The organism is Acinetobacter sp. LoGeW2-3 (assembly GCF_002688565.1).
In the GTDB taxonomy this organism is placed as follows: Bacteria; Pseudomonadota; Gammaproteobacteria; order Pseudomonadales; family Moraxellaceae; genus Acinetobacter.
In genome coordinates, this window is the sequence record NZ_CP024011.1 from 2,591,702 (window position 1) to 2,649,372 (window position 57,671).

Consider the following 57,671-nt stretch of genomic DNA (forward strand, 5'->3'; position numbering starts at 1 on the left):
ATATTCCGATTTCAGCGGAATCCATTCATCTTCACTACGTTTTTCAAAAGTGCACATGTCCTTTTCCGATGCAATATAGCCAATCGGAGACTTGCAGTGATGGCATTCAGTCGAATAGAAAAAGATCTGATGCTCACATTTGGGACATTCAAAATATTTCATCTGCACTCCGTGAAAAGCATGGAACCGGCATGCTTGAGTAATTTAACTTAAAATAATCCTTTATAAATCAGTTAAATTAACACTTTTAATTCAGTCACTTAACTAACAAAAATCGAATTACTCAATAGAGGGGCTGCCTTCATAGTTTAGCTTGAGTTGAAGATAGGTGAAATGTCATTCTCAATTTTTATGTAAGAAAATTGAATTTCTATCTTGGCACGATAAATGCTTTATTTTGATGCAATATTTTCTGTTTTTTGATCAATTGTTCCGCTTTGGAACGTGATGAATCAAATTGATGCATATAGGGCCAAGATGAAGATTTTTACCCAACGTCTGGAAGATGCCAGCCATACCGCTGACATTGAAAGCATTGAACTCAGCTTTGATACGCGTCAAAAAAGTCGTTTTCGCGCGACGCTGAAAAATGGTACCGATATTGGTGCAGACCTGCCACGTACCGGGATTTTACGTAGTGGCTCGGTGATTGCGACTGAAAATGGTGAATTGCTGCGTGTAAATGCCAAGCCAGAAACCTTGATGCAAGTCACCGCAGATCATGATTTTGATCTTTTAAAAGCAGCCTATCACTTGGGTAACCGTCATGTACCGCTGATGCTGACACCAACAGCACTGTATTTTGAACCAGATCATGTTCTGGCTGAGATGGTCGAAGGATTAGGCTTACGTGTAGATACGGTACAACATCCATTTGAACCAGAAAGTGGCGCTTATGCCCAGCACCAGCATGACCACCGTTTAAGCCCAATCAAGTCGCTGCATCATGTCGCACATTAAGGCTTCGCAGCTACTCAGTTTGTTGACTCTGTCTTCGACGGCGCTGCCGATCGGGGCTTACTGTTATTCGCAAGGCGTAGAAAGTGCGATTGATACCGGTCTGATTCATGACGAAGCTTCCAGCATTGCTTACTTTAATGAAGTATTGGAAATGCTATTACTGCGTTTCGAACTACCAATTTTAAAGCGCCTAATGCAAAGCTATGACGATGAAGCCACATTCCAAAATTGGGCTGAAATTTACAGAGCGAGCCGGGAAAGTAAGGAGCTATTGGCAGAATCGCAACAGCTGGCTTTTTCACTGAATGCCTGGATTCGCGATGTGTTAAAGAGACCAGTAAAAGTAAAAAAACAGTATGGCTATGTGCCTGTTTATGCCCAGTTGTGTGGCGAGCTACAACTCGAAGTCGATGATGTACTGACAGCTTATGCCTTTGCAGTGCTGGAGAATCAGGTATTGGCCGCGGTGAAAACTGTGCCTTTGGGGCAGATGAGTGGCCAGCGGATTTTGTGGTACCTGCATGGGGAAATTCCGGCACTAATTCAGCGTGCCATCGCCCTGAGCGATGACGAGATGAGTAGTGCTTTACCCAATTACGCCATGCTCAGTATGCACCATGAAAATCAATATTCACGTTTATTTAGATCTTAAAAATTAAAGGAAAAATTATGTCAGAACGTAGTCCATTACGCGTTGGTATCGGTGGTCCAGTCGGTTCAGGTAAAACGGCGCTAACCCTGAATTTATGTCAGGCATTGCGTAATAAATACAACATGGCCGTGGTCACCAATGACATCTATACCAAGGAAGACTCCAACTTTCTGACCCGTAATGAAGCCATGTCACCAGACCGTATTGTCGGTGTAGAAACAGGTGGCTGTCCGCATACTGCAATTCGTGAAGATGCATCCATTAACCTGGCTGCGATTGATGATCTATGTGAAAAGTTTGATGGTCTGGAATTGATCATCATTGAAAGTGGCGGCGATAACCTGGCTGCGACATTTAGTCCTGAGCTTTCTGATCTAACTTTATATGTGATTGATGTTGCCGGTGGTGAAAAGATTCCTCGTAAAGGTGGTCCAGGTATTACCAAGTCGGACTTGTTGATCATTAATAAAACTGACCTTGCACCAATGGTGGGTGCCAATCTTGATGTGATGGATCAGGATGCGAAACGTATGCGTGGAGAGAAGCCATTTCTGTTCTCCAATATGAAAACCAAAGATGGTCTGGAACAGATTATCGAATTCATTGAAAAACAGGGTCTGTTTAAGGCCTAACTCGGTCAGTCAGGATTAGTGCACAGCAAGATGAATAGCGTGGTAGAAGCAGAACACGGATCGGCAACAAAACTCTGGTTTGCACGTTTGCAACTGGGGTTTGAAGCAGATGCCAGCACAGGACGAACCATCCTGCAGCATCGCAGGCATGAAGGGCCGGTGCGTGTGCAGAAAATGCTATGGCCTGAAAAGACCGGGGTCTGCCACGCCATTATTGTGCATCCACCTGCCGGGATTGCCGGTGGTGATCATCTCAGCTTTGACATGAAGGTTGGACCGCATGCGCATGGGCTTGTCACTACGCCAGGAGCAGGCAAATGGTACAAGACAAATCTAAAACAGGCCTATCAGCATATTGATATCCGGGTGGAAGAACAGGGAATTTTTGAATGGCTGCCACAAGAAACCATGCTGTTTGATGGGGCCAATGCGCATGCCTCAACCACGATTCAGCTCGATCAAACTGCCAGTTTTATTGGCTGGGACATGCTGGTCATTGGTCGTCAGGCAAGATCTGAGCAGTTTGAGCAGGGTGGTTATCGTAGCCGATTTTTACTGTATCGCGGTTCAAAGCTGTTGGTTGCAGATCAGTTGAAATTTTTTGGTCAGGATCGATGGCTAAAATCTTGCCTCGGCATGAATGGTCATGCAGTGATGGGTAGCTTCTGGGCGGTGCCGCCGGAAAAATACCGTGCCAGCTTTTATCTGGATGAGCATCTGGATCTAATCCGTGAATTGATTATGCGTATGGATGTTCCGGTGACTTTGACCTTGCTAGATGATGTGATCACAGCCCGTTATCTCGGAGATGATGTGCGCCAGTGTCATGATGCCTTTGCTGCGATTCGTGCAAGATTACGCCGTTACTGGTTTGGTCTAGATGAAGAGTTTCCGAGGATTTGGAGGACGTAATTTTGTTCTCACCCTCATCCCAACCTTCTCCCAGAGGGAGAAGGAGTAACATCTATTTAACTGGTAAGGTTCTCCCTCCCTTTGGGATGAGAGACAACGTCTCGCAAGAGAGGGAAGGTAATGAACATTGAATCCCTCCCGACCTCCCTTTAATAAAGGGAGGGGCTTCATTATGGATTCGATTGCTAGTGAATTTTCATCAGCTTTAGCTTTTAAAAGAGCTGAAAAAAACCCTCTTTGAAAAAGAGGGGTTTGGGGAGATTAACCTTGCACAAAATTTGCTTTAGAAAAATTGAAATATATTAGGAAAGAGATATGGAACTCAATCCCACAGAAAAAGACAAGCTACTGATTTTTACTGCAGGACTGGTGGCGGAGCGTCGTAAGGCACGCGGACTGAAGCTGAATTACCCGGAAGCCATTGCTTTTATTTCAGCAGCATTGCTGGAAGGTGCGCGTGATGGTATGAGCGTGAGTGAGCTGATGCATTTCGGTACGACTTTGCTCAAGCGTGAAGATGTGATGGAAGGCGTGCCGGAAATGATTGCTGAAGTTCAGGTTGAAGCGACTTTCCCGGATGGTTCCAAACTTGTCACTGTGCATCAGCCGATTGTCTAGGAGCAGATTATGATTCCAGGGGAAATTATTACGCCAGATCTGGACATTGAAATGAATGTCGGTCGGCAGACTTTAAAACTTACGGTGTCTAATGCTGGTGACCGTCCGATTCAGGTGGGTTCACATTTTCATTTTTATGAAGCGAATGATGCTTTGCAGTTTGACCGTGAACAAGCCAAAGGTTATCGCCTGAATATTGCAGCAGGAACCGCAGTGCGATTTGAGCCAGGCCAAAGCCGTGATGTTGAACTGGTGGCATTGGCAGGCAAGCGTGAAGTGTATGGCTTTGCGGGTCGTGTCATGGGTAAGTTGGACTAAGAGGATAACAATAAAATGAAAATGTCACGCCGCGCTTATACGGAAATGTTTGGTCCAACGGTGGGTGACCGTGTCCGTTTAGCCGATACCGAGCTGTTTATTGAAGTCGAACAGGACCTGACCACCTATGGTGAAGAAGTCAAATTTGGTGGTGGTAAGGTCATCCGTGATGGTATGGGACAATCCCAGTTACTCGCTGATGAAGTCGCGGATACCGTGATTACCAATGCCTTGATTGTAGACTGGTGGGGCATTGTTAAAGCCGATGTCGGTTTAAAAAATGGTCGTATCTGGAAAATTGGTAAAGCCGGTAACCCGGATATTCAGCCAGATATTACCATTCCCCTAGGTGCTGCAACCGAAGTGATTGCCGGTGAAGGACAGATTCTGACAGCCGGTGGTGTAGATACCCATATTCACTGGATTTGCCCGCAACAGGTCGAAACTGCATTGATGTCTGGGATTACCACTATGATTGGTGGAGGTACAGGACCAGCAGCAGGAACTTCTGCAACCACAGTAACACCGGGACCTTGGCATATTTCAACCATGCTTCAAGCGATTGATGACTTGCCAATGAATATCGGTTTGTTAGGTAAAGGAAATTTAAGCCAGCCGGAACCAATTGCTGAGCAGATTAAAGCCGGTGTGGTTGGATTGAAACTACATGAAGACTGGGGTTCTACACCTGCCGCCATCGACAACTGTTTAACAGTGGCAGATCAGTATGATGTACAGGTAGCGATCCATACAGACACACTAAATGAAAGTGGCTTTCTAGAAGAAACTTTGGCAGCATTTAAAAACCGTACTATTCATACTTACCATACCGAAGGTGCGGGTGGTGGGCATGCGCCTGATATTTTGAAAGCGATTGGCCAGTCGAATGTATTGCCATCTTCAACCAATCCAACCCGTCCATATACCATCAATACCATTGATGAACATTTGGACATGCTGATGGTCTGTCACCATCTTGATCCTGCAATTGCAGAAGATGTGGCGTTTGCTGAAAGCCGTATCCGCCGTGAAACCATTGCCGCAGAGGATATTTTGCAGGATATGGGTGCGATTGCCATGATGTCCTCAGACTCGCAGGCGATGGGTCGTGTTGGTGAAGTGGTGATTCGTACCTGGCAAACTGCACATAAAATGAAGGTACAACGTGGGCCTTTAGAAGGTGATAATGCAACGCATGACAATAACCGCGTGAAACGTTATATCGCCAAATATACGATCAACCCAGCGATTACCCATGGCCTAAGTCATGAAATTGGTTCGGTGGAAGAGGGCAAACTGGCGGATCTGGTACTGTGGAAACCGGCTTTCTTTGGTGTAAAACCTTCAATGATCATTAAAGGTGGTATGATTGCAGCAGCGCCAATGGGTGACATCAATGCGTCAATTCCAACGCCACAGCCAGTACATTACCGTCCTATGTTTGGTGCTTATCCGCGTGGTGTGCATAATACCTGTATTACTTTCCTATCGCAGGTAGCTATTGATGCCGGCGTTCATGAGAAACTGAATCTGAAAAAGCTGATCAGTCCATGTAAGAACACGCGAAATATCCAGAAAAAGGATATGAAGCTGAATACGTACTGTCCGGTGATGGAAGTTGATCCGGAAATTTATGAAGTCCGTGCAGATGGTAAGTTGCTGACTTGTGAACCGGCAGAAGTATTGCCGATGGCGCAGCGTTATTTCTTGTTTTAAGAATCTCCCTAAATCCCTCTTTTATAAAGAGGGACTTTCCTCCCTTTGCCAAAGGGAGGTTAGGAGGGATTTTAATTTGTTATAGTTCCTTCTCCCTTTAAGAGAAGATTGGGAGGAGGGTGAAAGTATTAATTGCTAGCTTGTGATGTTTGCGCGAAAGGCTATGTACTGTTATTTCAGGAATCAAAATCGAAGACTCTAATAAGAAGTTATTAAAGAAGATTTGTGAGGAACAGAAAATTCCATTCTATGTAGCTGAAAGGATACCGAATGGTTACGGGATAAATGTTCCAAACCATCCGCGTTTAGATCTTCTTGGTTTAAAAAGAAATAAATAAGCAATCCAAACTTTCTGCTATTAACCCACATTCCATTTTTAATTAGTCATAACGTCTGCTAATGCATAAAATATTTTACTTTTAATGTATTAGCAGATGACCTTATGGCAATCAGCTGGATTTTCTTTACTTTAATGGCTGCATTTATGCAGGCCTGGCGAAATGCCTTTCAAAAACAGCTCAGTACCACTGTCGATATTTGGGGCGTGACACTGGCACGTTTCCTGTTTGGCTTTCCGCTAGCAGGGCTTTACATTACAGCTTTATACCACTTCAAACCGGTAGAAAGTGTGGTGCATTTTACCCCGAAGTACTGGATCTATATCCTGATTGCGAGTATCAGCCAAATTCTGGCAACCGCCTTGATGGTGCAACTGTTTAAACAGAAAAATTATGCGATTGGAGTTGGACTGGCAAAAAGTGAAGCGATTCTGGCTGCCATTATCGGGGTGATTTTCCTATCAGATCATCTTTCTGTACTCGCATGGATCGGGGTGCTGATCGGTGGTTATGCGGTATTCCTGCTGAGTAAAGGCAACCAGCTCACCGGTCTATCCACCAAGACTTTAGCCATCGGAATCGGAAGTGGTTTGAGCTTTGCTATTACTTCACTTTTGGTCCGTGAAGCCAGTCTGGAACTGACAATGTTGCCAACCGTGCATCGTGCTTCATGGGTGCTGGTTTCGGTGATCGGTTTCCAGTGCATCAGTATGCTGATTTACCTGAGCCTGTTTAGCCGAGAAACCTTAGTCGCCATGTGGCAACGTCTAGGTTTAACCTTTAAAGTCAGCTTCTGCAGCTTTATAGCATCACTCGGTTGGTTTACCGCCATGAGTATGATAAGCGTGCCAGTCGTGAAAACCTTGGGACAAATCGAAATCCTGTTCAGTCTACTGATTTCCGCTTATTTCTTTAAAGAAAAACTGGCACGTGCCGAGCACTGGGGCTTAGGATTAGTGGTGATTGCAGCAATGCTGGTGATCTGGGCATAAATTACGAAAGTTATTTATAAAAAAGCGTGAACTAAGTTCACGCTTTTTTATTTTTCTTAATTTGATAAATGATCTGATCTAGAGTTGTAGCAAGTTCATCGGTCCATTCAAAAGAACAGTTCAGGCGAATAAAGTTCTGTGCCGTATGTTTCGGTCTAAATAAAAGACTCGGTGCAATAGAAATTTTCTGCTCAAGCAAATCTATATATAACTGTTGGGAATCCATACTTTCGGGCAGTTCTACCCACAAAAAATAACCTGTCGGAAAATAGTGAATCTGACAGTCTTCAGGCAGTCTGCCTTTAAGTTCCTGATAAAATCGTTTTTTGTTCTGGTCTAAATGACGGCGCAGGCTGCGCAAATGCTTTTCATAATGATGATGGGCGACAAAATCCACTAAGGCATTCTGCAGCAGTGGACTAACCGTCAGCGTACTCATCAGCTGTACATGTTGAATGGCATTGGAGTAGGAACCAGCAAAGACCCAGCCGACTCGGGCACCCATACCCAAGGTTTTGGAAAATGAACCACAGTGCAGCACCATGTTGTGCTGGTCGAAGTGTTTTACCGAAACCGGTTTTTCTTTGCCAAAATTCAACTCTTGATAAACATCATCCTCAATCAGATGTACCTGATACTGGAAAAGTAGCTGAGCAATCTTTTTCTTAATGATTGCAGATACGGTATAGCCAATCGGATTTTGTGCATTCAGCATCAGCCAGCAGACTTTAATCGGGTACTGTTTTAAGGCTTTTTCAAAAGCGTCCAGATCAAAACCCGATTCAGGATCATCAGGAAGGGTAACCACGTTTAATCCTAAACGTTCTGCTGCTTGCCAAGCGCCATAAAATACCGTTTCCTGTAACAGGATAAAGTCACCGGGCTGAGTAAGGGCTTGTAGAGATAGATTCAGGGCATCTAGAGCACCAGATGTAATGACAATGTCATCCGAATGGCATGATATACCTTGCAATTGATAGCGTCCGGCGATGATCTGACGTAATTCCAGATTGCCCGGTGGCATATTCGGATGATTCAAATAGCTATTTTTGCGTTTCGCATGCTGGGACAGCAGCTGCATAAATTTGTTATTAAATAGCAGTTCCGGATTGGGAAATGCGGAACCTAAGGGCACAATATCGTGTGCTTGAGTATCTTTCAGATAGTTAAATACTACAGAATTAATCTGTATTTTTTCTTGTGCGGGTAGTATTTCTTTATTGGAATTAATTTCTAGATCCGCACGTTCTGCAATGTAATAGCCAGATTTGTCCTTCGCATACAGCCATCCTTGTGCTTCTAGTTCCTGATAGGCATTTAATACTGTCATCAGACTATAACCAGAAAGTTCAGACTGCTCGCGTAACGATGGGAGTTTGTCATGGGCTTTCCAGATTCCATCTTCAATCATTTGGTGTATGCTGCGCGCGAGCTTTTCAAATTTATACATAGATCAAGAAAAATAAAAATGGTAGATTTAGCGTCATATATGACTTATTTGGTCGGATTAAATATAACAGTTAAGGTGATTATGCGCCATCTGTTATATTTGTTTAGGTAACTTTTGTATCTACTTATACTCAGTAAATCGACCGATAATAGCTATAGTCCCTAAATCCAGCGACAGGTGAGCAGATGACTCCAGACGAAGATAAAAAAGCACCGAAATATGCCGACAGCAGTATTTCTGATGAGGCTTTTAAAAAAATGATTATTTGGTTCGCGATTTATGCAGGACTGTTCTGTCTGGGCGTGGCCTTTGTGGTCAATGCTGATAACCTGTTTTTCTCAGGTATCAAATAATTCAAAATCCCGGTTCAATGACCGGGATTTTTATTCAGATAATTATTCTCATATAAAAACTTAAACTTTTATTTGCTTGCCAAAACTAGGGCGTTTTTGTCACATTTTGCTACTTGATTTCAGCTTTTTCCTTGTTAGATTCAAGTTAAGTAATGAGTTTATTTTGCAGGATCTGTTTGTCTGCACATTATTGCTTGAATAAAAATATCTAAAAAACTCGACAACAATATGGATGTATAACAAGGATAAAGGAGCAAACCATGCTTGGAAATATGATGTTTCAGCCGTTACTGATTAGTAGCATGATTGAACATGCCGGACGCTATCATGCCGATACTGCAGTGATTTCAAAAAATACCGATCTCAGCATGACCCATACCACCTGGGGTGAAATTCGCAGCAACGCCAAACGGTTTGCCAATGTGCTGAATCAGCTGGGTCTTGAACACGGCGACCGTGTTGCAACCATTGCATGGAATAATCATCGCCATCTGGAATCCTGGTATGCCATTTCAGGTAGTGGCTTTGTTTGCCACACCATCAATCCACGTCTATTTCCAGAACAGTTGGTATTTATCATTAATGATGCATCTGATCGCGTGATTCTATTTGATAAAACCTTTGCACCATTGATCAAGGCAGTGAAACCGATGCTGAGCAAGGTGGAGCATTTTATCTGTCTCGATGCAAAAGATGATTCCATCCTTGAAGCCATTCCCGAAGTAAAATTTTATGACGAACTCATTGCTGATCAATCCGATACTTTTGATTGGCCTGTACTAAATGAAAATGCAGCCAGCTCTCTCTGTTATACTTCTGGAACTACAGGACATCCAAAAGGGGTGCTTTATAGCCACCGTTCTACTACTTTGCATAGTTTCGCCATCAGTCTGCCAGATTCTTTAAATGTCTCTGCACGAGACATCATGCTACCTGTAGTACCGATGTTCCATGTCAATGCCTGGGGTACGCCGTATGCAGCAGCGATGGTCGGTTGTACTTTAATTCTTCCAGGCCCTGGTCTGGATGGTGCCAGTCTGGTCAATCTGATTGATACCTATAAAGTATCCGTTGCTTTGGGTGTGCCAACTATCTGGCAAGGTCTGATTGCAGCAGCACAGCAGACTGGTTCTAAGTTAGAAAGCCTGAAACGCAATGTGGTTGGTGGCTCAGCATGTCCGCCGTCCATGCTAAAAGTATTTAAAGATCAGTTTGATTGTGAAACCATCCATGCTTGGGGTATGACCGAAACTAGCCCACTTGGTGCAGCCAATCAAATCAAAGCCAAACATCTGGATTTAAGTGAAGAAGAACGTCTGGAAATTCGTCTTTCTCAAGGCCGTCCGCCATTTGGAGTCGATCTGCGTTTAGCTGATGAAGAAAATGGGTCTAATGAACTTACTCGCGATGGTGAAACCACAGGCAATTTACAAATTCGTGGTCACTGGATTATCAATAATTATTTCGGTAAGGAAGAAGCTTCTTTAACCGCAGACGGCTGGTTTGATACGGGTGATATTGCCACCCTGAATGAAGATGGTTTTATGAAGATCAGCGACCGTGCCAAGGATCTGATTAAATCTGGTGGAGAATGGATCTCTTCAGTGGAATTAGAAAACCTGGCGATGGGACATCCGCAAATCACCATGGCAGCTGTGATTGCAGCTCAGCATCCAAAATGGGATGAACGACCAATTTTGATTGCGATCAAGAAGCCTGACAGTCAACTCACCGAATTGGAACTGCTCGATTATTTTGGCGACAAAGTGGCGAAATGGCAGGTGCCAGACAAAGTGATTTTTGTTGATGCGATTCCACTGAGTGGCACGGGCAAGATGCTGAAAAAAGACCTACGTGAAAAGTTTGGAACAGTATTGCTGGATCAGGAAACAGAACTCAGCCCCGCGGTAGAATAATACGTTTTAATTCTTCCTAAATAAAAAGGCTGACTACAGAAATGTGGTCAGCCTTTTGCATATTTATATCCATATAGCTCAAAAAAATAGCTTATCCAAATAATATGTACTGGCTGAAATGAGCTGTAGATTTACAGACTGAAACCGAGCTTTAATCAAAAACGCATCATTTTGTCTGACAAAAAACACGAATTTTACTGATAGAAACATGATTTGACCCGAATTGACATGGAACGAATCATAAAAGCCTATATTCTGAATGCATAATAAATAGACAGATGTACATTAATTCTGTTTCTGTATGAGGTAATAAAAATGACAAGTATGCAAAGCTACAAGCCTCACTGGATTCGCGAAGACTTCGTTGATTTCATTGCTGAAAAAATTCATCCAACTTTGGCATTGAAAAAAGTTAAGGCAGAAGTCATCAACATCCAGCTTATTGGCAGTGATTTTTATAAGATCCAGCTCCGTCCTAATTTCAATTTTCAGGCTAAAAAATTTCAGCCTGGACAGAATGTCGCTGTCACTTTAAGACTGGATGGGGTTTTGCATCAGCGTCATTATTCTGTGGTTACGATTCTAAAAAATGGCGATGTGATTATTGCTGTTAAACAGCAGGGCAAAGTATCGCGTGCCTTAAGCTCCTTGCAACTGGGTGCAGTGGTTGAACTTTCACAGCCACAGGGCGAATTCACCATGCTGAATTCACCTAAATCCATTTTATTGCTGGCTTCAGGCAGTGGAATCACCGCAATTTATTCCTTGCTACAAAAAGCCGTGGTGCAGTTTCAGCATCCGATCGATCTGATCTATTTTACCCGTGATGATGCCTTTCATGCCGAAATCAAAACACTAGCACTGATGCATCCACACTTGAAATATCATCACTTCAATACTCTGGAGCATAAACAGCATCTGAGCGTGCAGTTACTGAACAAGCTGGTTCCAGATTTTGAACAGCGTGAAATTTATGCCTGTGGTTCAGCGGCGATGATGAAAACAGCGCATCGTATTGCTGAAAAGCTTTCTGTGAAATCCAGTTTCCATTCTGAATATTTCCAGATCGTGGTAGATGAAAAAGTAAAAGCACAACCGGTGCAGTTCCAACGATCACATCAGGAATTCCAGGCCAGTTCTACCATTCTGGAAAGTGCTGAACAGGCTGGTTTGCGCCCTGCACACGGCTGCCGTATGGGCATCTGTAATACCTGTTCCTGCACCAAACTCAGTGGTTCGGTGAAAAATATCCTGACAGGTGAAATTGACCACGAGAGCAATACCCCGATTAAGCTGTGTATCTCCCAGGCCGTTAGTCCTGTGGTGATTAATCTTTAATCCCTAGAAAAATAAGAAGGTACTCCCATATGAATATGCAAATTGATTTTAAGCGGCACAGTAAGACCCAATTTTTAAGCCCAGAACAGATTCAGGAGTTTGGTGCCAAAGTGGATGCCATTCGCCGTGAAGTAATGGAGGATGTGGGTGAAAAAGATGCTGAATACATCTATAAAATCCGTAATTTTGTCCGTTATAGCGAGATTGCTTCCCGGGGCATGTTGATGGTGGCTGGCTGGTTACCACCGGTATGGTTACTGGGTACAGGTCTGCTTGGTATTTCCAAGATCGTGGAAAATATGGAACTTGGCCATAACGTGATGCACGGTCAGTTCGACTGGATGAATGATCCGAGTTTAAATGGTTCGACCTATGACTGGGATACCATTGCTACTGGCGATGACTGGAAATACACGCATAACTATATTCACCATACTTATACCAATATTGTTGGTATGGACCATGATGTCGGTTATGGCCTGATTCGTGTTAGTGAATCTCAGCCTTGGGAACTGCGTTTTATCTGGAATATTCCATTGACCATTCAGTTAATGGTGTTCTTTGAATGGTATGTGGGAGTGCAGCGTCTACATCTGGAAGATGTAATTGCCTACAAAACCAAAACCTGGAAACAGGTCTGGGATGAGGCAGCACCGCTACGTAAAAAAATGCGCCGTCAGGTTCTGAAAGATTATGTATTCTTCCCGATTATTGCTGGTCCAAATGCGATTCCAGTATTTACAGGTAATGCCGTTGCCAATGTGATTCGTAGCTTATGGGCTTCAGCGGTCATCTTTAATGGTCATTTCACTGAAGATGCTGAAACCTTTGAGATGGACAATACAGACAATGAAACCCGAGCAGAATGGTATCTGCGTCAGATCCGTGGTTCGAGTAATTTCAGTGGTACCGAATGGCTGCATATTTTAAGTGGTAACTTGAGTCATCAGATTGAGCACCATTTGTTCCCGGATATGCCAGCAAACCGTTATTCTGAAGTGGCGCCGAAAATCAAAGCACTCTGTGCTGAATATGGCATTCACTATAATGAAGCCAGTTTCATGAAACAGTTCTCAACTGTTTGGGTTCGCGTTGCAAAATGCTCAGTGCCAAACGAATGGCATACACAGATTGCGGAAAAAGTGCAAAGCGTAAAATCTATTTTTAATGGTGTAAAAGCCAAATTCTTTTAATCAGTTTCTTTGAACAGCATCAGGTGCTGATGTTTCTTAACCGGTTTGGTACTCCTCAATAACTTTGGATGGGTTATTGGGGATTTTTTTTATCTGAATTATTTATGAATAGTGAATGAGTATGAGTTCTTGCTAGATGTATTTAAATTGATACCTGTTGAACTGGAAATATGTGCTGCATGCTCGCATTTGGACATTATAAAATATCTTATTCATTAGAATAATTAAGTAATAGGTCATCTTTTATGAATAAAATATGAAGGATTTTTTTCAAAAAATCACCAATAAAAAACAGACTCGGTACGGCTGAAACGCTTTGCCTACAACAACTCGCTTATTCTCTAGCAAGTTCTTCCTATAATGGCCGCGTCGTAACACGCCAAGGTCTTAGTTTTGAAATATCTTAAATATTTTTCAGGAATCTCCTTATTATTGATGTTAACTGCTTGTAACCTCACTGAAGCGCCAGCACCAGATTATCAGGGGAACTGGAAAAATACCCTGGAAAATCCAAAACTGGAAAACATCCTGGTGATTTCCAAAAATGGTGAAAACTATTTCATTACCAATACGATTAAAGAGAAAGCGACGGGTAAAACCGAGAAGAAAAATCCAATGCCGGCTTCAGTCAACGAGCATGGTGTTCTTCAAATCAATGCTGGTGCGGGGGTAGTTGATTTTGCAATTGACGAAAAAACTGGCAACCTTGTAGGTTCAGGCTCAGTCTACAAAAAAGCCAAATAATGCTCTAATCTAATCAATTCAGAGATAACAAACCACGATGCCATGAACCGGGAATCATTCATGGCATCTTTTTTATTGCGTTAAAATTAATTTACAGAAACCATGTGTTATTCATCACACATTAAGCGTAATGATGAAGTAGTCAAGATATGCTTAATGTTTAAGCTGAAGAGTCAAGCAATCAAATACGGTTTTACGTTCTACACCAGCCCATAGAAAATCTAATCCTACTTGTTCCAATCTACCTGTAAATAAAACCGTGATTTCAGCAGTGCTTCTAAAAACAACTAAATATTCAAGCCATATCTATATGCACAGTCTTCATACAAGGAAAGCAATATGTCTATTTATAACGCGCCCCTTAAAGACATGGAGTTTATTTTAAATGATGTGTTTAAGGCTGATGAATTCTGGCAGGGCAATGAAAATCTCGCGCATCTGGATATGGCCACCGCCAATGCCATTCTGGAAGAAATGGCGAAGTTTTCGAAAAATGTCATCCTGGACCTGAACCGTTCCAGTGATGAAGAAGGTGGCGTCCATTTTAATCATGGTGAAGTGACCACGCCGAAAGGTTTTAAAGAAGCATTTACACAGTTTGCGGAAGGTGGCTGGGTAGGGCTTGGCGCACCAGAAGAATGGGGCGGTCAGAGCATGCCAAAAATGCTGACGGTGCTGGCAGATGAAATGATCTGGAGTACCAATCCATCCTTCATGCTCTATCCGCTGTTAACGGTGGGGGCAGGGATGGCCATCAATGATCGTGCCTCACTAGAACAGAAACAGACTTATCTGCCAAAATTCTATACAGGTGAATGGTCTGGCACCATGTGTCTGACTGAGCCACATGCCGGCACCGATCTTGGCATGATCAAAACCAAGGCAGAACCGAATGAAGACGGCTCCTACAGCATTACCGGAACCAAAATTTTTATCACTAGTGGTGAACATGACCTGTGTGAAAATATCATTCACCTAGTGTTGGCAAAGACACCAAATGCACCAGCAGGTTCACGCGGTATTTCCATGTTTATCGTGCCGAAATTTTTGGTGAATGCTGATGGTTCAATTGGTTACCGCAATGCAGTAGCAGCCGGTTCAGTTGAACACAAAATGGGAATCAAAGGCTCTGCAACCTGTGTCATGAATTTTGATGGTGCCAAAGGTTATCTGGTGGGTAACGAAAATGAAGGGCTGGCTGCCATGTTCGTAATGATGAATTACGAGCGTTTATCTATGGGCATCCAGGGCATTGGTGCAGCAGAATTTGCCTACCAGAATGCTGCAGAATATGCGATCAACCGCCTGCAAGGCCGCTCTGCATCCGGTACAAAGTCACCTGAAAAACCAGCGGATTCGATTTTGGTGCATGGTGACGTACGCCGTATGTTGCTCAATGCGCGTGCCAATAATGAGGCATCACGGGCCTTTGCCGTCTATGTGGGGCAGCAGCTCGACATTACCAAATACTCCACCGATCAAGAAGCCATCCGTAAAGCCACCGATCGTGTTGCTTTGCTTACCCCAATTGCCAAAGCCTACTTAACCGACAAAGCGCTGGATACATGTCTAGAAGCACAAATGGTCTTTGGTGGACATGGCTATATTCGTGAATGGGGCATGGAGCAATGTATTCGTGACCTGCGTATTTCCCAGATTTACGAAGGTACCAATGGTGTGCAGGCACAGGATCTGATTGGCCGCAAAACCATCAAATGTGGCGGTGCTTATATCAATGAATATATCACTGAAATTCGTGGATTTGTGCAAGGCCTGGATGATGGTTTAGCGATTAAAACTGCAGCTTTGGATGTCTGTCAGCAAGTTGAAGAGATTACCCAATTTATTCTTGAACAGGCTAAACAATCTCCAGACTTTAGCAATGCAGTTGCAGTGGATTATTTACATGTAGTTGGCTTGCTCAGCTTTGTATATATGTATGCCCGGATCAGTCAGGCAGCTCAAGTGAAAGAAGAAAGCTTCTTTCAGAATAAACTGATTTTGGCGCAGTACTATGCCAGTAAAGTTTTACCTGACTTGGCGGCACGACTACAGCGTATTCAAGCTGGGGCTGATCTGATGATGCAGTTACCAGAAGAATATTTTACTGCACAATCTTAAAGTCAGTTAACAAAGCTGGAAATGGCAGAGTGCAAAGCTAGGTCAAACTAAAGAAGTTATAAATTAGGATGTAAAAGATGACTGTTATTTTGAATGGTGTCCGTACCGCGATGGGCAGTTTCCATGGCTCGCTCTCTGCACTGACCGCACCGGATTTAGGTGCAGCAACCATTAAAGAAGCTGTTGCACGCGCTGGATTACAACCGAACGATGTTGATGAGGTGATTTTTGGCTGCGTCCTGCCAGCAGGTTTAAAACAGGCGCCGGCGCGACAGGCCATGCGTCAGGCAGGTTTACCGGATACCACAGGTGCAACCACAGTCAATAAAATCTGTGGTTCAGGTATGAAAGCGGTCATGCAGGCCGCGGATGCGATCACAGCCGGCTCAGCAGAAATTGTGGTAGCTGGCGGGATGGAATCCATGAGTAATGCGCCCTATATTCTGGACAAAGCACGTGCTGGTCACCGTATGGGACATGGCAAAATCACCGACCATATGCTTCAGGAAGGTCTAGAAGATGCAGAAACTGGACTTTCCATGGGTGCATTGGCACAGGAAATGGCAGACAAGAAAGGCTATACCCGTGAACAGCAGGACGCTTTTGCTATCAATTCATTGAATAAAGCTTTAAATGCGATTGATCAAGGTTATTTTCATGAAGAAATCGTTCCGGTTACCGTGTCAACCCGTAAAGGTGACACCATTGTGGATACGGATGAACAACCTTTAAGCGCCAAACCTGAAAAAATTCCAAGTTTACGTCCAGCCTTCAAAAAAGAAGGTACCATTACCGCCGCTAATGCCAGTTCCATTTCTGATGGGGCATCAGCGCTCGTCCTGACCTCTGAAGAAATAGCAACAGAACGTGGTTTAAAACCATGGGCGAAAATTGTGGCGTATGCCGCCAACTCGCGTCATCCTTCTGAATTTACCATTGCCCCAGTCGGTGCGATTGAGAAAGTCCTGAAAAAAGCGGGCTGGGATGCTGCAGAAGTTGATCTTTGGGAGATTAATGAAGCCTTTGCGATGGTAACCATGGCCGCGATTGATGCCTTTCATCTTGATCCAGCCAAAGTGAATATTAATGGCGGTGCCTGTGCATTGGGTCATCCATTGGGTTCTTCCGGCTCGCGCATCATTGTGACCTTATTGCATGCCTTAAAACGTACCGGTGGTAAAAAGGGGGTTGCTGCTTTATGTATTGGTGGCGGTGAAGCCACTGCCATCGCCATTGAGCTGATCTAAGCATTTCTTAATGGAACAATCAATTAAGAACGGGAATGCACAAGTCAAAAGCCATTTTTTCAGCACGCTGGGAGGCTGGCAACCAATAAATTTATTGTTGAGATTCTGATTATGAATGGTTTAGATCGCATCCGCTGTGTCGCTCTCCGCGACAAAGTGATGTCTGCTGAGCAGGCGATTGAATTGATTCAAGACGGTGCTGTCGTGGGTTTAAGCGGTTTTGGCGGTGCAGGTGAGGCGAAAACTGTACCGCTCGCTTTGGCTGATCATGCCAAAGCACATCCACTCAAAATTACCCTGGCTACAGGTGCGAGCCTGGGTAATCGGATTGATGGTCGACTCAATGAAGCGCATGCGATCGAACGCCGTTATCCTTATCAGGCTGATCCTGGCCTGCGTAAATCGATTAATGCAGGCGAAGTGATGTATATCGACCAACATTTATCTGAAATAGCGGATCATATCCGGCATCACAACTTGCCACCGATCAATGTAGCCATCATTGCAGCCACTGCCATTACTGAGGATGGGGAGATTATTCCAACCGGTTCATGCGGAAATTCGGCCAACTTTGTGGAAATGGCCGAGCATGTGATTGTGGAAATTGATAACAGCATCAATCCGATTCTCGAAGGCGTACATGATATTTATGTCCCTAAAGCCCGTCCAAACCGTTCACCGATTCCGATCATTCATGCCGGTGACCGGATCGGTACTGGCGGTATTCAGGTCAATCCGGAAAAAATTGCTGCCATTGTGCTAAATGACATTCCGGATACCTCTTTCCACATGGATGAACCGGATGAGGATACCTTGGCGATTGCTCGACACTTGATTCAGTTTTTTGAGGGAGAAGTAGCAGCAGGGCGTTTGCCACAACATCTCGGACCACTTCAATCCGGGGTAGGCTCGATTGCTAATGCGGTGTTTTCCGGATTTGAACACTCCAATTTTCATCACCTGGAAATGTATTCCGAAGTATTACAAGACTGTACATTTAAATTAATCGATGCTGGGAAAATGACTTTTGCTTCGGGTTGTTCCATGACTCTATCAGATTCGTGTGCAAAACATGTCATGAAGAATTTTGAGCAATACAAAGACAGAATTGTGTTGCGACCACAGGAAATTTCCAATAATCCTGAAATTATTCGCCGTCTTGGGGTAATTGCCATTAATACCGCACTGGAATTCGATATTTATGGCAACGTCAATTCAACTCATGTGACCGGTACCAAAATGATGAATGGGATTGGCGGTTCAGGCGATTATACCCGGAATGCACATATTGCGATTTTCGTGAGCAAATCTGTGGCCAAAGGCGGGGCGATTTCTTCTGTAGTGCCAATGGTGAGTCATGTTGATCATACCGGACATGATATTGATGTGCTGGTCACTGAAAATGGCCTGGCAGACCTACGTGGGCTGGCTCCACGTGAACGCGCCCGCAAGATGATTGATATTTGCGCTCATCCCGATTATCGAGATGCCCTGAATGATTACTTTGAGCGTGCCTGTGCCCGAGGTGGACAAACGCCACATCTGCTTGAAGAAGCCTTGTCCTGGCATGCAAACTTTGAAAAAACGGGCAGCATGCATAAAACCACATAATTTGAAACAAACCCGTAAATATTGTCATTTGGGTTTAGTCTATAAAAACGTCCGATAATGGTCTAAGCTAAAGATTCCAGAGATAATATCCCGATGCCATGAATACCTCGTATTCATGGCATCTTTTATGCAATTGACTCGGCCACGTGCATTAATAATTCGGTAAAGTTTTGCACAAAATAATCCGCTTTGTCCTTGATCAGATCCATTTCATGTTCGGAATACTGGTCATAAACAGCGACTACTTCAATACCTGCATTGTTAGCTGCCTCTACACCAATCAGAGAGTCCTCAACAATTAGGCAGTCTTGAGCTTCAACGTCAAAATGCTTTAGTACGTTTAAATAGACTTCCGGATGTGGCTTGATATTTTGTACATTTTCACGGGTCAGCAGCAGGGCAAAGTCATCCTGAAAATTGATCTTTTGATTGATGTTCTGATTATTGTCCAGATAACGCTGCACGTTGAATAGGCTGGTGGTTGTGGTTAAGGCCATTTGTATGTCTTGCTGTTTAAGTGTCTGAATCAGTAAATCGGCTTGTGGTTTAAGCTCTACCACATGATCCAGAAAATGCCGGGAAATGCTGTAGCGACGGTTTTTAACTTCCTCTTTAGGCAGTTCAAAACCGTATTGCGCTTTGAGATAACCACAATATTCCAGATAAGGATCAGGCAAATGCCGAACTGCAGTTAGCTGTAGATCGCGTTGTTGCTGGATCTGATTTAAATCGACCTCAATCCCGGAAAGTTCCTGAATCAGGGCAGCATCTACCTGGTTCCAGATGCCGACAGAATCAATCAAGGTGCCATCCAAATCAAAACACACCAGCTTTTTGCCCTGAAACATCTGACACCTTTCCCCTAGTTTTCACAGTCTATTCTGTGCGGCTGAGTATATAACATGCGGCTGAAGTGTTTAAGCTGAAGAAGAAAAGTATATGTAATCATTAAGCTTGAAGCAGTTTTGGACTATTTTACATAGTGGTCAAATAATATTTTTATAGCAAAATGCGGCCTGAGTGATCATACAGATAGTTGCAAAGTGTTATATTTGGACATTGGCACTGGATTAAATTGCGCGGATGATAGACCTGCCAAAATTATTAAAAAATTGAAGGAAATGTGTTTCTGTGTTTGAACTTGACTGTAAATTACTCAGCATCTTTTATTATGTCTACAAATTTAAGAACGTCTCCCATGCAGCCGATTATCTGGATATGAGCCAGCCGACGGTGAGTAATCTACTGAATAAAATCCGTCAGCATTATAATGATCCCTTATTTTTGCGTATTGGTAATGAAATGCTGCCGACGGATTTGTCCAAGCAGCTATTTCCATTGGTCAGTGAAGCATTAAGTAAAGTTGAAGCCATTAATAACTTTACCATTGATTTTGATCAGACCACTTCACAGCAGCGTTTTACTTTGGCTATGACCGATGTATCGCATCTGGTATTGCTACCTAAAATTTCCCAATACTTAAAAGAGCATGCCTCACATATCCGTCTAAATGTGCGCCCGATTACTTCAGAAACCAGTTACCAGATGGCCAATGGCGAAATTGATCTGGCATTAGGCTTTTTACCGAATCTGGAAAATGGCTTTTATCAGCAGAAACTGTTTGAACAATATTATGTGGTGATTGCGGCGAAAGATCATCCACGCCTGACTGGCGACAGTATGACCACAGAAGATTATCTGCGGGAAACCCATATTGATATTGATGCCGGGATGGGGCATTACCATATTGAAAACGAGTTACTAAATCTGGAACTTAAACGTGACATCCTGATGCGTCTACCAAGTTATCTAGGCGTAGGACTAGTGGTACAAGAAACCGATGCGATCGCTACCGTGCCTTACTATTTAAGTGAAGTATTGCTATCACGTGGTAATTTAAAGATCTTTAATGCACCGATTGCATTCCCGACTTATTCTGTGAAGCAATACTGGCACATGTCGTGCCACCATAAGACTAGTCATCAATGGTTACGTCATTTACTACATGAAATTTTAAGTAAATAGCGTTCATGCTCAGAGCTATTTAGAAATAGTTGATCTCACTATTTAAAAATCCCGGTCTAAGTCGGGATTTTTTATTTTTGGTACATCTTGATTCATTAAAAGCCACATTTGCACCTTCATTGTCCATTAACTACACCAAAATAGTATTACTTGATTGAAAAATCGTAATACTGAATTGGCACAGCATTTGCATTTATCTAAGCATCATAAAGTGATCTAGGGTTCCGGCAGTCATATTTAAAAGACTGCGACTGAGACCGAGAGTTCACGGCTCGATTTGAGCTACACGGAGGGATAAAAGCCCGGGAGGTTGGAACAAAAACCTTAGAGAGGTCATGCACATGGGCGTAATAGACAATAAGTACCATAACAATCAAACACTTTGGACTGAAATCCTGCCGGGAGGGCATCATTGGTCCGGGCGCATTCAAAAAGGTGCGGTTCTGCAATTCAAGGCACTCGGTACCAATGCCAACTTATCTCTGTTCTGTGTCAATGCTGAAGACAAACTAGAACGTTACAACATGCCAGATAGTCTGAAAGGCCAACATACCGCATACCTGACAGCAGGTAATGTGCTGTATTCCGATCTGGGTCGTGTGATGGCTTCCATCGTCAAAGATGAAGCTGGCTGGAACGATACCTTCTGTGGTCCATCCCGTCCTGAACAGATTGAAAAGCAGTTTGGCATCCGTACCTTCCAGGATGCCCGCAATGACATGTACCAAAGCGGTTTAGATGGTCTGTTGGTTGAATTATCTAAATTCTCTCTAGGCCAGACTGACCTGAGTGCGACCGTGAATCTATTCTCTAAAGTGACGCCAAATGATGCCGGTGCATTGTCTTATGTGCCTTCAGACAATACCGATCAAATCATTGAACTGCGTTTTGAAATGGATTGTCTGGTGTTCCTGTCTGCTGCACCGCATGGTCTGGATAATAGTGCGGAATATCAACCAGCTGACATTCAATTGTCATTATTTAAAGCCAATAGCTTGGGCGAAACCGATATTTGTCGCGACTCCTGTCCACAGAACCAGCGTGCATTCCAGAACAACGCACGTTACTACGCACTTTCTAACGTTTAAGGCAGGAGAATAAACATGACAGCTCTACAACAATTCGAAAAAACCGTACTTAGCGAAATCTGTCCTGCCGGTGAAGCATGGATGTGCGAAGTCAAAAAAGGCCAGTATTTCCGCATTATTGATCTTGAAGGGAATCAGGCAGTCGATACCTTATTTATCTCTGCTGAAAATCCTGAAGAGCGTTATAGCGCAACCGATACACTGGCGATTAACCAGCAAATTTATCTGGAAAAAGGCATCACTTTATACAGCAACTTTGGCCGTGCCATTGCCGTAATCAATGACGATAACTGTGGCCGTCACGACACTTTAGGCGGTGCATGTTCATGTGAAAGTAATACCGTCCGTTATGCACATGACAAATACCCAATGCATAGCTGCCGTAACAATTTTATGTATGCGCTGGCAAAACATCCGGTCGCGAAAAAACATGGCTTAAACGTGCGTCACATCGGTCCAAACATCAACTTCTTTATGAATGTGCCGGTGACTGCCGATGGTCACCTGAAATTTGATGATGGTATTTCGGCACCGGGCAAGTATGTGGAAATCAAGGCGGAAATGGACCTGATCGTACTGATCTCGAACTGTCCGCAATTGAACAACCCATGTAATGCCTATAACCCGACACAAATCCAGCTAGTTGTACGTGAAGGCGAGGAGGCTTAAGCATGTTTAATAAAGTTCTGATTGCCAACCGTGGTGCGATTGCCTGCCGCGTGATCCGTACCCTGAAAAAACTGGGGATTCAATCTGTAGCCGTTTATTCCGAAGCCGATCGTGATTCGCTACATGTCACTCTTGCGGATGAGGCGGTGTATATCGGTGAAGCACCAGCCAGCCAAAGCTACCTGAATGTTGAAAAAATTCTGGAAGTCGCGAAACAGGCCGGTGCTCAAGCAATTCATCCGGGTTATGGTTTCCTGTCTGAAAATGCTGAATTCTGCGACCTGTGTGAAGCACAAGGCATTGCTTTCATTGGGCCAAACTCGGCACAAATGCGTGCTTTCGGTTTAAAGCATACAGCGCGTGAGCTGGCAATTCAGGCCAATGTGCCCTTGCTTCCAGGCAGTCAATTACTGGCAGATGAAGCGGAAGCACTGACAGAAGCGGCGCGTATCGGTTACCCAGTCATGCTGAAAAGTACCGCCGGTGGTGGCGGTATTGGCATGCGTCTGGTCTGGAATGAAGCTGAGCTGAAAGATGCTTACGCGACCGTATCGTACCTGGCACAAGCCAACTTTAAAGATGCAGGTCTGTACCTGGAAAAATTTGTACAAAATGCCCGTCACATCGAAGTGCAGATTTTTGGTGATGGCCAAGGCAAGGTCATTGCTCTCGGTGAACGCGATTGTTCGGTACAACGCCGTAACCAGAAAGTGATCGAGGAAACCCCAGCACCACACATTACAGATGAACAACGTGCCTATATCCAGAATGTGGCGATTCAACTGATGGAGTCAGTGAACTACCGTTCTGCGGGTACGGTTGAATTTGTCATGGACACCGACACCCAGGAATTCTACTTCCTGGAAGTGAATACCCGTCTGCAAGTCGAACATGGCGTGACGGAGCAAGTCTTTGGTGTGGACCTGGTGGAATGGATGGTGACATTGGCCAGCGGTGATTGGACTGCACCAAGTGAAAAATTAGAATCGAAAGGTCATTCGATTCAGGTACGTCTCTATGCCGAAGATCCAATTAAGAACTTCCAGCCAAGTGCCGGTCTGCTGACCTATGTCGAGTTTGATGCCAATGCACGTAACGAAACCTGGGTGGAAACTGGTTCGAATGTATCGTCTTTCTATGATCCGATGATTGCCAAAATCATTGTCACAGCAGATGATCGTGACGCAGCCATTCAGGCGATGACGGATACATTGGCGAAAACTCAAGTGGCGGGTATCGAAACCAACCTGGAATATCTGCAAAATATTATCGACTGTGATGTCTTTAAAGCCGGTACGCAAACCACACGTTTCCTGAATACCTTTGAGTGGAAAACCCAAAAAATCGAAGTGCTGCAAGCGGGCATTCAAACTGCAGTACAAGATGTGACAGGTCGTCTCGGTTACTGGGACGTCGGTGTGCCACCATCAGGCGCGATTGATCCATTGTCTCTGAATGTGGCAAACCAATTATTGGGCAACCCATCAAATACCGCCGGGCTGGAATGTACCCTGCAAGGTCCGACACTGAAATTCCACTGTGATAGCCAGATTGTACTGGCCGGTGGTGACATGCCATCAACGCTTGATGGTGTGGCTGTGCCAATGTGGCAAACCGTCAATGTTCGTAAAGGTCAGATTTTAAAATGTGGCAAGATCGCGACCGGTTGCCGTACCTATATCGGTATTAAAGGCGGTCTGAATGTGCCTGAATATTTAGGTTCACAAGCGACCTTTACCCTCGGTCAGTTTGGCGGTCATGCCGGCCGTAATCTGCTGATTGGCGATATGCTTCCAATCAACGCATTTACATCTGATGCAGTCAAAGCGCTGACACCTGATCAAGTGCCGACATTCAGCCATGAATGGGAAATTGCGGTGATGTATGGCCCGCATGGTGCACCAGACTTCTTTACCAAAAATGACATCGATACCTTCTTTGCCAATACCTTTGAAATCCACTTTAACTCGAGCCGTACCGGTATCCGTTTGATTGGTCCAAAACCTGAATGGGCACGTGAAGATGGTGGTGAAGCCGGTCTGCATCCATCGAATATTCATGACAATGCCTATGCCATTGGTGCGATCGACTTTACTGGCGATATGCCAATTATCCTCGGTCCAGATGGCCCAAGTTTGGGTGGTTTTGTCTGTCCCGCGGTGGTAATCAATTCGGAGCTGTGGAAACTCGGTCAGCTCAAAGCCGGTGATAAAGTGAAATTTGTTCCAGTCAGCTATCATCAAGCCAAATTGCTGAATGAAAAATATCATGCGCAGCTTGAAGCACTGGATACCCAAGAAGTTTCATTCAATGAATCCTTCTATCCTGAACTAGCTACGTTGAAAAATGCCGTACTGGATACCTTAAAAGGTGAAAATGGTGCGCCAGATGTGGTGTATCGCCCAGCAGGTAACAATTACATGCTGGTGGAATATGGTGAGCTGGTGCTAGATCTGAACCTGCGGTTCCGTATTCATGCCTTGATGCAATGGGTTCAAAAACAGAATATTCCGGGCATTATCGACCTGACACCGGGCATCCGTTCGCTGCAAATCCATTTTGATTCAATCAAGCTGGATCAGCTCGACCTGTTGCGTCTGCTGCAAGTTGCTGAAACTGAATTACCTGATGTGACTGAAATGGAAGTGCCATCACGTACTGTGTATCTGCCACTGGCTTGGGAAGATTCGCAAACCCAGCTGGCAACTGAACGCTATATGCAAACTGTGCGTCCAGATGCACCGTGGTGTCCAGACAATATCGAGTTTATCCGCCGTATTAATGGCTTGAAGGATAAACATGCAGTCAAAGATGTGGTGTATAACGCCAGCTATCTGGTCATGGGCCTAGGCGATGTATATTTAGGTGCACCAGTGGCAACTCCGCTTGATCCGCGTCAACGTTTAGTCACCACGAAATATAATCCGGCACGTACCTGGACCCCTGAAAATGCTGTCGGTATCGGCGGGGCTTATATGTGCGTCTACGGTATGGAAGGTCCAGGTGGTTATCAGTTTGTGGGTCGTACTACGCAAATGTGGTCACGCTACCGTAAAAATGCGGACTTCGAGCAAGGCAAGCCATGGTTATTGCGCTTCTTTGACCAGATCAAGTTCTATGAAGTGTCTGAAGAAGAACTGATGCAAATGCGTGAGGACTTTAAGGCAGGTCGTCTGAAACTGCGTATTGAAGAAGGCGTGTTGAACCTGAAAGAGTACAACCAGTTCCTGACCGACAATGCCGACACCATTAGCGAGTTTAAGGCAACGCAACAAGCGAACTTTGAAGCGGAACGCCGTCGCTGGCATGAAGCTGGACTGGCAGAATATGTCTCTGAAAGTCTGGATGCTGTGGATGATGGTGAAACGGTTGCCATTCCGGAAGGTGGTTGTGCAGTGGAATCGCATATGCCGGGTTCGATTTGGAAAATTGAATGTCAGTCGGGCGATATTGTAGAAGAAGGTGCAACCTTGGCCGTGATTGAAGCGATGAAGATTGAGATTCCGATTATTGCTCCTGAGCGTATGCGTGTAGATACGATTACGATTGAAAAAGGGCAAACAGTGAAAACAGGGCAGGTGTTGTTTACCTTGGCACCAGTGGCTTGATGATTTAAGAAACAAAAAAAGACCGTCCATAAGGACGGTTTTTTTGCGCAAAAGGAAATTTATCATTATAGATTTCATAAAATAAGTTATGATAAATTTACAACATCATGATTAATAATAATTATTTTTTAGGGCCCCAGAATGTTAAAAAATATAGAAATTACTAATTTTGGCAGTTATAAAAATTTCAAAGGGCTGCCAGAAAAAAATTATTTTAAGAAAATGAATATATTGTATGGTGCAAATTACTCAGGTAAAACAACGCTTTCAAGGATCATTTCTATAATTAAAAATAAAAATCATCTCTCCAAATATAGTGCTCCAAAATTTAAATTGGAATTTGAAAATAAGATTGTATTAAATGAAGAAAATTTTAAAGAAAATGATAAGAATTTATTAATTTTTAATAAGGATTTTATTAATGAAAATTTATCTTTCTTGCTTTTTAATGATAATGAAGTTGGTAGCATAAAAAGCTTTGATGCTGTTGTTATTGGTGAGAATCTAATTGAAATTAATGGAAAAATTAAAGATCTGAACCAGTCTTTAGAAAAGATAAATACTGTTGAGGAGAGTGAAAGATCTATTCAAGAACGAATAAATAATGAAAAAAAGGAAATAGACAATAAAAAAATTGAGTTAGAAAAGGTAATAAATACGAGTCTTACTGATAAAGCTCGTGAACTGGAACGAATGGGTCTCAGAAAAACAGCACGTACGTATCGACGACCTGATTTAGAAGAAGATATCAAATTAATAATTCAGAAAAATTCATCTTTGATACAAACCTATAGTGAAGATGATATTACCTTAAAAATTAAAGACATGGCAGTAACAAGAAAGCCAGAAATTAAAATTGAAAATAAAGAACAAACAATTAGAAATACTTTCGCTAATTTTCTACGCAACGTAAGAGATCGGTTAGAAAGGGTCATCGAACAAACAGCTTATAAAGAAATAAATGCTTTTTTTAAAGATTGGATTAATGAGGGATATAAACTTCATCAACACCACAATAAAGAATTTTGTGAGTTTTGTGGGGGTAAGTTGCAAGAATCGCTATTACAAGAGTATGAAAGCTATATAAATAACAAAGATGAGATCTTTAGACAGGAAATTAAAAATCTTATAGATGAGAAAACAAAGATTACAAAAGCTCTACAACGTATAATAGATGATTTAGTAGATCCGGAAGTGTATTTTTATGATAGTTTTAAAAATGAATACTGTTTAAAAATCAGTATGATAAAGGAAAATATATATGAATTAAATAAAAACTTTAATTTAATAGAGGATCAACTAAAAGAAAAATTAGACAATATTTATGAAGCTATTTATTTTAACCTCGATAACATAGAAAGAAATATTGAAAATTTCATCAAAATTTATAATGAAATAGTTGAATTGTGTAATAAAAACGATAATTTCACAATAAACATTGATAGTGAACAATCTTTAATCAAGTTATTGGTTTTAGAGTTTTACATTATTAAATATCTAATTGATTTCGATTGCTTAACTAAGCAGAAAGAACTAAATAAACTTAAAGATTCTTTAGAAAGCTGTATGTGTATTGAACAAAAAATAGAGGATAGATTAAAGCAGATTGAGTTTTTAAAATTAAGAATTAATGAAGAAATTGAAAAATTAAATGCACAAATAAGTACACAAAAAGCAGCTAGTGACTTAGTTAATAAATTTCTCAATAGTTTTTTTGGTCATGAAAGCTTAAAACTAGAATCCTTAAAAGAGGAAGAAAATTTAGGTAAATTTAAAATCATTAGAGATGGAGAAGAGGCGTATAACCTTAGTGAAGGTGAATGTACATTAGTAGCTTTTTGCTATTTTATAGCGATTGTTTATAATTTAAAAAATATCAATGAATTATTTAAGTATATAATTTATATAGATGATCCTATATCTAGCTTAGACTCTAATAATATATTTTATATTTATAGTCTGATTGATACTATAATTTGTGCGGATAGTAATTATAAACAATTATTTATCTCCACTCATAATCTTGAGTTTTTTAAATATCTAAGAAAACTAAATAAACCATTTTTTCAAAACACAATTAAAAGTTGTGGTGATCCTTCGTGTAGTACAACTAAGAAAAGTAAAATTGAAGATGTTGGTTTTTATCATATAAGAAAAAACAATTTTATTAGTGAAATTACTGAATTACCAAACTATTTAAAAAAATATAATACTGAGTTTAATTATTTATTTTCTCAAATATGGAACTGTGCTCATAGTAATGATGATTTGAATCCTGATCAAATATATAACATTAGTAATAATATGCGTAAGTTTTTTGAAGTATATACTTATTTTAAGTATCCAACTGATTATAAAAAGTCTTTATTTAGAGAAAATTTTTTTGATGCTGAAAATAATATGAATCATTTTAAGTTAATAGATAGGATAGTTAATGAATACTCTCATGCTGAAGAACTTTTTGATCGTACAATGAAACCTATCTCGTCTCAGGAAATGATTCAGGCTGCTAAATTCGTCCTTGAACGTTTAAAGGCAGTTGATAAAATCCAATTCGAGGCATTAGTGCAAAGTATTGAAGACTTAAAAGAAGAGAGTTTAGCCTAATTTATCTCATTTAAAAATTAACTTAAGAAAATATCACCACATGAGGTGGTATTTTCTTTTAAATGTTTTTTGGTGGGATTAAAAACTTATGATCTCAGCATAAGTTTAAATTAAAAATGCAAAAATTATTAATAACTTATCGTGACTAACACTTAAAGCTTCACCAACTCCACTCGACGATTCTTTGCCTTACCATCTTCATTGGCATTATCTGCAACAGGCTGCGTATCCCCGAAACCTTTAGCGGTTAAACGGTTGCTTTCAATACCTGCTTTGGTCAGGGCAGTAACCACACTTTGCGCACGCTGTTCAGACAGCTTTAAATTATGTGCTACATCACCAGTATTGTCGGTATGACCATAAATACCCAGTTTTAAATCCGGGTTATCTTTTAATAAAGCAACAATCTGCTCAATTTGCGTTTGAGAGTCCGGTAAAATCTCAGCTTTATCGGTTGCAAAGTTAATCTGTACACTGACTTTATTGTCCTGATCCAGACTTTGTTTTAGTGCACTTGAAGTTAAGGCTTTGGCAGTCACATTTAAAGGTTTGGATTCAGCCACCATCAGCGAAATATAATTGCCAGATTGGGTCAGCTGGAACCATGCAGTCTTATCTTCCTGGCGAACTACATAAGTCTTGGTCGGGTAGTTAAAAATATCACCTAAGCCAGCATAATATTGCACCTGAAAATCCTTCGGAATTTTCTCGATAATGTCTTTTGGAATCTGGCTATTGGCAATTTCTACACCGCCCAAATCCTTGATCACACTTTCCAGATTACGCTGAATTTCTAAAAAATTACCTTCTTTATACTCCGGTTTCGAAGTAATGCCTGAGCTGAATAATTGTCCTTCGACCCATTCCAGTTGCTGTCCTGTCCAGAATGGAACGCGCTCAAAATTGCGCTGTTCAGTATTTTGATAGATATAACCATCTGGCAGGGAAATATAAGGAAAGTCACCGAGTGTTGCTGTGCTCAGAGGAATTTTACTGATGTCAAAAGCTTGTGCTGGTGCAGTTTCGGCAGTTTGTGTGGTTTCTTCCTGCTGAATTTCGGTTTTGGAGGTTTCTGCTTGCTCGGTTTTGCTACATGCCGCAAAAATAAAAGGTGTACAAAGAATGGCAGTACGAAGGAGAGTCGAAGTCTTCATTAAATTTCCTTATTGTTCGGGCATTTTTATGGAATTTATTGTATATAAATTAGCCTATAGTGCAAATTTTAATCAAAACCTGAATCTGAGTGGTTTTAGCATTCATAATTAAAGCTAGCGAAGAGTAATTGATGAAGATTCCATTATCGAAAACTGTACCATGAAACCCCTTTTGATATCGTTTTGGTGCAAGTTTGATCACTCTTGGCGCATAAATATTTTAGAAACATTTTGTAGTATTTATTATGCTTTAAATTGCTGTTTTAAATAGATTTTTCAATAATAAAAAACTCTTTATATTTGGCATATTTTCTGCTTTTATTTATATACCGAATTAAAAGAGGAGAGCATATTACTTGAAGAACCAGACGCAATTCTCGATCAATCCATCATGTCTAAAAATAATTACAGTACATGATTAATTTAACGACCTCTTGGTGAATTAATTCACTCATTTTGATTCCAAATAAGCCCCATAACCGTTGATGGGGCTTTTTTTGAGCTGGATTTCTGCCTTTTCTCCTCGTAATTAGCAAATTTCCCGACCTAAAACTGGCACGATTTCTGCATTTCCTTAAGTAATACGAAATTTACATTCAGTAATACCCAAGGAGATGCGCATGAATAATCAAAGCAAAAAAGCCAAGCTGCATCCATTTGCCCAATTTTTCATTGAACTGCTCAGCGTGCGCGCTGGGCTTTATGTCAAACAGGATTCACTGAAGGAAAGCAGACGTGTCTAAACCGAAATTGGCACGAATCAGTATCACCGTGCCGGAAACCACCTTACAGGCCATGGATCAGAAAATTGTCGAGCAGCACTATGAAAGCCGCTCGCAGGCTATCGTCGACATGATTAACCGCCACCTGATTGATGAACTGGTTTCTCGTGATGAAGTCATGGTCGGCACACTGACCTTAGTCTATGACGTCAGCCTGAAACCGTTACGTTCCCAGCTGGTCGATCTGCAACAGCAATATCTGGAACAGGTGATCAGCTCGCTGCATATCCAGCTGGATGATCAGAAAGTCCTGCAAGTGATGCTGATGCAGGGCGTGAGCAGTGATCTGAAAGAAATTAGTGAACAATTTATTGCATTAAAAGGGGTACTCAAAGGACACCTGGAACTGATGGATGCCGTGATGCCTCCCATTCCCCAAAATACCAATAAAGGAGTATTGTCATGAATACTTTATGGACAATTCAAGACTGGCAGAACGCCTACCAACAGCAGCAGATTCAGTTACAGGACCTGATCGATTATGTTGCATCATTTCAGAATGATGATCATGCCTGGATTTCAATTGCATCTGCAGAACAATTACAAGCACAAATTGATGCCTTAACAGGAAAATCACCAGCCGAATTGCCACTCTACGGCATTCCATTCGCAGTCAAAGACAATATTGATGTTGCCGGTTTTTATACTACTGCAGCCTGCAAGGAAGCCACTTATCTGGCAACCAGCGATGCGACGGTGGTGGCTAAATTAAAAGCAGCAGGGGCTATTGTCGTAGGTAAAACCAACTTGGACCAGTTTGCGACTGGCTTAGTTGGAGTGCGTTCACCCTACGGCGCAGTGAAAAACAGCTTTAATCCGGAATATATCAGTGGCGGTTCAAGCTCTGGTTCATCGGTGGCAGTGGCGAATGGTCAGGTGCCTTTTAGTTTAGGTACCGATACGGCGGGTTCAGGTCGTGTACCAGCTGGACATAACAATATTGTCGGCCTGAAACCCACCAAAGGCTGGTTCTCTACCACAGGTCTGGTGCCAGCGTGCCGCACTATTGATGTGATTTCAGTCTTTGCCTTGACTATTGATGATGCCTGGCAAGTTGCGCAGATTATGCAAGGCTATGACGCGACAGATGAATATTCACGCCAGCATCCAGCCAATGTGCCAACCCAATTTTCCAAAGGCAAAATCGCGATTCCGGCACAACTGGAATTCTATGGCGATGCTGAAACTGAAAAAGCCTTTGAATTGGCAATTACTCGTGTAAAACAGCTGGGTTATGCAGTTGAAGCCATTGATTTCAGCATTTTCAATCAGCTGGCTTCAGCACTGTATAACAAGGCTTGGGTAGCAGAACGGACCAACGCTGTTGAAAAACTGGTTTCTCGTGAGGTGACCCATCCGGTGATCAACCAGATCATCAGTCAGGCAGACAACTTTAATGCTGTCGATATGATGCAGGCGGAATATGAACGAGCGCAATTGGCTCGTCAGATCAATCTGGCGCTGGCAGACTTTGATGCCTTGATGGTGCCAACGGCTCCAACCATCTACAAGATTGCTGATGTGGAAGCGGATCCATTAGTCAAAAACAGCCACATGGGCGCTTATACCAACTTTGTGAATTTTGCGGATTTATCGGCTTTGGCACTGCCTAATGCAATTCGTGCTGATGGTTTGCCAAGTGGGGTGACCTTTATTGCACCCGCCTGGATGGATCAGGCACTGGCGAACTTTGGTCAGAGCTGGCAGCAGGCAACAGCTTTAACACTGGGCACTTCGCAAAAAACTTATGAACAAACAAGCCAGATTCAGTCACAGCATGCAGTAAAACTGGCAGTCGTCGGTGCGCATCTGACTGGTATGCCATTGAACTTCCAGCTCACCACACGTGGTGGCACTTTAGTGCAAAAAACCAAAACCGCAGCCAGCTACAAACTGTTTGCACTGAAAAATACCACACCACCAAAACCAGGTTTGCAGCATCACAGTAAAGGTCAAGAAATCGAAGTGGAAGTCTGGGAGATTCCGTTTGCCAACTTTGGCCAGATCGTGGCGGAAGTTCCAGCACCGCTGGGCATTGGCAATGTACAGCTGGCAGATGGCAGTTGGGTTAAAGGTTTTATCTGCGAAGGCTATGCGCTTGAAGATGCAACTGACATCAGTCATTTTGGTGGCTGGCGAGACTTTATTAAATCAAAACAACTTTCAAATACACGTTTTAAATGTAATTGCATAGGGGAAATCGCACAATGATCAAGAAAGTAACTTTAGCAGCATCTGTTTGCTGCGCAATTTTTATGAGCGGTTGTGACAATACGGCGAAAGTTCCAGAATCATCTGGTCAGGCCAAAGGCAGTGTAAATACTCAGCCGATTCGTATCGGCTATAGCGACTGGCCAGGTTGGGTAGCTTGGCAAGTGGCGATTGAAAAAGGCTGGTTAAAAGAAGCAGGCGTGAATGTCGATTTTAAATGGTTTGACTATTCAGCTTCATTGTCTGCCTTTGCCGCAAATCAGCTGGATGCAGTCATGGTAACCAATGGTGATAATCTGGTGACTGGCTCTGGTGGTACTAAAGGCGTGATGATTCTGGCGACGGATTATTCAGCTGGAAATGACGTGATCATTGCCAAGAATGGAATTAACTCGATTCAGGATCTACGCGGTAAAACTGTTGCCACTGAAAAAGGTCTGGTCGATCACTTGCTGCTATCGACTGCTCTGGATGATGCAAAGGTTAAACTGAATGAAGTGAAACTGGTTAACACCATGACCAATGAACTGCCACAGGTCTTTGCAACAGCGGATATTGATGCGATTGCAGTATGGCAGCCAGTCGCGAATCAGGCCTTATCTGCGGTTGCCGGGTCAAAAATTATTTTCAGCTCTAAAGATAAAGCTGGTCTGATTTATGACACTTTAACTGTGAATCCTGCGCATCTGGAAGCCAATAAAGAGCAATGGAAAAAGGTCATTCAAGTTTGGGATAAAACCGTTAAATATATCAATGACCCGGCAACACGTGCAGATGCTGTAGAAATCATGTCGAAACGTGTCGGTGTAGATGCCAAAGCCTATATGCAGTTTGTGGATGGTACACACTTGCTGGATCTGGAAGCCAACAAGAAAGTCTTTACCAAAGGAGATGGCTTCGATTCGATCTATGGTTCAAGCTATCACGTCAACAAGTTCAACGTCACCAACGGCATTTATAGCACTGAAATGAATGTCGATGGCGTAATTGTACCGACCCTGGTGCAAGAGCTGAAATAAGTCGAAATCCAGACAATAAAAAATCCCCGGTTTCGGGGATTTTTTATTATTAGATGAGTAGATATCTTTTATAAATCGAAAAATGATCGTTAATATTCATATTCAATGGATATTGAAAGTTCCTTCTCCCTCTGGGATGAGAAGCATAGCTTCGCAAGAGGATGAGGGTATTTATTAGAAAGAACCTCTCCCTAACCCTCTCCTATAAGGAGAGGGAATTTACTTCTTAGTAATTAAAAAATGACTGATGAAAAAACGCTAATATTAAAAAATCAAAGTTCAACACTTTTGGAAAAGATATTAATAAAAATAATCCCCACGATCATGAAAGACAGGCCAATCAGTGCTGGAATATCCAGTTGCTGCTTGAACACCAGCAGTCCCACTGTAGAAATCAGGATAATGCCTGCGCCAGACCAGATCGCATAAGCAATACCCATTGGAATGGTTTTCATGGCCATGGAAAGAAAGAAAATGGCAATCGCATAGCCAACAAATGTGGTAATTGACGGCCAGAGTACGCTAAAGCCATTAGATGCCTTTAGTGCAGAAGTCGCGATGACTTCTGCAAGAATAGCGACGAATAGATATAAAAAAGCCATATTCCTCCTTATAACACCCGTTCTGCATGATGGAGCAGGTGATTCTGTTCTATGCTCATCCACTGTGCTGCTTCTGCAGTCGTGGTGGTCGTGTGCTGAAACTCATATTCAGGTTGATAGATATCTACCTCAAAAATCAGATCAATTGCACGGCCCTCAACTTCTACATGCTGGACCAGATGGGTTGCATCCAGAATTTCAAAATTGTCCAGGTCAAAGGCTTGCCCAGTTGCACCGGTACGAGTGCTGTAGGTTTTACTGAAGCCCTGAGTACCAATAGAGACTTCAAAGCTTTGTAATAGATCAAATGAAGTGGCATTGGCTGACTTGATATCTAGTTCTGCAACCTGAGTTTGTACCTCTGGCAAGCGGGTCAGGGCATAAGCAATATGATCATCACAGATGATCAGACCACCATCCATTTCCAGCTTTGCACCTGATTGGACATCTACCGCAGATTCTAGGCGTAGGCCTAAGAACAGGCCTTTCTTTACTTGCTGGCGCCAGTCTTCGACATAGACATTGCTTGGTGAAAATTCCAGAATGCAGTTCCCGAGCGCATGCAGTTTTGCGGGTTCAGGCCACTGCACATGATTCTGGTAATTGGCGTAGTCTTCTACTTCCCAGGACAAGAGCTGTGTTGCATCATCCCATACCGTATTACCAATCCAGCCCTGACGTTCTGTCACCGGCGTATCATTCTGACTTTTCAGGCGTAGATCAATAGTAAAGCTGCGCGACTGGAACCAGTACACAATGGTGTTTTGATCGGTCAGGCCATTAAAGAAGCTGATGCTTTTCCTGCGAAATGCCCCATATAAAAAGCTCGGAACAACTTCAGGTTGAGCAGTGGTTGGGTTTAAGGTTTTTATGGCTTCTAACAGGTTCATGATGCCGCCTCTGCTTTTTCATTTAGACCAAAGGAAGACAGTGGAACCGCATTTTTTAGGACCAGTTCACCTGCAGCAATGCGTCGTTTTAGATACTGGAACGTCTGTGCAGTCTGGTTAAACAGGTGTTCACCACCAATCAAAGGGTTATATTTGGAATCATTGGTTTTTACCATCGGTTCTATCACGGTGTCATAGTTACAGGCACAGAACAGCGGGAAGGAATAACGTTCTTCAGAGACTTTTTTTACACGGTGTTTGGTCGCTAGGTATTTGCCATTGGACAGGATTTCCATCATGTCCCCTATGTTCATCACTAGCGTATTTTCAATCAATGGAATATCAATCCATTCACCGGCTTTGTTCAGCACCTGTAAACCTGGCGCGGTAGGCAGCAGCAAGGTAAAGCATTCATAGTCGGTATGTGCGCCGATGCCTTCGGCATCTTTGATATCCGGATTGTACGGATAATGAATCAGGCGCAATTGACTTGGCGCATCATTAATTTTATCGGCAAAGAAATCTTCTTTGACACCGAGAGCCAGGGCAAAAGCAGCAAAAATCTGTTCGCTAATGGTGCGCAAGTGACCGTAATATTGGCTGACAATGGCTTTAAAATTTGGATATGCAGGCCATAAGGTTGGGCCTAGCAATGGGCAGTCTGTTCTGGAACCCTGATAGTCATAATTCACATCATAGGCTTCTTTGAGGTCATAACTGTTGCCCGCGAACTGTTCTTCACCAATTGGCACATAACCGCTATGGTTACTGGATTGGCCAATATAGTGCTGCATTTTTGTGTCCAGATCCTGCTCGAAATAGGATTTGGCTAGTTCAACCAGTGACTTGGCATAATCAAAATTAAACTGATCCCCTTTAAGATAAAGGAATCCGACATCTTTACAGGCCTGGTCTAAAGCTGCCGCAACTTCAAGACGATCGGCCAGATGTGGACTTTGCATTTTAGAAATATCGACGAGTGGGAGTACGTATTGGTCTTGCATTGCAATCACCTTATTGTTGGTCGTCCAACACAGCGATTAAAACCTTTGGGTCGTCCCAAAGGCTCTTTTTTTAAATGGATTATTTGCTTGTACTGACTTTGGTTAAGCGTGGAATTTCTGGAAGATCGGCTAGTGCAGGATCCAACTCATCCTCCTGTGCATGTACCAGATGATTGACGTGCTCGCGAAGCTGTTTAAATTCCGGAGTCAGCATCAGATCTGGATGGCGTGGACGTGGTAAATCTACTTCAATAATTTCCTTGATTTCACCAGGATTGGCTTTCAGCGCCACAATCCGGTCTGCCAGCAAGATGGCTTCATCCATATCGTGGGTCACGAAAATGATGGTAATGTCGATGTTTTGCCATAAATCCATCAGGTGACGCTGCATTTTTTGGCGCGTATGTGGATCCAGTGCACCAAAAGGTTCATCCATCAGCAATACTTTGGGTTCATTGACCAAGGCGCGGGCAATCGCAACACGCTGTTTCATTCCGCCTGAGAGTTGATGCGGGTATTGATCCTGATATTTTTCCAGGCCAATAATGTTGATCCATTCACGTGCCTGCGCCTCAGCAGAAGCATTACTTTGACCTTTCATTTTCGGGCCAAACATGATGTTTTCTTTCACGGTCTTCCATGGAAACAAGGTATAGCCCTGAAACACCATGCCACGTTCCGGGCTGGGGCCAGTAATCGGCTTGCCATCCACCAGAATTTCACCGCTGGTATAAGAATCAAGCCCAGCAACAACGCGGCTAAAGGTCGATTTACCGCAACCCGATGGACCAATCACACAGATAAACTCACGTTTATGAATTTTCAGATCAATGCCATTTAAAATGGTGCGTTCAGTTTTGCCATGCTTAAAGGATTGAGTGAGCTGTTTGGCTTCCAAGATGACTGGACGGCTATAAATCTTGTCAAAATATTCGCGGGTATTAAATTCAGTGTTTTGCATCAGTTTGCTCCCGGTTTCCATTTAAATAAGCGTTGTCCCAATTTCATTAAAATCACGTCACAGAGCAGACCAATTACCCCAATGATCAAGATTGCTGCAAAAACATTGTCAAAATTCTGATAACGGGCCTGCTGGGTAATAAACCAAGTAATACCAGACGTGCTACCGATCAGTTCAGCCACGATCAGGTAAGTCCATGCCCAGCCGAGCAGTACGCGCAAGTTACGGTAAATTTCAGGAAGAGCTGCTGGAATGACCACATGAAACAGGCTTTTTAATTTATTGGTACCTAGGGTAAAACCGGCTTCAATCAGACTGCGATCGACTAGTCGTGTGGTATTGGCAATGATCAGGATTTGCTGGAACAGGGTTCCAATCACAATGATGGCTACTTTTGGTGCATCATTGATGCCTAAAATAGCGACCGCAAGCGCACCAAAGGCTGGAGCTGGCAGATAGCGGAAAAACTCAACAAATGGCTCGGTCAGTTGGGAAATTTTATTAGAGAAACCACATAAAATACCGAGTGGAATACCGATCAGGGAAGAAATAAAGAAGGCAGTAAATACCAGTTTGATACTGTGCCACAGGCTTTCATGAAACCATGGGGCATTGGCTTGAGCAGGTTCTGTGGTAAATGCAGTGACCAATGCGATCGCCACTTCATGCGGGGCAGGCAGATAGATCGGATTGACCAGAATACCTTGGGGCGGCGCCAGACCTTGATCCACTGCGGATTGCGCAGCAGAGAAAAAGATATCCTTATCAATACGACTACCGACCTGTAAATAGCTGACGCTGCCTGAATCGACAATCTGGACTTGTGGATGCCAGATAAATGGCAAATAACTGACTGCACACCAAATCAAGATCGGTATTAAAAAAGACCCCAAGCCAAACAGTATTTTATTTCTTTGACTGAGTTCACGTGCAACGTAACTCATAGTGTTGCCCCTCAATATTACAATTTTTATAAAACGTAATACTGATTAAGCAAAATGGATGCCATGATAAGCAGAAACATTCAAAATGATAAAATAACCTGATATTTCAAAAGAAAAATTTAAACTGATAGGCAGGACTAACAGCTTACTTAAGTTAACAGTTTGATTACATCTAGAAACATAAATAATCGTATTATAGTCTTTATTGATCAATTTATAGTCAGAAATATTTCATATCTTTACATCGGTTTATTTAATCTCTTATTTTCTTTAAGGTATTGTTCACTTCTTAACTCATTGAATTATAAAAGGGGAGCAATGCTAGAATTTAAAAATCAAATCGTACACGGCGCAATTTTCGATATGGATGGAACCATGTTTGATACTGAACGTTTGCGCTTTCAAACCTTGCAACAAGCTTCACGTGAGCTGATCGGCGTCGAATTTTCTGAAAACTATTTAATGCAGTGCTTGGGCTTAAGTGCTCGTAGTGCCGAGCAGCTGGCCAAAGAGCGTTATGGGCAAGACGTTCCTTATGCCGAGATCCGCCAGCGTGCTGATGTACTGGAACTAGAACATGTACGCAATTATGGTGTTCCAATTAAAAAAGGTTTATTACAAGTACTGGAACGCCTACGCAAGGCAGGCCTGAAAATGGCTGTGGCGACTTCGAGCCGACGTGCGATCGCAGAAGAATATCTGATCAATGCCAATGTCTATAAATTTTTTGATGTGCTGGTGTGTGGCGATGAGATTAAACAGGGGAAACCTCATCCAGAAATTTTTATCAGCGTAGCCGAAAAAATCAATTTAAGTCCGGCTCAATGCCTGATGTTTGAAGATTCTGAAAATGGCCTGCGATCTGCCTATGATGCAGGTGGCATGACGGTACTTTTTAAAGATATTAAAACGCCGAATGAATCAATGCTGGCACAAGCCCAGTATTATTATGAAACGATGGAAGATTTTCTGACAGATCTGAACCAGTTTGTTCCGGTGCTAGAAATGCCTGAACTTGAGACGACATTTCCGCAAACGCTGAATCAGTTAACGGTCGGGATTCACGGTTTCGGTGCGATTGGCGGTGGTTATCTGGCTCAGGTGTTATCACACTGGGATGGCTATACGCGTCCACGCAAAATTATTGCCTCGACCCGTAATCCACTCTATCAGTCTGCCGTAAATGCATTTGGTACCTATTGCATTCGTTATGGTCAGAACTCTTTTGACCAGCGTATTGAAAATATGGGTGTGATTGATGCGCATGATCTGGAGCAAATGCAGAACATGTATATTGAATCCAGTCTAGTCACAGTCTGTGTCCCTGAGGAAGCTCTGGTTTCTGAAGCAGAGGTGATTGCACAGGGTTTATATGCACGATACCTGGCTTATGAGCAACCGCTGACGCTGTTAATTATCCTGAATAAAATCGGAGCCAAACAGCTGGTGATGCAGCAGATTCTGAGCCGTCTGAAACAGATTACGGACGAACAGACAGCGCAACACATTATGGATCAGCATTATTTCTGTGACACAGTGGTGAACCGCATGGTATCCAAACTGTCTGACCAGAAACTGTACCGTCAGCTGCGCATCAAATACAATATGTTCAAACAGTATCAGCTGGATGAAGATCTGTCCGTAGTTGATCTGGATGATTCTACAGCCCTGAATGCAGAGCAGGAACATCAGGCCGGTTTGTATATTGAAGACTTGCGCCGTAATTTCCAGCCTAGTCATATTCTGCAGTCTATGGATCTGATTCTGTTTAATGCCGAAACGGATATGCCAATCTATGTGGAAAATAACAGTCCATTATTGGCTAAAATGCGCCAGATGATTCTGGTAGATGATATTGCTAATATCCAGCTGATTAAAAACCGCTTATGGAATGGTGTACATGCGATGATGGCGTGGTATGCCAGCCTGCGCGGTCATCAGACCATTGGCGTGGCCATGTCAGATCATGCAATCAGAAAATTCATGCAGCAGGCTTTAGCGCAGGTCAAACATGGTCTCTGCTACCAGATTCCTAAGCATGCTTCAGAACTGGAGCGTCTGGCGCAAAGTTTTACTGAATCCTGTGCCTATGCTTATCAGGACCCATGTGCCCGTGTAGGGCGTGAACCTTTAAGAAAGCTGGAACACAATGAACGGGTTATGGGTTCATTATCGACCTTGCTTAAATATAGTTTGCCATTTGATGTGGTTTTAAAAGGCGCAGTGTTGGGCTATATCTATGCTCTGGAACAGGGTGAATGCGAACAGCAGGAACTGTTGATGCATTTACAGATCCAGTTAAGACATATGGCATTAGAACCGCAGCTATATGAGACTTTGTATGATGAAATGTCACAATTCATCAATCAGATTATCGCTGGAAAATTGTCCTTGCAAAAATTCATGCAACTGGATTTGCAGCAAGCGTTCAGCTAAATCACATAGTAAATAAAAAAGACCCAGAACAATTCTGGGTTTTTTATTGCAATAATTTTAAATCACCACTGAATCTTGCTGATAAATACACTGCTGGGCAATTTGCTGTTGGTCTTCTTGAGAAAGTTCAACATCATCCCATTTCTGGATCTGATCCAGCAGCCAGATAAAATCTGCTAATTTCGGTTCAGCACTTTCACCATGCATATTACGGATAATCTTCTGGATTTTATGGAAGTCATACACATGTTGCTGCGCAGAACATTCAAACTGGATGATCTGGTATTCCACCAGCATCTGCCAGACGTCAGATAAATCTTCCATGTGTTGCAGATCGGCTTGGGCTTTTTGAATCGCGGTCACTAATGCCTTTAAAGTCTGCGGATGCTGTTCAGCCCATTCCTGAGTGACTGCTAATACTTTATCTGCTACTGCCGGAATGATATTTGGACTGGAAGCGACAATAAAACTATGACCTTCAATCTGCGCCTGAATATTCCAAGGTTCACCGACACAAAAACCATCAAAAATATGCTGGGCAATGCCTTTCACCATTGAAGGTGGTGGGGAAGTCAACATATGAAAGCTTTTAGCAAAATCCGGATCGGTGAGTGCTAACCATTCACGTAAGCAAAAATGGTGGATCGAGTATTTATACACATGTGCCAGATTGACCGGTTTATTTTCTTTTAGCAATTGTACCACTTGGTGTGAGCTAAATTTTTCATCACTATTCGGTGGTAAATCCAGTGCATAACACAACTCCTGACGCAGGCTGATAAAGGCCTGATTGATACTCAACACTAATGGCGTTTGCAGATTGGCTTTGAGTTGATCCTGACCTAAAGCTGCTGCAGGTAACATCGCAGACAGACAATGTGCGGCATCCAGAAAGCCATACGCCAGACGGTCTCGCAAGCTAGCCCAAGACGCTTCACGGATCAGGTTCACTTTCAGGCCTTGTTCCTGAAAATAGCACTGTTTTTCTGCCCAGAGAATTGCGACACAATCGAGCAAGGGAATAAAACCGATATTGATTTCATGCTGTTCCAGTTCAGACATTATCTTCTCCTTATTCGCCCGATAATAGTTTTTGTGCATCTAAAAGACGGCGCGCCATTTCACCCAAGGTAATGCGGTGACTCATGGCATTTTTACGCAGCAGGGCAAAGGCCTGTTCTTCGCTCATGGAGTGCAGTTGTATTAACAAGGATTTGGCTTTATCGATGTCTCGGCGGTCTGCCAGCTTATCCTGAGTTTCCTTGAGATCATCCAATAGCTTTTTATGCTTATGAAATTGCTCAATGGAAATCTCCATGATGCTATTTAGTTTGCTTGGGTCAATACCATCGACAATATACGCCGTCACACCGGCATCAATCGCGCTCTTGATGGTGTCCTTGTTGGAGTTTTGGGTAAATAGAACCGTAGGTAATTCATATTGAGTTACACAGCTTTCGATAATGTCTCGGTGCGGGTGATCCATATTTAATAAAATGACATCTGCCTGTAGATTCTTGACATGTACCATGCTCAGATCATGGACGATCAGGCAGGCTACAACAATAAAATCATGTGTGGTCAAAGAATCCTGAATAAATTCAGCACGCTCGGCATTGTCATCAATGAGTGCAATTTTAAGTTTTGGCATATTACAGCTTTATTTTGATCCAATGATCGGTACATCTTGAGTGCATTTATATGCAATTTTTGCGCCATTTATAGGCAGTATAAAGCAGGGTTTCCTGCATTTTTATGATTCCTTTTTGTGCAAAGGCTTTTAAACGGTGCAATTCCATCAATATCGTAGGGGATTGCGATGCCTATAAATAAGTTGAGCCAGCGCTTTATCACTAAAAAATAAGTAAAAAAGCTATTTTTATAAAATTGGCACAGATCCTGCAAAGTATTTACCGAGATGAAAGTATTGAGTCAAAGGCGACTCATACATGAAAATTTAGACGGCCAATGACGTCCGTTCTGTTCGATTCTGACCTGCCAAAGCAACAGGCCAGGATATTTATAACGTTCAGTTCTGGAGGAAGAGGGTCATGTCTTCAAATTTACAAGCTCAAAAAGCAACTAAAATAAGTCTATTCAGTTTTTCCAGCGCAGCAATGCGTGCCTTCCACATGAGCTGGCTGGCATTCTTTGTCTGTTTCTTTGCCTGGTTTGCCTGTGCGCCACTGATGCCAGTGATTGCAGGTGAATTCAATCTGACCAAAGCACAAATCGCCAACATTAATATTGCAGCGGTTGCGATCACCATTCTGGTTCGTCTGATTGTCGGTCCACTGTGTGACAAATATGGTCCACGTAAAACCTATTCTGCATTACTGATCATTGGCAGTATTCCTGTCTTTGGTGTTGCAGCTTCTAATAGCTACGAATCCTTCTTGTTCTTCCGCTTATTGATTGGCGCCATTGGTGCCAGCTTCGTGATTACCCAATATCACACCAGCATCATGTTTGCGCCAAACGTCGTTGGTACTGCAAATGCTGCATCAGCAGGTTGGGGGAATGCCGGTGGTGGTGCAACTCAGGCACTAATGCCTTTGGTTCTTGCTGCGCTAGTGATGTTCGGTGTTGAACAGGCAATGGGCTGGAGAATCGCGCTGATCGTTCCAGGTGTAATGATGGTGATCGTAGGGTTCTTGTACTGGAAACTGACTCAAGACTGTCCGCAAGGCAACTTTAGTGAGTTACGTGCACAAGGCATTAGCGTCGGTAGTGACAAAAAAGGTGGTATGGCGATTCTGATGCATGCTGCTAAAAACTACCGTGTCTGGATCCTGTTTGGTGCCTATGCGGCTTGTTTTGGTATTGAAATTTTCATTCACAACATCGTGGCAATGTACTACGTAGAAAACTTCGAGTTTGGCCTGAAAGAAGCGGGTATGGCTGCGGGGATTTTTGGCTTACTCGCATTATTCGCGCGTGCTTTGGGTGGCATCGTGTCAGACCGAGTTGCACTGAGCAAAGGTCTGGATGGCCGTACCAAAGTATTGTTCCTGATGATTCTGCTGGAAGGTGTGTTCTTGGTGGTGTTCTCACAAATGAACAGCGCAATGCTGGCGATTCTGACGATGACTGTATTCGCACTATTTACCCACATGGCATGTGGTGCAACGTATGCGCTGGTGCCATTTATTGACCGTGATGCATTGGGTGGCGTTGCGGGCATTATCGGTGCAGGCGGTAACGTCGGTGCAGTGGCTGCAGGTTTCTTACTCAAAGGCATGCTGGATATTCAAACTACATTGATGATTCTGGGTGGACTGGTAGTGATTGCTGCGAGCTGTGTACTGATGATTCGCTTCTCGGTTGAGCATAAGGAAAAAGAACAGCGTCTTTTTGAACAGGCGATCCAGGATCGCAACCTCGCTGAAGCACAAAATTAAGACCAAATATTTTAAAATTAGTAGGAAGTAAACATATGAAAATTATCATGATTGGTCATGGCATGGTGGGCCACAAATTTATCGAATCTGTACTTGAACAGGCGGGCGATGATGTTGAAATCACTATTCTGGCTGAAGAACCACGTCTGGCATATGACCGCGTTCATTTAACCGAATACTTCAGTGGTAAATCAGCCAAAGACTTAACCCTATGCCGTTCGGACTTTGCGGATGCTTATGGTATTGACCTGCGTCTAGGCACTAAAGCAGTGTCTATTAACCAGGTGACTCGCACTGTTACGACACAACATGGTGAAGAGTTAACTTATGACAAGTTGATTCTGGCAACGGGTTCATATGCTTTCGTTCCACCGATTCCGGGTAATAATCGTGAAAATTGCTTTGTTTACCGTACTATTGAAGATCTGGATGCAATCCGTGCAGCAAGCCTGAATTCTAAAACTGGCGTCGTAATTGGCGGTGGCTTACTGGGCCTAGAAGCAGCTAAAGCACTACGTGACCTGAACCTGGAAACTCACGTGGTTGAGTTTGCACCACGCTTAATGGCAGTACAGATCGATGACCTGGGCGGCAAAGTATTACGCAGCAAAATTGAAAATCTGGGTGTAAAAGTTCATACCCAAAAAGCAACCTCATCTATTGAAGATGGCACAAATGCCAAACATGTGATGAAGTTTGGTGATGGCGCTGAACTGGAAACCGACATCATCCTGTTCTCTGCGGGAATCCGTCCACGTGATGAGCTGGCACGTCAAAGCGGCCTGGCAATTGGTGAACGTGGCGGGATCATGATCAATGATTATTGCCAAACTTCTAATCCAGATATTTACGCGATTGGTGAATGTGCGCTATGGAATAACAAAATCTTCGGTCTGGTTGCGCCAGGCTATGATATGGCACGTATTGCTGCGAAACATGTACTGCAAGAAGAATGTGCAGCATTTGCTGGCGCAGACATGAGCACCAAGCTGAAACTCATGGGTGTAGATGTTGCATCAGTGGGTGATGCACATGCGATGACGCCAGGTTCACTAAGCTACTTCTATGCAGATGAAGCGGCTCAGGTTTACAAAAAAATCGTAGTTAATGCTGAAAAGACCAAACTGCTGGGTGCAGTGCTGGTGGGTTGTGCCAAAGAATATAACGACCTGCTACAAATGATGCTGAATGGTTTGGAAGTACCAGAAAATCCAGAAAGCCTGATCATGCCGGGCTTTGATCAAGCGACTGCAAAAGCAGGCGGTAGCGGTGTAGATCTGCTCCCAGACAGCGCAACGATCTGTTCATGTAATAACGTATCTAAAGCGGATATCTGTTCAGCGATTGCCGATGGTTCAACTTCACTAGGCGCTCTGAAAAAATGCACCAAAGCAGCTACTGCATGTGGTGGTTGTGCACCTTTAGTCACTCAAGTATTGAAGTCTGAATTACAACGCCAAGGTGTAACTGTAAATAACCATCTTTGCGAACACTTTGCTTATTCACGCCAAGAGCTATATCACTTGGTTCGTGTTAATGAGATCAAAACTTTTGATGACCTGATTTATCAACATGGCCATGGTATGGGCTGTGATATCTGTAAACCGACTGTGGCAAATATCTTGGCATCTTGCTGGAACGACTTTGTACTGAAACCAAGTCATGCTGGGCTGCAAGATAGTAATGACTATTACCTGGGGAATATCCAAAAAGATGGTTCGTACTCAGTTGTGCCTCGTATGGCAGGTGGTGAAGTGACACCAGAAGGTCTGATTGCAATTGGTCAAATTGCCAAAGAATATGGTCTATATACCAAACTGACTGGGGGCCAGCGTGTCGATATGTTTGGTGCGCAAGTGCATCAATTGCCAGAAATCTGGGAAAAACTGATCAATGCCGGTTTTGAATCGGGGCATGCTTACGGTAAATCACTACGTACGGTTAAATCCTGTGTGGGTAGTACCTGGTGCCGTTACGGTGTGGATGATTCTGTGGGCTTGGCGATCTATCTGGAAAACCGCTACAAAGGCCTGCGTTCTCCGCACAAACTGAAAATGGCCGTGTCTGGCTGTACTCGTGAGTGTGCCGAAGCACAAAGTAAAGACGTTGGCGTGATCGCGACTGAAAAAGGCTGGAACCTATATGTTTGCGGTAATGGTGGTATGAAACCACGTCATGCTGAACTGCTGGCTTCTGACCTAGATACTCAAACCCTGATCCGCTATATCGACCGTTTCTTCATGTTCTATATCCAGACAGCTGATCGTCTGCAACGTACTTCGGTATGGCGTGACAACCTCGAAGGTGGCTTGGATTACCTGAAAGATGTCGTGGTAAATGACTCACTGGGTTTGGCAGCGGAATTAGAACGCCGTATGGAGCATGTGGTGGGTACCTATCAGGACGAATGGCGTACTGCGATTGAAGATCCTGAAGTGCGTAAACGCTTTAAAACCTTTATCAATGCCAAAGCTGAACAGCAAAACGATCCTCATATTCAGTTTGCACAAGTGCGCGGACAGATCCGTCCAAAAACTGAGGTTGAACGTGATGCCAGCCGTATTCCAGTGGTTGAAGCTTAATTCAAAGATAAAGGAGCAAGAATATGACAATGTTTAAAGATATGAATGAACTGAATTGGGTTGAAGTGTGTGCACTGGATGACATCACGCCTAATACTGGTGTTGCAGCCTTGGTGGAAGATCAGCAAATTGCGATCTTCCGTGTGGGTTCAGAAAAACGTATTTATGCACTCAGTAACCAGGATCCGTTTAGCAAAGCATTTGTGATGTCACGCGGCATCATTGGTGATCTGCAAGGCGAGCGTGTTGTCGCTTCACCAATTTACAAGCAGCATTTCAGTCTGGCGACTGGCCGCTGCCTGGAAGATAAAGATCAAAAACTACTGGTATTTCCAAACAAAATTGAAAATGGCAAGGTGTTCATTAGCCCAGTGCCACAAAAAACCTATATTACCAACAACGGCGTTTCACCGGAAAAAATGAAATTGGTATTGGTGGGTAATGGTTTAGCCGGCATGCGCTGTCTGGAAGATCTGCTGGATATGGCACCAGATCGTTATGAAATTACCGTGATTGGTGAAGAGCCTTGGGGCAACTACAACCGTATCATGCTGTCGCCAGTGCTTTCTGGTGAAAAAACCATTGATGACATTATGCTGCATCCACATGCTTGGTATGCCGATAAAGGTATTCGTCTAATTGCTGGTGATCCGGCGGTTCGTATCGACCGTCCGCGTAAGCAGGTTTATACCGAAAAAGGCGAAGTGATCAGTTATGACCGTTTGATTCTGGCGACAGGTTCCAAGCCATTTGTTCCGCCTATTCCAGGTAGCGACTTAAAAGGTGTCCTCAGCTTCCGCGACATTTATGACGTGAACAATATGCTGGACTACTGCAAAACCAAGAAAAATGCCGTGGTGATTGGAGGTGGTTTACTGGGCCTGGAAGCTGCTTATGGCCTGAAACAGCAAGGCATGAATGTCACAGTATTGCATCTGATGGATCGCATTATGGATCGTCAGCTGGACAGCAAAGCCAGCCAGATGCTGAAAACTGCGATTGAACAGAAGGGCATCACCATTCTGACTGAAGCGAATACCGAATGCTTAATTGGTGCAGATGGACATGTGACTCAGGTCAAACTCAAAGATGGCACGGTACTGGATGCCGATCTAGTGGTCTTTGCTGTGGGTATTCGTCCAAATATCGCATTGGCGCAAAGTGCCGGTCTGCGTTGTAACCGCGGTGTGCTGGTGAATGACACCATGCAGACTTTTGACCCAAGTATTTATGCGGTGGGTGAATGTATCGAGCATCGTGGGCAAACTTTTGGTCTGGTTGAACCACTTTGGGGCCAGGCGTTCATTTGTGCATCACATCTGGCCGAGCATGGCAGCCTGACCTTTAAAGCACCAACCGTTCCGACCCAGCTGAAAGTGAGTGGTTGTGATGTGTTCTCAGCAGGTGACTTCGAACCAAAAGATGATTTTGAAGATATCGTACTGAATGACGAGAAACGTCAGATCTATAAACGCATTATTATTCAAAAGGATAAAGTAATTGGTGCGGTGCTGTTTGGTGATACGGAAGACGGTGCCTGGTATGCCGAGCTGATTGCAGATCAGACACCGATCACTTCGATTCGAAATAAACTGCTGTTTGGTCGGGATTTTGCATTAAAGAAAGCAGGGTAATTCATCACATAAATCTCTCCTAACCCCTCTTTAAAAAGAGGGGAACCTCCCTCCTTTAACAAAGGAGGGTTGGGGAGGATTAAAGCTTTTATACCAAGAAAAAATTTAAATCAAACTTATAAAAGCTAGACATTATAGATTTGGCGAGATAAGTGAACTTAGATAATTTAGGAGCACAGCAGCAATGAATAGTATCCCAGTGGTGGAACTGCATAGCTCCACAGAATTAAAAACGATGACGACTCAAACCACCTGTCCATATTGCGGCGTGGGTTGTGGTGTGACTGCACATGTAACACCGACCACATCAGGCCCGAAAGTGACTGTTGAAGGCGATGCCAACCATCCTTCCAATTTCGGCAAGCTGTGCATTAAAGGTAGTAATCTGGCAGATACTTTAGGACTGGAAACCCGTTTATTGCATCCAATGCTGGGTCGTAAAGATCAGCGTGAAGTCACTAGCTGGAGTACTGCAGTTTCGACCATTGCCAATAAATTCCAGCAATGCATCGATCAATATGGCCGAGACAGTATCGCGTTTTATGTCTCAGGTCAGTTGCTGACCGAAGATTATTACGTGGTGAATAAATTCGTTAAAGGCTATCTTGGTACGGCGAATATTGATACCAATTCACGTCTGTGTATGTCTTCGGCTGTTGCTGCACATAAACGAGCTTTTGGTGAAGATCTGGTTCCAGCCAGCTACGAAGATTTTGAACATACCGATATGGTGGTACTGGTCGGTTCCAATACCGCTTGGTGCCATCCGGTGCTGTATCAGCGCATTATGAAAGCCAAGGAACAGCGCGACCTGTTTGTGATTGTAGTAGATCCGCGCTTCACCAGCACCTGTGAAGCAGCAGACCTGCATCTGCCAATTCTGCCGGGTCAGGATGTGGCGCTGTTTAATGGCTTATTACAGTACTTGCATCAGCATGGTTACGTCGATGATGCATTTATTGCCGCACATACCCAAGGGCTGGAACAGGCTTTAGCGAGCAGTTCTAGTGAAGCTTCAATTGAGGATGTAGCTGCACGTACCGGTATTTCAGCAGTTAAACTCACTCAATTCTTTGAAAAATTTGCACAGACTGACAAAGTAATGACGTTGTTCTCCATGGGCATAAACCAGTCATCACGTGGCGTCGATAAAGCCAACAGTATTATCAACTGTCATTTGCTCACCGGTAAAATCGGCAAACTCGGTGCAGCACCATTTTCCATGACCGGTCAGCCAAATGCGATGGGCGGCCGTGAAGTCGGTGGCTTGGCCAATATGCTGGCTGCACATCTGGATTTAGAGAATCCGGGACATCAGCAGCTGGTACAAAGCTTCTGGCAAAGCCCGACCATTGCGACGCAGGTGGGTTTAAAAGCAGTGGATCTTTTCCAGGCGGTTGAAAGCGGCAAGATCAAGGCGATCTGGATTATGGCCACCAATCCGGTGGTCAGCTTGCCAGATGCAGATCAGGTCAAACGCGCCCTGGACAAATGTGAATTCGTAGTAGTGTCTGATATCTGTCAGGACACGGATACCACACAATATGCTGATGTCTTGTTACCCGCTTTAGGTTGGGGTGAAAAAGAGGGCACCGTGACCAATTCAGAACGTCGTATTTCACGTCAGCATGCGTTTTTGGATGCACCGGGTGAAGCCAAAGCCGACTGGTGGGCCATTGCTCAAGTAGCAAAACACATGGGCTTTAGCAGTTTCGATTTCCAGAATAGTTATGAAATCTTTAAGGAGCATGCAGGGCTTTCTGCCTATCAGAATGCCGAACTGCCTAAACGTACAGACACCCCATATTTCCGTTATTTCAACCTGCAAGGCTTAAGCAATTTAACTGCAGAAGAATATGACGAACTGGATCCGGTGCAATGGCCAGTCTGGGATAAGCAGCAAGATGCGAAATCTGTTGCCCGGTTATTTGCTCAAGGCCAATTCAGTCATGCAGATGGCAAAGCCAAGTTTATTGCCACCACAGCGATTGATCCGGTGAATCAGGTTTCCAGTGAATATCCTTTAATTTTGAATACCGGCCGGATTCGGGATCAGTGGCATACCATGAGCCGTACCGGTTTATCTGCAAATCTCAGCACGCATCGCGCTGAACCTTACTGCGAAATTCATCCAAATGATGCACTGAAATATGGGGTTCAAGATGGCGAACTGGTCGAAGTGCGCTCGGAATGGGGCCTATGTGTTTTACGTGCCCAAGTCAGTGAAAATATTCGCCGTGGTCAGGTTTTTGCACCCATTCACTGGAATGATCAGGTCTCATCCGATGCGCGTATTGGCAAGCTGGTGAATCCAGTAGTCGATGCCATTTCTGGAGAGCCCGAATTCAAGCATACGCCAGTGCTGATTCAGCCATTCCATATCCAGTGGCAGGGCGTGCTGTATGTACGTGAAGGCTTTGAAAGTCATATACAGCCATTTATAGACAAGAGTATCTGGTGGACCAAGGTCAAAGCGGTTCGTGCGACACGTTATGAAATCGCGGATCGTCAGAAATTCAGCACCACGACTGAGCAACTGAAAAGTCTGTTGCCATTTACTGAAGAAGATTTTGAATGGCTGAATCTGGATGACCAGACTGCACATATTAGTCATAGTGTGGTGTTGCAGGATGGCAAGCTGATTGCCAGTCTGTATATCGCACCGAAAGCATTGTTACCTGATCGCGACTGGTTATCTGGTCTGTTCCAGCGCGAACGTCTGAGTGCCATGCACCGTAAGGCTTTGCTGGCTGGTCAGACCATTTCAATGCGTAATAATGAGGGCCCATTAGTATGTGGCTGTTTTAAAGTCGGCAAAAATCGCATCATCCAAACCATAAAAGAAAAAAATATCACCAACGAAAAACAAGTAACCGCATGTCTAAAAGCCGGCGGCAATTGCGGTTCCTGCTTACCTGAAATTCGCGGCTTGATTAAAGCCTGCCAGACGGAGTCCGTATAATGAAAAGAATCCATAAGAATATTAATTATCCACCTACCGATCTCGTGATCCTGGCCGGAGGCCAGGCGCGCCGTATGAATGGCATCAACAAACTGCTGCAAAAGTTTGATGATGAAATTCAGCTGATCAAGATTCACCAGCAGCTCAGATCACGCGTTGGTCAGGTCTGGATCAACAGCCACCGGGATCATTCCATTTATGAACGTATTATTCCATCCATCCAATATTTTCAGGATGATGAACCCGGCTTTCAGGGTCCACTGATGGGCATGAAAAGCGCCTGGTCCTATGTACAATCCGACTATGTGCTGTTTATACCATGCGACGTGACGTATATCCCGAAAAAAGTCATTTCCAGATTACACCAGGCCATTCAGCGTAATCCGCTTTGTGAAGTGGCTGTGGTGGAAATTAATGGCACTGCACTGTATCCGTTCTGCTTGCTGAAACGGAGCAGTTTGCCAACGCTAGTTCAGCAGATTGAACAAAATCAGCGCAGTTTAAAGCAATGTTTTGCCCAAATGCACATGCAGATGGCGAGATTTAAGAATCACGCACTGTTTTTTCACAGTATTAACTCTTTTGAGGAGTTGCAGCAGCATCAACAATTACATTTTCTCTAAATGTGAATGAGGTGGTGCTTAAAAGCAGGGCAAGAAACCTGTTTAAAACAACTATTTTGCTTAAATTTCAATAAATCGCACTTAAATATTAAAAAACTCTGTTTTCTGCGCAAAAGTGGAACACTTATTGCAAATCAACCTTAAAGAAATCGCAATTTAATAGGGCGTAGATCAGTAAAACACTTGCTTAAAAACACAGTGAATGATCCTGCCTAATGGAACATGTAATGAACCGCATTCACCCCTTACAGCAAACCGAACTGGTTCCAGTATTTCAGGACCAGTTTGGTCGTAGCAAGCGCAAACTGCGTATTTCCGTGACGGATCGCTGTAATTTTAAATGTGTTTATTGCATGCCAGAACATCCGGAATGGATGAAAAAGCACGATTTACTCAGTTTTGAAGAACTCTATCATTTTTGTGAATTCATGGTTCGCCGTGGTATCGAGCAGATCCGAATTACCGGTGGCGAACCATTAATGCGCCAAGGCGTGGTGCATTTTATTGCCGAATTACAACAACTGAAAAACATAGGCCTAAAACGTATTTCCATGACCACGAATGGTCATTATCTCAAACAATATGCAGCAGAGCTCAAACAGGCTGGACTGGATGATCTGAATATCAGCCTAGATAGTCTGGATACTGAACAATTCGAACAGTTAACCGCAAAAAAACTACAGCCTGTCTTAGAAGGCATCCAAGTTGCACAGCAAGCTGGATTTTCAATCAAGATTAATACCGTGCTGATTAAAGGCATTAATGACAACCAGATTCTGCCGTTGGCGCACTGGGCCAAACGCGAAAACGTCGAACTGCGTTTTATTGAATTTATGCCACTCGATGGTGACCAGAACTGGTCACGTGATCATGTGGTTAGTGAGCAGGACATTCTGGATCAATTGGCCACAGAATTTGAAGTCAAGATTGGACAGCGCCAAGGCGCTAATCCAGCACGGACTTATAAGATTGATGGTATGCCGATCGGGATTATTTCTACGATTACTAATTCATTCTGTGGCAGCTGTGACCGACTGCGGCTAAATGCTCAAGGTGAATTTTTTAACTGCCTATTTTCAACTCAAGGCCTAAAACTGAAAGACAGTATTCAGCAGTTACGACAACAATCATCATCAGCAGAACAATTCCTGCAACAACAGCTACAACCCTATATCTGGAACAAAGCTGCTGGTTTTCATGCCATCCAAGCCCAGCAAAAACAGCTCAATCCAGAACCTAAATCCAATCCGAATTTCCGAAAAATCAGTATGCATATGATAGGAGGCTAAGATGACTACAGAACTTCAATCATCGATCACCGTCAAAATCGAATCTTTCGGTGCGATCGAGCGTCAGTTGCCTCAACACTTAACCGTGCAATGTCAGGCTGACAGTCTGGTGGCAGATGTACTGCATAAAGTCGTGCAATCCTTTCCTGAAGCCTACAACTTGATAGAACGCTGTGCCTGTGCCATTGGTGAAGACATTATTTCCCGCCAGACCAAATTAAACCGAGACAGTACGTTGGTACTGCTGTCACCAGTAGCAGGGGGTTGAGATGGAACTAAAACAGTTTGCCCGTATTCAGGATACACCCCTGCAACAGGATGTTTTTGATGGCATTCATAGTTTTCCTGAATGCGGTGGTATCAGCATCTTTGTAGGAACGGTACGCAACCATCATGAGGGTAAAGCGGTCAAAGCGTTGAAATATACGACTTATGCGCCTGTGGCTGAAAAGATGATTCGCCAGATTGAACAGGAAATTCAGGTCAAATATGGTGTGTCCTATGTTCGGGTGGTACATCGGATTGGTTCACTAGATATTGGTGATACGGCAATTATTGCCATGGCCTATGCACCACACCGCCGCGAAGCTTTTCAGGCCTGTGAAGAAGCAGTGGAACGAGTCAAACACGAAGTACCAGTGTGGAAAGAAGAATTCTATATGGATGGCAGCAGCCAATATGTCGAAGGCTGCTGTATCCGTCGTGACCATGATGCAATGCATCACCATCATGCTGAACACTCACATACCCATACCTGTACGGATACACATAAATCGAAACAATTGCCTCTGAACGTCATCCAGCCAGATATTCCTGTTTATCAATGGCCGCTATAAATTAAAGTTTGAGTAAAAATGAAAAGATTCACGAAGGATAAGCCATGAAAGATGTAGGAATGAAGCCGGAAAGTTACCGTACCGCGATTGCCACTGGGATCCTGCATGCGCCGCCACACTGCATCGAACTGCTCCGTAATGGCAATACTGATAAAGGCGATGCCTTAAAAACCGCGCGTATTGCCGGAATATTAGGGGCCAAACGTACTGATGAACTGATTCCTCTGTGTCATCCACTACCAATTTACCGTGCCGATGTGGAATATGAATTAGAAGAAGCGCATGTGGTCATTACCGCAGTAGTAGAAACCATTGGACCAACCGGGGTTGAAATGGAAGCACTAACGGCTGTCAGTCTGGCCGGCTTAACCCTTTACGATATGCTGAAACCACATTGTGAGCCTGAAGATCTTTGCCTGGATCAAATCAAACTTGAGAAGAAAAAAGGTGGTAAATCCCATTTCACTCGTATTCTAAAAGAGCCTTTACCCGCTTCAGTGATTGTGCTGTCAGATACCGTGGCTTCTGGAAAGAAAGCGGATACGGCTGGACAAAACGTCGTAGACATTCTGGAAGAAGCCAATTTTGGTTATATCCAGTATCAGGTGATTCCAGACAGCCCTGAACAACTCAAAGCACTCATTGAACAGCAAAAAAATGATTATCCATTGATCCTGACTGTCGGTGGTACTGGACTTGGACCAAAAGACCTGACCGTAGAAACTATTCAACCATTATTAACTCGTGAAATTCCGGGACTGATGGAAGCTGCTCGCGGTTTTGGTCAGCGCCGTACGCCGTATGCAGCATTGAGTCGTGGAGTTGCAGGTTATATCGAAAACAGTCTGGTGCTGACCTTGCCAGGTAGCCGCCAAGGAGCGAAAGAATCTCTTGTCGCGATTTTGCCCGCACTAGTACATCTGTTTGATGTACAGAAAAACATTCCACATGCAAGAGGCTATCAATGAACCATGCTGTAACGGCGTCAGTACATTCCGCCTGTGGCAGTGAACTTGGCCTGATTTCTGTGGATCAAGCCTTGCAAATGATTCTGGATCATACCGATCATCTCGGTACTGAAACTCTGCCACTCAGTCAGGCATTGAACCGCTTCGTTGCTGAAGATATTTATTCTGACATCCAGCTGCCGTTGTTTTCGCAAAGTGCCGTAGATGGCTATGCCATTTGTATGGATACAGATATGCCATCTGGCAGCACTTTTGAGCTGATCGGTGAAATCCGTGCCGGGCAGGTGGCTGATCTGGAACTACAACCGGGGCAAGCCGTACGTATTTTTACTGGTGCGAAAATCCCCAAGCAGACCACGACAGTCACACGTCAGGAAATTGTGCAGCTTCACGGTTCATCCATTACTTTGACTGAAGCTTTGCGACTGGATGCCGATATCCGTAAAGCCGGTGAAGAAATTGCCATAGGACAATGTCTAGTCAGCCGAGGGCAGCAGCTTAGTGTCGGGACTATTGCTGCCTTAAGTATGGCAGGCGTGCATGAAGTATCCGTTTATCGCTACCCTAAAATTGCAGTCGTCATTACAGGTGATGAAGTCGCTGAAACAGTAGAAGACTTAAATTCCGGAAAAATCTTTGATGCCAATGCGCCTTTGATTCAGGCCTGGTTTCAGTCCAGAAACCAGCAAGTCGATATTCTGCACGTAGCTGATACAGAGCAGGCAGTCAGTGATTTATTTACAAATCTACGCGATCAATATGACCTGATCCTGACCACAGGTGGCGTATCGGTGGGCGATTATGACTTTGTCCGTCCGGTCGCACTGAAACTGGGTTTTGAACAAATCTTCTGGAAAGTGAAACAGAAACCGGGCAAACCGATGTTTTTTGCTAAGTCAGAACGATCCGAGCAAGGCACATGTTATTTACTAGGGCTGCCGGGTAATCCGGGCGCAGTCTATGTCGGTATGCAAATCTATGTATCGACTTTAATTGATGCTTTACAGGGCAAGAAGCTACTGCCACCATGGTTTAGTGGGGTAATTAGTCATGACCTGAAAGCGGATAGCAGGGAACGTTTATTACGTATGATCGCCAGCTTTGAAGCAGGAATATTGAAGCTCTCCAGCCTACCAAAACAACAGTCACATATGTTAAGTAACCTGATGCAGGCCAATTGCCTGGTACGTATTCCAGCTAATCAAAACATACAGTTAGGGCAAGTATTACAGGGCTTATTTATCTAATTTACGTTGGTTCAGTTTTGAAGAATATATTTTTCATTTTGGGGTTATGCAGCCTAATACCTGTTGCTGAGGCTGGGACGGTACGAGTTTATGCCGCAGCTAGCCTGACCAATGCCGTGACGGATATCGTGCAGCTGTTTGTCACACAGCATCCCCAAGTGAAAGTTGTCCCTGTGTTTGGGGCTTCTTCAACCCTCGCAAGACAGATTGAAGCGGGCGCACCGAGTGATATTTTCTTTTCGGCCGATCAGGACTGGATGAATTATCTGGTAAACAAGCAGAAGATTGTCAAAGCACAGGTCAAGCCTCTGTTGAGCAATCAGCTGGTCCTGATTAATCCCATTTATTCCAAGCAGAAATTCCAGGCCAGCCCCCAATTTAATTTCGCTCAATCCTTTCAGGGGCATTTATGTACCGGGCAAATGGAATCAGTACCAGTTGGGAAATACGCCAAGCAAAGTTTAACTAAACTCAACTGGCTAAAAAGCCTGAATGGCCGGATTGTCGGAACTGACAATGCCCGTGCAGCTTTGGCTTTGGTCGAGCGTGGTGAATGTCAGGCCGGGATCGTTTATAAAACCGATGCGTTGCAAAGCAAGAAAGTCAAAATTTCCGGTATTTTTCCACTGCATAGTCATAGCCGGATCGTTTATCCGATCGCAGTGACTCAATTCGGCAGTCGAAATGCTGATGCTATGAAACTGATGCGCTTTATGAGTCATCATGCCAAAGCCAGAGAAATTTACCAGCATTATGGTTTTAGATTCTAGGATGGGCCCAGCATGCTAACGCCAGAGGAACTGAGTGCACTGTATCTGTCCGCCAAAGTCGCTGGCTTTGCTACAGTGATCTGTTTACCTTTCGCTATTCTGTTGGCTTGGGTTCTGGCACGTTATGAGTTTCGCCTAAAATATATTATGGAAGCACTGCTGCAAATGCCGATGGTATTGCCACCTGTGGTGCTGGGCTATCTACTATTGGTCGTTTTTGGTGGCAATGGCTGGATCGGGCAGTGGTT

The 57,671-nt window shown here is 43.6% G+C and carries 49 protein-coding genes and 1 riboswitch (2 of these 50 running past the window's edge); of the genes, 38 read left to right on the plus strand and 11 right to left on the minus strand.

The window, feature by feature from the left end; genetic code table 11:
• Positions 1-162, minus strand: partial view of a zinc-binding metallopeptidase family protein gene (locus tag BS636_RS12590; RefSeq protein WP_099339081.1) — the 5' end (the start) only. It extends 927 nt beyond the left edge of the window; the window shows 162 of its 1,089 coding nt (coding positions 1-162); the start codon lies at positions 160-162; its stop codon lies off the left edge, out of view.
• Between the two features lie 315 nt (positions 163-477).
• Between BS636_RS12590 and ureE the strand changes: the two genes are divergently transcribed.
• The 8 genes from ureE to BS636_RS12630 all read left to right on the plus strand — a co-directional run bounded on the left by ureE (position 478) and on the right by BS636_RS12630 (position 7,138).
• Positions 478-960 carry an urease accessory protein UreE gene (gene ureE, locus BS636_RS12595; RefSeq protein ID WP_099339668.1) on the plus strand — a complete coding sequence of 161 codons (483 nt, stop codon included), beginning with the start codon at positions 478-480 and terminating at the stop codon, positions 958-960.
• Entirely contained in the window at positions 947-1,612 is a 666-nt protein-coding gene (locus BS636_RS12600; RefSeq protein ID WP_099339082.1) for an urease accessory protein UreF, read from the plus strand. Before ureE ends, BS636_RS12600 begins: the two co-directional genes overlap by 14 nt.
• A gap of 17 nt (positions 1,613-1,629) precedes the next feature.
• Positions 1,630-2,244 (plus strand): urease accessory protein UreG, encoded by a 615-nt coding sequence (ureG, locus tag BS636_RS12605; protein WP_004809476.1) that lies wholly within the window; start codon positions 1,630-1,632, stop codon positions 2,242-2,244.
• 30 nt (positions 2,245-2,274) lie between these two features.
• On the plus strand, positions 2,275-3,156 hold the full coding sequence (locus BS636_RS12610; protein WP_099339083.1) for an urease accessory protein UreD: 882 nt from the start codon (positions 2,275-2,277) through the stop codon (positions 3,154-3,156).
• 315 nt (positions 3,157-3,471) lie between these two features.
• Positions 3,472-3,774 carry an urease subunit gamma gene (gene ureA, locus BS636_RS12615; protein ID WP_099339084.1) on the plus strand — a complete coding sequence of 101 codons (303 nt, stop codon included), beginning with the start codon at positions 3,472-3,474 and terminating at the stop codon, positions 3,772-3,774.
• 9 nt (positions 3,775-3,783) lie between these two features.
• Positions 3,784-4,092: an urease subunit beta gene (locus BS636_RS12620; RefSeq protein ID WP_099339085.1), complete on the plus strand. Its 309-nt coding sequence runs from the start codon at positions 3,784-3,786 to the stop codon at positions 4,090-4,092.
• 15 nt (positions 4,093-4,107) lie between these two features.
• Complete coding sequence (ureC, locus tag BS636_RS12625; protein ID WP_099339086.1) at positions 4,108-5,808, plus strand: urease subunit alpha; 1,701 nt, start codon at positions 4,108-4,110, stop codon at positions 5,806-5,808.
• A 442-nt stretch (positions 5,809-6,250) separates the two neighbouring features.
• Entirely contained in the window at positions 6,251-7,138 is an 888-nt protein-coding gene (locus tag BS636_RS12630) for a DMT family transporter (protein WP_099339087.1), read from the plus strand.
• A 37-nt stretch (positions 7,139-7,175) separates the two neighbouring features.
• Here the strand turns inward: BS636_RS12630 and BS636_RS12635 are convergent, their stop codons facing one another.
• Positions 7,176-8,588: a PLP-dependent aminotransferase family protein gene (locus tag BS636_RS12635; RefSeq protein ID WP_099339088.1), complete on the minus strand. Its 1,413-nt coding sequence runs from the start codon at positions 8,586-8,588 to the stop codon at positions 7,176-7,178.
• 185 nt (positions 8,589-8,773) lie between these two features.
• Here BS636_RS12635 and BS636_RS16325 point away from each other — a divergent pair, with 185 nt between their 5' ends.
• The 8 genes from BS636_RS16325 to BS636_RS12670 all read left to right on the plus strand — a co-directional run bounded on the left by BS636_RS16325 (position 8,774) and on the right by BS636_RS12670 (position 19,111).
• Positions 8,774-8,941 (plus strand): hypothetical protein, encoded by a 168-nt coding sequence (locus BS636_RS16325; protein WP_171266021.1) that lies wholly within the window; start codon positions 8,774-8,776, stop codon positions 8,939-8,941.
• A 260-nt stretch (positions 8,942-9,201) separates the two neighbouring features.
• A complete protein-coding gene (locus tag BS636_RS12640; RefSeq protein ID WP_099339089.1) occupies positions 9,202-10,857 on the plus strand; it encodes a long-chain-fatty-acid--CoA ligase in 1,656 nt (551 codons plus the stop codon).
• Between the two features lie 315 nt (positions 10,858-11,172).
• Positions 11,173-12,195: a flavin reductase family protein gene (locus BS636_RS12645; protein ID WP_099339090.1), complete on the plus strand. Its 1,023-nt coding sequence runs from the start codon at positions 11,173-11,175 to the stop codon at positions 12,193-12,195.
• A gap of 29 nt (positions 12,196-12,224) precedes the next feature.
• Positions 12,225-13,388 (plus strand): fatty acid desaturase family protein, encoded by a 1,164-nt coding sequence (locus BS636_RS12650; protein WP_099339091.1) that lies wholly within the window; start codon positions 12,225-12,227, stop codon positions 13,386-13,388.
• 393 nt (positions 13,389-13,781) lie between these two features.
• The gene (locus BS636_RS12655) at positions 13,782-14,132 is read left to right on the plus strand and encodes a hypothetical protein (RefSeq protein ID WP_099339092.1); all 351 of its coding nucleotides are present in this window, start codon (positions 13,782-13,784) and stop codon (positions 14,130-14,132) included.
• Between the two features lie 339 nt (positions 14,133-14,471).
• The gene (locus BS636_RS12660) at positions 14,472-16,253 is read left to right on the plus strand and encodes an acyl-CoA dehydrogenase C-terminal domain-containing protein (protein ID WP_099339093.1); all 1,782 of its coding nucleotides are present in this window, start codon (positions 14,472-14,474) and stop codon (positions 16,251-16,253) included.
• Positions 16,254-16,330: 77 nt separating this feature from the next.
• Positions 16,331-17,500 (plus strand): thiolase family protein, encoded by a 1,170-nt coding sequence (locus BS636_RS12665; RefSeq protein ID WP_099339094.1) that lies wholly within the window; start codon positions 16,331-16,333, stop codon positions 17,498-17,500.
• A 111-nt stretch (positions 17,501-17,611) separates the two neighbouring features.
• Positions 17,612-19,111: an acetyl-CoA hydrolase/transferase family protein gene (locus BS636_RS12670; RefSeq protein WP_171266022.1), complete on the plus strand. Its 1,500-nt coding sequence runs from the start codon at positions 17,612-17,614 to the stop codon at positions 19,109-19,111.
• Between the two features lie 125 nt (positions 19,112-19,236).
• Here BS636_RS12670 and BS636_RS12675 read toward each other — a convergent pair whose 3' ends face one another.
• Positions 19,237-19,959, minus strand: a complete 723-nt coding sequence (locus BS636_RS12675; RefSeq protein ID WP_099339096.1) for an HAD family hydrolase — start codon at positions 19,957-19,959, stop codon at positions 19,237-19,239.
• 283 nt (positions 19,960-20,242) lie between these two features.
• Here BS636_RS12675 and BS636_RS12680 point away from each other — a divergent pair, with 283 nt between their 5' ends.
• From BS636_RS12680 to BS636_RS12700, 5 genes are all read left to right on the plus strand, one after another.
• Positions 20,243-21,136: a LysR family transcriptional regulator gene (locus BS636_RS12680; protein ID WP_099339097.1), complete on the plus strand. Its 894-nt coding sequence runs from the start codon at positions 20,243-20,245 to the stop codon at positions 21,134-21,136.
• Between the two features lie 205 nt (positions 21,137-21,341).
• Positions 21,342-21,447: riboswitch (guanidine-I (ykkC/yxkD leader) on the plus strand.
• Between the two features lie 30 nt (positions 21,448-21,477).
• Positions 21,478-22,224 carry an urea amidolyase associated protein UAAP1 gene (locus BS636_RS12685; protein ID WP_099339098.1) on the plus strand — a complete coding sequence of 249 codons (747 nt, stop codon included), beginning with the start codon at positions 21,478-21,480 and terminating at the stop codon, positions 22,222-22,224.
• A gap of 15 nt (positions 22,225-22,239) precedes the next feature.
• On the plus strand, positions 22,240-22,893 hold the full coding sequence (locus tag BS636_RS12690) for an urea amidolyase associated protein UAAP2 (protein WP_099339099.1): 654 nt from the start codon (positions 22,240-22,242) through the stop codon (positions 22,891-22,893).
• 2 nt (positions 22,894-22,895) lie between these two features.
• Positions 22,896-26,501 carry an urea carboxylase gene (gene uca / locus BS636_RS12695; protein ID WP_099339100.1) on the plus strand — a complete coding sequence of 1,202 codons (3,606 nt, stop codon included), beginning with the start codon at positions 22,896-22,898 and terminating at the stop codon, positions 26,499-26,501.
• A gap of 141 nt (positions 26,502-26,642) precedes the next feature.
• A complete protein-coding gene (locus BS636_RS12700; protein WP_099339101.1) occupies positions 26,643-29,108 on the plus strand; it encodes an AAA family ATPase in 2,466 nt (821 codons plus the stop codon).
• Positions 29,109-29,260: 152 nt separating this feature from the next.
• On the opposite strand, the gene BS636_RS12705 is transcribed toward BS636_RS12700, so the two are convergent.
• On the minus strand, positions 29,261-30,262 hold the full coding sequence (locus tag BS636_RS12705) for an OmpA family protein (RefSeq protein WP_099339102.1): 1,002 nt from the start codon (positions 30,260-30,262) through the stop codon (positions 29,261-29,263).
• A 620-nt stretch (positions 30,263-30,882) separates the two neighbouring features.
• On the opposite strand from BS636_RS12705, the gene BS636_RS16575 reads away from it, so the two are divergent.
• From BS636_RS16575 to BS636_RS12720, 4 genes are read left to right on the plus strand one after another with little or no spacing between them, the layout of a single operon-like run.
• The gene (locus BS636_RS16575) at positions 30,883-31,005 is read left to right on the plus strand and encodes a hypothetical protein (protein ID WP_257224637.1); all 123 of its coding nucleotides are present in this window, start codon (positions 30,883-30,885) and stop codon (positions 31,003-31,005) included.
• Positions 30,998-31,450, plus strand: a complete 453-nt coding sequence (locus tag BS636_RS12710; protein ID WP_099339103.1) for a CopG family ribbon-helix-helix protein — start codon at positions 30,998-31,000, stop codon at positions 31,448-31,450. Before BS636_RS16575 ends, BS636_RS12710 begins: the two co-directional genes overlap by 8 nt.
• Positions 31,447-33,255: an allophanate hydrolase gene (atzF, locus tag BS636_RS12715; RefSeq protein ID WP_099339104.1), complete on the plus strand. Its 1,809-nt coding sequence runs from the start codon at positions 31,447-31,449 to the stop codon at positions 33,253-33,255. The genes BS636_RS12710 and atzF overlap by 4 nt, the downstream gene beginning before the upstream one ends.
• Positions 33,252-34,274 (plus strand): ABC transporter substrate-binding protein, encoded by a 1,023-nt coding sequence (locus BS636_RS12720; RefSeq protein WP_099339105.1) that lies wholly within the window; start codon positions 33,252-33,254, stop codon positions 34,272-34,274. The genes atzF and BS636_RS12720 overlap by 4 nt, the downstream gene beginning before the upstream one ends.
• A gap of 272 nt (positions 34,275-34,546) precedes the next feature.
• On the opposite strand, the gene BS636_RS12725 is transcribed toward BS636_RS12720, so the two are convergent.
• From BS636_RS12725 to BS636_RS12745, 5 genes are all read right to left on the minus strand, one after another.
• Positions 34,547-34,876 carry a DMT family transporter gene (locus tag BS636_RS12725; RefSeq protein ID WP_099339106.1) on the minus strand — a complete coding sequence of 110 codons (330 nt, stop codon included), beginning with the start codon at positions 34,874-34,876 and terminating at the stop codon, positions 34,547-34,549.
• A gap of 8 nt (positions 34,877-34,884) precedes the next feature.
• Complete coding sequence (locus tag BS636_RS12730; protein ID WP_099339107.1) at positions 34,885-35,766, minus strand: hypothetical protein; 882 nt, start codon at positions 35,764-35,766, stop codon at positions 34,885-34,887.
• Entirely contained in the window at positions 35,763-36,770 is a 1,008-nt protein-coding gene (locus BS636_RS12735; protein ID WP_099339108.1) for an isopenicillin N synthase family dioxygenase, read from the minus strand. Before BS636_RS12735 ends, BS636_RS12730 begins: the two co-directional genes overlap by 4 nt.
• Before the next feature lie 79 nt (positions 36,771-36,849).
• Entirely contained in the window at positions 36,850-37,731 is an 882-nt protein-coding gene (locus BS636_RS12740; protein ID WP_099339109.1) for an ABC transporter ATP-binding protein, read from the minus strand.
• Positions 37,731-38,675: an ABC transporter permease gene (locus tag BS636_RS12745; protein WP_099339110.1), complete on the minus strand. Its 945-nt coding sequence runs from the start codon at positions 38,673-38,675 to the stop codon at positions 37,731-37,733. The genes BS636_RS12740 and BS636_RS12745 overlap by 1 nt, the downstream gene beginning before the upstream one ends.
• Before the next feature lie 318 nt (positions 38,676-38,993).
• On the opposite strand from BS636_RS12745, the gene mtlD reads away from it, so the two are divergent.
• Positions 38,994-41,111, plus strand: a complete 2,118-nt coding sequence (gene mtlD / locus BS636_RS12750; RefSeq protein ID WP_099339111.1) for a bifunctional mannitol-1-phosphate dehydrogenase/phosphatase — start codon at positions 38,994-38,996, stop codon at positions 41,109-41,111.
• A 57-nt stretch (positions 41,112-41,168) separates the two neighbouring features.
• Here mtlD and BS636_RS12755 read toward each other — a convergent pair whose 3' ends face one another.
• Complete coding sequence (locus tag BS636_RS12755) at positions 41,169-42,173, minus strand: ABC transporter substrate-binding protein (RefSeq protein ID WP_034587152.1); 1,005 nt, start codon at positions 42,171-42,173, stop codon at positions 41,169-41,171.
• Between the two features lie 10 nt (positions 42,174-42,183).
• Positions 42,184-42,762 (minus strand): ANTAR domain-containing response regulator, encoded by a 579-nt coding sequence (locus BS636_RS12760; protein WP_034587153.1) that lies wholly within the window; start codon positions 42,760-42,762, stop codon positions 42,184-42,186.
• A gap of 400 nt (positions 42,763-43,162) precedes the next feature.
• Between BS636_RS12760 and BS636_RS12765 the strand changes: the two genes are divergently transcribed.
• The 12 genes from BS636_RS12765 to modB form a co-directional block, all read left to right on the plus strand.
• Entirely contained in the window at positions 43,163-44,512 is a 1,350-nt protein-coding gene (locus BS636_RS12765) for an MFS transporter (RefSeq protein WP_099339112.1), read from the plus strand.
• A 35-nt stretch (positions 44,513-44,547) separates the two neighbouring features.
• Positions 44,548-47,094 carry a nitrite reductase large subunit NirB gene (gene nirB / locus BS636_RS12770; RefSeq protein ID WP_099339113.1) on the plus strand — a complete coding sequence of 849 codons (2,547 nt, stop codon included), beginning with the start codon at positions 44,548-44,550 and terminating at the stop codon, positions 47,092-47,094.
• 23 nt (positions 47,095-47,117) lie between these two features.
• Complete coding sequence (gene nirD / locus BS636_RS12775) at positions 47,118-48,728, plus strand: nitrite reductase small subunit NirD (protein ID WP_099339114.1); 1,611 nt, start codon at positions 47,118-47,120, stop codon at positions 48,726-48,728.
• A gap of 184 nt (positions 48,729-48,912) precedes the next feature.
• Entirely contained in the window at positions 48,913-51,690 is a 2,778-nt protein-coding gene (locus tag BS636_RS12780) for a nitrate reductase (RefSeq protein WP_099339115.1), read from the plus strand.
• Positions 51,690-52,313, plus strand: a complete 624-nt coding sequence (locus tag BS636_RS12785; protein ID WP_099339116.1) for an NTP transferase domain-containing protein — start codon at positions 51,690-51,692, stop codon at positions 52,311-52,313. The genes BS636_RS12780 and BS636_RS12785 overlap by 1 nt, the downstream gene beginning before the upstream one ends.
• A gap of 227 nt (positions 52,314-52,540) precedes the next feature.
• Positions 52,541-53,602, plus strand: coding sequence for a GTP 3',8-cyclase MoaA (gene moaA, locus BS636_RS12790; protein WP_099339117.1), 1,062 nt, complete (start codon positions 52,541-52,543; stop codon positions 53,600-53,602).
• A 1-nt stretch (position 53,603) separates the two neighbouring features.
• Positions 53,604-53,870 carry a MoaD/ThiS family protein gene (locus BS636_RS12795; protein ID WP_099339118.1) on the plus strand — a complete coding sequence of 89 codons (267 nt, stop codon included), beginning with the start codon at positions 53,604-53,606 and terminating at the stop codon, positions 53,868-53,870.
• Position 53,871: 1 nt separating this feature from the next.
• Positions 53,872-54,438: a molybdenum cofactor biosynthesis protein MoaE gene (locus BS636_RS12800; RefSeq protein WP_099339119.1), complete on the plus strand. Its 567-nt coding sequence runs from the start codon at positions 53,872-53,874 to the stop codon at positions 54,436-54,438.
• 44 nt (positions 54,439-54,482) lie between these two features.
• Positions 54,483-55,406 (plus strand): bifunctional molybdenum cofactor biosynthesis protein MoaC/MoaB, encoded by a 924-nt coding sequence (moaCB, locus tag BS636_RS12805; protein ID WP_099339120.1) that lies wholly within the window; start codon positions 54,483-54,485, stop codon positions 55,404-55,406.
• Positions 55,403-56,653: a molybdopterin molybdotransferase MoeA gene (locus BS636_RS12810; RefSeq protein ID WP_099339121.1), complete on the plus strand. Its 1,251-nt coding sequence runs from the start codon at positions 55,403-55,405 to the stop codon at positions 56,651-56,653. The genes moaCB and BS636_RS12810 overlap by 4 nt, the downstream gene beginning before the upstream one ends.
• Before the next feature lie 17 nt (positions 56,654-56,670).
• Positions 56,671-57,423, plus strand: a complete 753-nt coding sequence (modA, locus tag BS636_RS12815) for a molybdate ABC transporter substrate-binding protein (RefSeq protein WP_099339122.1) — start codon at positions 56,671-56,673, stop codon at positions 57,421-57,423.
• A 12-nt stretch (positions 57,424-57,435) separates the two neighbouring features.
• Positions 57,436-57,671 carry the 5' end (the start) of a molybdate ABC transporter permease subunit gene (gene modB, locus BS636_RS12820; RefSeq protein WP_099339123.1) on the plus strand. The gene runs 451 nt beyond the window's last position, so only the first 236 of its 687 coding nucleotides appear in the window; it begins with the start codon at positions 57,436-57,438; its stop codon lies beyond the right edge, outside the window.

Excerpts from the sequence above, each read along its gene's own strand:
- BS636_RS12800 (WP_099339119.1), top strand. The coding sequence starts at position 53,872 with ATGGAACTAAAACAGTTTGCCCGTATTCAGGATACACCCCTGCAACAG.
- BS636_RS12730 (WP_099339107.1), bottom strand. The coding sequence starts at position 35,766 with ATGAACCTGTTAGAAGCCATAAAAACCTTAAACCCAACCACTGCTCAA.
- uca (WP_099339100.1), top strand. The coding sequence starts at position 22,896 with ATGTTTAATAAAGTTCTGATTGCCAACCGTGGTGCGATTGCCTGCCGC.
- BS636_RS12650 (WP_099339091.1), top strand. The coding sequence starts at position 12,225 with ATGAATATGCAAATTGATTTTAAGCGGCACAGTAAGACCCAATTTTTA.
- BS636_RS16325 (WP_171266021.1), top strand. The coding sequence starts at position 8,774 with ATGACTCCAGACGAAGATAAAAAAGCACCGAAATATGCCGACAGCAGT.
- BS636_RS12740 (WP_099339109.1), bottom strand. The coding sequence starts at position 37,731 with ATGCAAAACACTGAATTTAATACCCGCGAATATTTTGACAAGATTTAT.
- BS636_RS12690 (WP_099339099.1), top strand. The coding sequence starts at position 22,240 with ATGACAGCTCTACAACAATTCGAAAAAACCGTACTTAGCGAAATCTGT.
- moaA (WP_099339117.1), top strand. The coding sequence starts at position 52,541 with ATGAACCGCATTCACCCCTTACAGCAAACCGAACTGGTTCCAGTATTT.
- ureE (WP_099339668.1), top strand. The coding sequence starts at position 478 with ATGAAGATTTTTACCCAACGTCTGGAAGATGCCAGCCATACCGCTGAC.
- BS636_RS12705 (WP_099339102.1), bottom strand. The coding sequence starts at position 30,262 with ATGAAGACTTCGACTCTCCTTCGTACTGCCATTCTTTGTACACCTTTT.
- BS636_RS12765 (WP_099339112.1), top strand. The coding sequence starts at position 43,163 with ATGTCTTCAAATTTACAAGCTCAAAAAGCAACTAAAATAAGTCTATTC.
- ureG (WP_004809476.1), top strand. The coding sequence starts at position 1,630 with ATGTCAGAACGTAGTCCATTACGCGTTGGTATCGGTGGTCCAGTCGGT.
- BS636_RS12755 (WP_034587152.1), bottom strand. The coding sequence starts at position 42,173 with ATGTCTGAACTGGAACAGCATGAAATCAATATCGGTTTTATTCCCTTG.
- ureC (WP_099339086.1), top strand. The coding sequence starts at position 4,108 with ATGAAAATGTCACGCCGCGCTTATACGGAAATGTTTGGTCCAACGGTG.
- BS636_RS12665 (WP_099339094.1), top strand. The coding sequence starts at position 16,331 with ATGACTGTTATTTTGAATGGTGTCCGTACCGCGATGGGCAGTTTCCAT.
- BS636_RS12795 (WP_099339118.1), top strand. The coding sequence starts at position 53,604 with ATGACTACAGAACTTCAATCATCGATCACCGTCAAAATCGAATCTTTC.
- BS636_RS12635 (WP_099339088.1), bottom strand. The coding sequence starts at position 8,588 with ATGTATAAATTTGAAAAGCTCGCGCGCAGCATACACCAAATGATTGAA.
- nirB (WP_099339113.1), top strand. The coding sequence starts at position 44,548 with ATGAAAATTATCATGATTGGTCATGGCATGGTGGGCCACAAATTTATC.
- BS636_RS12660 (WP_099339093.1), top strand. The coding sequence starts at position 14,472 with ATGTCTATTTATAACGCGCCCCTTAAAGACATGGAGTTTATTTTAAAT.
- BS636_RS12810 (WP_099339121.1), top strand. The coding sequence starts at position 55,403 with ATGAACCATGCTGTAACGGCGTCAGTACATTCCGCCTGTGGCAGTGAA.
- BS636_RS12725 (WP_099339106.1), bottom strand. The coding sequence starts at position 34,876 with ATGGCTTTTTTATATCTATTCGTCGCTATTCTTGCAGAAGTCATCGCG.
- BS636_RS12645 (WP_099339090.1), top strand. The coding sequence starts at position 11,173 with ATGACAAGTATGCAAAGCTACAAGCCTCACTGGATTCGCGAAGACTTC.
- BS636_RS12735 (WP_099339108.1), bottom strand. The coding sequence starts at position 36,770 with ATGCAAGACCAATACGTACTCCCACTCGTCGATATTTCTAAAATGCAA.
- BS636_RS12630 (WP_099339087.1), top strand. The coding sequence starts at position 6,251 with ATGGCAATCAGCTGGATTTTCTTTACTTTAATGGCTGCATTTATGCAG.
- BS636_RS12685 (WP_099339098.1), top strand. The coding sequence starts at position 21,478 with ATGGGCGTAATAGACAATAAGTACCATAACAATCAAACACTTTGGACT.
- ureA (WP_099339084.1), top strand. The coding sequence starts at position 3,472 with ATGGAACTCAATCCCACAGAAAAAGACAAGCTACTGATTTTTACTGCA.
- BS636_RS12610 (WP_099339083.1), top strand. The coding sequence starts at position 2,275 with ATGAATAGCGTGGTAGAAGCAGAACACGGATCGGCAACAAAACTCTGG.
- BS636_RS12600 (WP_099339082.1), top strand. The coding sequence starts at position 947 with ATGTCGCACATTAAGGCTTCGCAGCTACTCAGTTTGTTGACTCTGTCT.
- BS636_RS16575 (WP_257224637.1), top strand. The coding sequence starts at position 30,883 with ATGAATAATCAAAGCAAAAAAGCCAAGCTGCATCCATTTGCCCAATTT.
- BS636_RS12670 (WP_171266022.1), top strand. The coding sequence starts at position 17,612 with ATGAATGGTTTAGATCGCATCCGCTGTGTCGCTCTCCGCGACAAAGTG.
- moaCB (WP_099339120.1), top strand. The coding sequence starts at position 54,483 with ATGAAAGATGTAGGAATGAAGCCGGAAAGTTACCGTACCGCGATTGCC.
- BS636_RS12745 (WP_099339110.1), bottom strand. The coding sequence starts at position 38,675 with ATGAGTTACGTTGCACGTGAACTCAGTCAAAGAAATAAAATACTGTTT.
- BS636_RS12720 (WP_099339105.1), top strand. The coding sequence starts at position 33,252 with ATGATCAAGAAAGTAACTTTAGCAGCATCTGTTTGCTGCGCAATTTTT.
- atzF (WP_099339104.1), top strand. The coding sequence starts at position 31,447 with ATGAATACTTTATGGACAATTCAAGACTGGCAGAACGCCTACCAACAG.
- BS636_RS12675 (WP_099339096.1), bottom strand. The coding sequence starts at position 19,959 with ATGTTTCAGGGCAAAAAGCTGGTGTGTTTTGATTTGGATGGCACCTTG.
- BS636_RS12780 (WP_099339115.1), top strand. The coding sequence starts at position 48,913 with ATGAATAGTATCCCAGTGGTGGAACTGCATAGCTCCACAGAATTAAAA.
- BS636_RS12760 (WP_034587153.1), bottom strand. The coding sequence starts at position 42,762 with ATGCCAAAACTTAAAATTGCACTCATTGATGACAATGCCGAGCGTGCT.
- BS636_RS12785 (WP_099339116.1), top strand. The coding sequence starts at position 51,690 with ATGAAAAGAATCCATAAGAATATTAATTATCCACCTACCGATCTCGTG.
- BS636_RS12620 (WP_099339085.1), top strand. The coding sequence starts at position 3,784 with ATGATTCCAGGGGAAATTATTACGCCAGATCTGGACATTGAAATGAAT.
- BS636_RS12700 (WP_099339101.1), top strand. The coding sequence starts at position 26,643 with ATGTTAAAAAATATAGAAATTACTAATTTTGGCAGTTATAAAAATTTC.
- BS636_RS12640 (WP_099339089.1), top strand. The coding sequence starts at position 9,202 with ATGCTTGGAAATATGATGTTTCAGCCGTTACTGATTAGTAGCATGATT.
- nirD (WP_099339114.1), top strand. The coding sequence starts at position 47,118 with ATGACAATGTTTAAAGATATGAATGAACTGAATTGGGTTGAAGTGTGT.
- mtlD (WP_099339111.1), top strand. The coding sequence starts at position 38,994 with ATGCTAGAATTTAAAAATCAAATCGTACACGGCGCAATTTTCGATATG.